This window comes from Pseudochelatococcus lubricantis (assembly GCF_042432495.1).
Lineage (GTDB): Bacteria > Pseudomonadota > Alphaproteobacteria > Rhizobiales > Beijerinckiaceae > Pseudochelatococcus > Pseudochelatococcus lubricantis.
The window spans coordinates 742,139-798,778 of record NZ_JBHLXC010000002.1 but is presented as its reverse complement, the minus strand read 5'-3'; the positions used below and the strand labels follow the sequence as shown (position 1 = coordinate 798,778).

General features: G+C 63.4%; 50 protein-coding genes, 1 tRNA gene and 3 pseudogenes. 39 read left to right on the top strand and 15 right to left on the bottom strand.

The window, feature by feature from the left end:
* Positions 1-120: 120 nt before the first annotated feature.
* From ACFFJ7_RS06525 to terL, 12 genes and pseudogenes are all read left to right on the top strand, one after another.
* Positions 121-336: pseudogene (locus ACFFJ7_RS06525) on the top strand (DUF3489 domain-containing protein); the annotation flags it as partial.
* Between the two features lie 5 nt (positions 337-341).
* Positions 342-851, top strand: a complete 510-nt coding sequence (locus ACFFJ7_RS06520) for a DUF2924 domain-containing protein (protein WP_377591288.1) — start codon at positions 342-344, stop codon at positions 849-851.
* The gene (locus tag ACFFJ7_RS06515) at positions 848-1,555 is read left to right on the top strand and encodes a recombinase family protein (protein ID WP_377591286.1); all 708 of its coding nucleotides are present in this window, start codon (positions 848-850) and stop codon (positions 1,553-1,555) included. The genes ACFFJ7_RS06520 and ACFFJ7_RS06515 overlap by 4 nt, the downstream gene beginning before the upstream one ends.
* Before the next feature lie 30 nt (positions 1,556-1,585).
* Positions 1,586-2,623 (top strand): recombinase family protein, encoded by a 1,038-nt coding sequence (locus tag ACFFJ7_RS06510; protein ID WP_377591284.1) that lies wholly within the window; start codon positions 1,586-1,588, stop codon positions 2,621-2,623.
* A gap of 1,251 nt (positions 2,624-3,874) precedes the next feature.
* Positions 3,875-4,300 (top strand): hypothetical protein, encoded by a 426-nt coding sequence (locus ACFFJ7_RS06505; protein ID WP_377591282.1) that lies wholly within the window; start codon positions 3,875-3,877, stop codon positions 4,298-4,300.
* Positions 4,300-5,640, top strand: coding sequence for a KGGVGR-motif variant AAA ATPase (locus ACFFJ7_RS06500; protein WP_377591280.1), 1,341 nt, complete (start codon positions 4,300-4,302; stop codon positions 5,638-5,640). Before ACFFJ7_RS06505 ends, ACFFJ7_RS06500 begins: the two co-directional genes overlap by 1 nt.
* Positions 5,640-7,070: a hypothetical protein gene (locus ACFFJ7_RS06495; RefSeq protein WP_377591278.1), complete on the top strand. Its 1,431-nt coding sequence runs from the start codon at positions 5,640-5,642 to the stop codon at positions 7,068-7,070. Before ACFFJ7_RS06500 ends, ACFFJ7_RS06495 begins: the two co-directional genes overlap by 1 nt.
* Before the next feature lie 292 nt (positions 7,071-7,362).
* Positions 7,363-8,501, top strand: a protein-coding gene (locus ACFFJ7_RS06490; protein WP_377591276.1) for an IS3 family transposase whose coding sequence is annotated in 2 segments (ribosomal slippage) — positions 7,363-7,618 and positions 7,618-8,501 — 1,140 coding nt in all. Because the reading frame shifts where the segments join, the coding sequence is not laid out codon by codon here.
* A 576-nt stretch (positions 8,502-9,077) separates the two neighbouring features.
* Positions 9,078-9,737, top strand: a complete 660-nt coding sequence (locus tag ACFFJ7_RS06485; RefSeq protein WP_377591274.1) for a hypothetical protein — start codon at positions 9,078-9,080, stop codon at positions 9,735-9,737.
* Complete coding sequence (locus ACFFJ7_RS06480) at positions 9,649-11,139, top strand: site-specific DNA-methyltransferase (RefSeq protein ID WP_377591272.1); 1,491 nt, start codon at positions 9,649-9,651, stop codon at positions 11,137-11,139. The genes ACFFJ7_RS06485 and ACFFJ7_RS06480 overlap by 89 nt, the downstream gene beginning before the upstream one ends.
* Entirely contained in the window at positions 11,132-11,584 is a 453-nt protein-coding gene (locus tag ACFFJ7_RS06475; protein ID WP_377591270.1) for a DUF5681 domain-containing protein, read from the top strand. Before ACFFJ7_RS06480 ends, ACFFJ7_RS06475 begins: the two co-directional genes overlap by 8 nt.
* 53 nt (positions 11,585-11,637) lie before the next feature.
* Positions 11,638-13,029, top strand: a complete 1,392-nt coding sequence (terL, locus tag ACFFJ7_RS06470) for a phage terminase large subunit (RefSeq protein WP_377591269.1) — start codon at positions 11,638-11,640, stop codon at positions 13,027-13,029.
* A gap of 318 nt (positions 13,030-13,347) precedes the next feature.
* Here terL and ACFFJ7_RS06465 read toward each other — a convergent pair whose 3' ends face one another.
* Entirely contained in the window at positions 13,348-14,427 is a 1,080-nt protein-coding gene (locus ACFFJ7_RS06465) for a transposase (RefSeq protein ID WP_377591267.1), read from the bottom strand.
* A 146-nt stretch (positions 14,428-14,573) separates the two neighbouring features.
* Here ACFFJ7_RS06465 and ACFFJ7_RS06460 point away from each other — a divergent pair.
* Positions 14,574-15,672 (top strand): annotated as a pseudogene (locus tag ACFFJ7_RS06460) (IS630 family transposase).
* 360 nt (positions 15,673-16,032) lie between these two features.
* Here the strand turns inward: ACFFJ7_RS06460 and ACFFJ7_RS06455 are convergent.
* A complete protein-coding gene (locus ACFFJ7_RS06455) occupies positions 16,033-16,830 on the bottom strand; it encodes an SDR family NAD(P)-dependent oxidoreductase (protein WP_377591265.1) in 798 nt (265 codons plus the stop codon).
* On the opposite strand from ACFFJ7_RS06455, the gene ACFFJ7_RS06450 reads away from it, so the two are divergent.
* Complete coding sequence (locus tag ACFFJ7_RS06450; protein ID WP_377591263.1) at positions 16,829-17,122, top strand: hypothetical protein; 294 nt, start codon at positions 16,829-16,831, stop codon at positions 17,120-17,122. The two genes, ACFFJ7_RS06455 and ACFFJ7_RS06450, sit on opposite strands and share 2 nt — an antisense overlap.
* 206 nt (positions 17,123-17,328) lie before the next feature.
* Here ACFFJ7_RS06450 and ACFFJ7_RS06445 read toward each other — a convergent pair whose 3' ends face one another.
* From ACFFJ7_RS06445 to ACFFJ7_RS06415, 7 genes are all read right to left on the bottom strand, one after another.
* The gene (locus ACFFJ7_RS06445) at positions 17,329-18,879 is read right to left on the bottom strand and encodes an AMP-binding protein (protein ID WP_377591261.1); all 1,551 of its coding nucleotides are present in this window, start codon (positions 18,877-18,879) and stop codon (positions 17,329-17,331) included.
* A 9-nt stretch (positions 18,880-18,888) separates the two neighbouring features.
* Positions 18,889-20,121, bottom strand: coding sequence for a thiolase family protein (locus ACFFJ7_RS06440; RefSeq protein ID WP_377591259.1), 1,233 nt, complete (start codon positions 20,119-20,121; stop codon positions 18,889-18,891).
* Between the two features lie 8 nt (positions 20,122-20,129).
* Positions 20,130-20,831, bottom strand: a complete 702-nt coding sequence (locus ACFFJ7_RS06435) for an ABC transporter ATP-binding protein (protein ID WP_377591257.1) — start codon at positions 20,829-20,831, stop codon at positions 20,130-20,132.
* Positions 20,828-21,592 (bottom strand): ABC transporter ATP-binding protein, encoded by a 765-nt coding sequence (locus ACFFJ7_RS06430; RefSeq protein ID WP_377591255.1) that lies wholly within the window; start codon positions 21,590-21,592, stop codon positions 20,828-20,830. Before ACFFJ7_RS06430 ends, ACFFJ7_RS06435 begins: the two co-directional genes overlap by 4 nt.
* The gene (locus ACFFJ7_RS06425; protein WP_377591253.1) at positions 21,589-22,545 is read right to left on the bottom strand and encodes a branched-chain amino acid ABC transporter permease; all 957 of its coding nucleotides are present in this window, start codon (positions 22,543-22,545) and stop codon (positions 21,589-21,591) included. The genes ACFFJ7_RS06430 and ACFFJ7_RS06425 overlap by 4 nt, the downstream gene beginning before the upstream one ends.
* Complete coding sequence (locus ACFFJ7_RS06420) at positions 22,542-23,399, bottom strand: branched-chain amino acid ABC transporter permease (RefSeq protein WP_377591251.1); 858 nt, start codon at positions 23,397-23,399, stop codon at positions 22,542-22,544. The genes ACFFJ7_RS06425 and ACFFJ7_RS06420 overlap by 4 nt, the downstream gene beginning before the upstream one ends.
* Before the next feature lie 86 nt (positions 23,400-23,485).
* The gene (locus ACFFJ7_RS06415; RefSeq protein ID WP_377591249.1) at positions 23,486-24,802 is read right to left on the bottom strand and encodes an ABC transporter substrate-binding protein; all 1,317 of its coding nucleotides are present in this window, start codon (positions 24,800-24,802) and stop codon (positions 23,486-23,488) included.
* Between the two features lie 187 nt (positions 24,803-24,989).
* Between ACFFJ7_RS06415 and ACFFJ7_RS06410 the strand changes: the two genes are divergently transcribed.
* The gene (locus ACFFJ7_RS06410; protein ID WP_377591247.1) at positions 24,990-26,141 is read left to right on the top strand and encodes an AraC family transcriptional regulator; all 1,152 of its coding nucleotides are present in this window, start codon (positions 24,990-24,992) and stop codon (positions 26,139-26,141) included.
* A gap of 40 nt (positions 26,142-26,181) precedes the next feature.
* On the opposite strand, the gene ACFFJ7_RS06405 is transcribed toward ACFFJ7_RS06410, so the two are convergent.
* On the bottom strand, positions 26,182-27,252 hold the full coding sequence (locus tag ACFFJ7_RS06405; RefSeq protein ID WP_377591245.1) for an AraC family transcriptional regulator: 1,071 nt from the start codon (positions 27,250-27,252) through the stop codon (positions 26,182-26,184).
* Positions 27,253-27,590: 338 nt separating this feature from the next.
* On the opposite strand from ACFFJ7_RS06405, the gene ACFFJ7_RS06400 reads away from it, so the two are divergent.
* Genes ACFFJ7_RS06400 through ACFFJ7_RS06370 form a run of 7 tightly spaced genes read left to right on the top strand, consistent with a single transcriptional unit; the run spans position 27,591 to position 34,531 of the window.
* A complete protein-coding gene (locus ACFFJ7_RS06400) occupies positions 27,591-28,775 on the top strand; it encodes a lipid-transfer protein (RefSeq protein WP_377591243.1) in 1,185 nt (394 codons plus the stop codon).
* Between the two features lie 37 nt (positions 28,776-28,812).
* Positions 28,813-29,268 (top strand): MaoC family dehydratase N-terminal domain-containing protein, encoded by a 456-nt coding sequence (locus tag ACFFJ7_RS06395; RefSeq protein ID WP_377591242.1) that lies wholly within the window; start codon positions 28,813-28,815, stop codon positions 29,266-29,268.
* Between the two features lie 17 nt (positions 29,269-29,285).
* Positions 29,286-29,705 (top strand): MaoC/PaaZ C-terminal domain-containing protein, encoded by a 420-nt coding sequence (locus ACFFJ7_RS06390; protein WP_377591240.1) that lies wholly within the window; start codon positions 29,286-29,288, stop codon positions 29,703-29,705.
* A gap of 25 nt (positions 29,706-29,730) precedes the next feature.
* Positions 29,731-30,561: an SDR family NAD(P)-dependent oxidoreductase gene (locus tag ACFFJ7_RS06385; protein WP_377591235.1), complete on the top strand. Its 831-nt coding sequence runs from the start codon at positions 29,731-29,733 to the stop codon at positions 30,559-30,561.
* Positions 30,562-30,575: 14 nt separating this feature from the next.
* Positions 30,576-31,721 (top strand): acyl-CoA dehydrogenase family protein, encoded by a 1,146-nt coding sequence (locus tag ACFFJ7_RS06380; protein WP_377591233.1) that lies wholly within the window; start codon positions 30,576-30,578, stop codon positions 31,719-31,721.
* Positions 31,718-32,809 (top strand): CaiB/BaiF CoA transferase family protein, encoded by a 1,092-nt coding sequence (locus tag ACFFJ7_RS06375; RefSeq protein WP_377591231.1) that lies wholly within the window; start codon positions 31,718-31,720, stop codon positions 32,807-32,809. The genes ACFFJ7_RS06380 and ACFFJ7_RS06375 overlap by 4 nt, the downstream gene beginning before the upstream one ends.
* 30 nt (positions 32,810-32,839) lie before the next feature.
* Positions 32,840-34,531, top strand: a complete 1,692-nt coding sequence (locus tag ACFFJ7_RS06370) for a long-chain-fatty-acid--CoA ligase (RefSeq protein WP_377591229.1) — start codon at positions 32,840-32,842, stop codon at positions 34,529-34,531.
* Positions 34,532-34,905: 374 nt separating this feature from the next.
* Here ACFFJ7_RS06370 and ACFFJ7_RS06365 read toward each other — a convergent pair.
* Positions 34,906-35,010 (bottom strand): annotated as a pseudogene (locus tag ACFFJ7_RS06365) (IS481 family transposase); the annotation flags it as partial.
* Positions 35,011-35,265: 255 nt separating this feature from the next.
* Between ACFFJ7_RS06365 and ACFFJ7_RS06360 the strand changes: the two are divergent.
* Genes ACFFJ7_RS06360 through ACFFJ7_RS06350 form a run of 3 tightly spaced genes read left to right on the top strand, consistent with a single transcriptional unit; the run spans position 35,266 to position 38,077 of the window.
* Entirely contained in the window at positions 35,266-35,787 is a 522-nt protein-coding gene (locus tag ACFFJ7_RS06360) for a DUF3489 domain-containing protein (protein ID WP_377591227.1), read from the top strand.
* 5 nt (positions 35,788-35,792) lie between these two features.
* Positions 35,793-36,305 carry a DUF2924 domain-containing protein gene (locus ACFFJ7_RS06355; RefSeq protein ID WP_377591225.1) on the top strand — a complete coding sequence of 171 codons (513 nt, stop codon included), beginning with the start codon at positions 35,793-35,795 and terminating at the stop codon, positions 36,303-36,305.
* Entirely contained in the window at positions 36,275-38,077 is a 1,803-nt protein-coding gene (locus ACFFJ7_RS06350) for a recombinase family protein (RefSeq protein WP_377591223.1), read from the top strand. Before ACFFJ7_RS06355 ends, ACFFJ7_RS06350 begins: the two co-directional genes overlap by 31 nt.
* Positions 38,078-38,354: 277 nt before the next feature.
* Here the strand turns inward: ACFFJ7_RS06350 and ACFFJ7_RS06345 are convergent.
* Positions 38,355-38,430, bottom strand: a tRNA-Ala gene (locus ACFFJ7_RS06345).
* 232 nt (positions 38,431-38,662) lie between these two features.
* On the opposite strand from ACFFJ7_RS06345, the gene ACFFJ7_RS06340 reads away from it, so the two are divergent.
* The 7 genes from ACFFJ7_RS06340 (at position 38,663) to ACFFJ7_RS06310 (ending at position 44,109) form a co-directional block, all read left to right on the top strand.
* On the top strand, positions 38,663-38,953 hold the full coding sequence (locus ACFFJ7_RS06340) for a YggT family protein (protein WP_166948195.1): 291 nt from the start codon (positions 38,663-38,665) through the stop codon (positions 38,951-38,953).
* Positions 38,954-38,966: 13 nt separating this feature from the next.
* Positions 38,967-39,332, top strand: a complete 366-nt coding sequence (locus tag ACFFJ7_RS06335) for a DUF167 family protein (protein ID WP_377591221.1) — start codon at positions 38,967-38,969, stop codon at positions 39,330-39,332.
* 243 nt (positions 39,333-39,575) lie between these two features.
* On the top strand, positions 39,576-39,989 hold the full coding sequence (gene sdhC, locus ACFFJ7_RS06330) for a succinate dehydrogenase, cytochrome b556 subunit (protein ID WP_166948191.1): 414 nt from the start codon (positions 39,576-39,578) through the stop codon (positions 39,987-39,989).
* A 24-nt stretch (positions 39,990-40,013) separates the two neighbouring features.
* A complete protein-coding gene (sdhD, locus tag ACFFJ7_RS06325; RefSeq protein ID WP_377591218.1) occupies positions 40,014-40,409 on the top strand; it encodes a succinate dehydrogenase, hydrophobic membrane anchor protein in 396 nt (131 codons plus the stop codon).
* A gap of 2 nt (positions 40,410-40,411) precedes the next feature.
* Positions 40,412-42,232: a succinate dehydrogenase flavoprotein subunit gene (gene sdhA / locus ACFFJ7_RS06320; protein WP_166948187.1), complete on the top strand. Its 1,821-nt coding sequence runs from the start codon at positions 40,412-40,414 to the stop codon at positions 42,230-42,232.
* A gap of 38 nt (positions 42,233-42,270) precedes the next feature.
* Positions 42,271-43,056, top strand: coding sequence for a succinate dehydrogenase iron-sulfur subunit (locus ACFFJ7_RS06315; RefSeq protein WP_166948185.1), 786 nt, complete (start codon positions 42,271-42,273; stop codon positions 43,054-43,056).
* Between the two features lie 285 nt (positions 43,057-43,341).
* Positions 43,342-44,109 (top strand): AprI/Inh family metalloprotease inhibitor, encoded by a 768-nt coding sequence (locus tag ACFFJ7_RS06310; protein WP_377591215.1) that lies wholly within the window; start codon positions 43,342-43,344, stop codon positions 44,107-44,109.
* A 138-nt stretch (positions 44,110-44,247) separates the two neighbouring features.
* On the opposite strand, the gene folD is transcribed toward ACFFJ7_RS06310, so the two are convergent.
* On the bottom strand, positions 44,248-45,126 hold the full coding sequence (folD, locus tag ACFFJ7_RS06305) for a bifunctional methylenetetrahydrofolate dehydrogenase/methenyltetrahydrofolate cyclohydrolase FolD (protein WP_377591213.1): 879 nt from the start codon (positions 45,124-45,126) through the stop codon (positions 44,248-44,250).
* A 3-nt stretch (positions 45,127-45,129) separates the two neighbouring features.
* Positions 45,130-45,990 carry a formyltetrahydrofolate deformylase gene (gene purU, locus ACFFJ7_RS06300; protein ID WP_166948179.1) on the bottom strand — a complete coding sequence of 287 codons (861 nt, stop codon included), beginning with the start codon at positions 45,988-45,990 and terminating at the stop codon, positions 45,130-45,132.
* A gap of 320 nt (positions 45,991-46,310) precedes the next feature.
* Here purU and chrA point away from each other — a divergent pair, with 320 nt between their 5' ends.
* Together chrA and ACFFJ7_RS06290 are read left to right on the top strand one after the other, a co-directional pair.
* Positions 46,311-47,570, top strand: coding sequence for a chromate efflux transporter (chrA, locus tag ACFFJ7_RS06295; RefSeq protein WP_377591211.1), 1,260 nt, complete (start codon positions 46,311-46,313; stop codon positions 47,568-47,570).
* A 136-nt stretch (positions 47,571-47,706) separates the two neighbouring features.
* Positions 47,707-48,513 carry a MetQ/NlpA family ABC transporter substrate-binding protein gene (locus ACFFJ7_RS06290; protein WP_166948175.1) on the top strand — a complete coding sequence of 269 codons (807 nt, stop codon included), beginning with the start codon at positions 47,707-47,709 and terminating at the stop codon, positions 48,511-48,513.
* Positions 48,514-48,734: 221 nt separating this feature from the next.
* On the opposite strand, the gene rpmE is transcribed toward ACFFJ7_RS06290, so the two are convergent.
* On the bottom strand, positions 48,735-48,968 hold the full coding sequence (gene rpmE, locus ACFFJ7_RS06285) for a 50S ribosomal protein L31 (protein WP_166948173.1): 234 nt from the start codon (positions 48,966-48,968) through the stop codon (positions 48,735-48,737).
* Between the two features lie 398 nt (positions 48,969-49,366).
* Between rpmE and ACFFJ7_RS06280 the strand changes: the two genes are divergently transcribed.
* From ACFFJ7_RS06280 to dnaA, 5 genes are all read left to right on the top strand, one after another.
* Positions 49,367-51,076 (top strand): ABC transporter transmembrane domain-containing protein, encoded by a 1,710-nt coding sequence (locus ACFFJ7_RS06280; protein ID WP_246225036.1) that lies wholly within the window; start codon positions 49,367-49,369, stop codon positions 51,074-51,076.
* A gap of 188 nt (positions 51,077-51,264) precedes the next feature.
* A complete protein-coding gene (locus ACFFJ7_RS06275; protein WP_377592100.1) occupies positions 51,265-52,275 on the top strand; it encodes a polyprenyl synthetase family protein in 1,011 nt (336 codons plus the stop codon).
* Positions 52,276-52,370: 95 nt separating this feature from the next.
* The gene (locus tag ACFFJ7_RS06270) at positions 52,371-53,168 is read left to right on the top strand and encodes a TSUP family transporter (protein ID WP_377592099.1); all 798 of its coding nucleotides are present in this window, start codon (positions 52,371-52,373) and stop codon (positions 53,166-53,168) included.
* Between the two features lie 230 nt (positions 53,169-53,398).
* Positions 53,399-53,665, top strand: a complete 267-nt coding sequence (gene rpsT / locus ACFFJ7_RS06265; RefSeq protein ID WP_166948169.1) for a 30S ribosomal protein S20 — start codon at positions 53,399-53,401, stop codon at positions 53,663-53,665.
* 1,414 nt (positions 53,666-55,079) lie between these two features.
* Entirely contained in the window at positions 55,080-56,618 is a 1,539-nt protein-coding gene (dnaA, locus tag ACFFJ7_RS06260; RefSeq protein ID WP_166948909.1) for a chromosomal replication initiator protein DnaA, read from the top strand.
* Positions 56,619-56,640 lie beyond the last annotated feature (22 nt).

The following is a 56,640-nucleotide window of genomic DNA, read 5'->3' as shown; positions in this document are numbered from 1 at the left end:
CGAAGGTCTGACTCGCGGACGGGCACTGCTGAGGAGCGAGGAACGGCCGTCGCCGCAGCGGCAAGTGACGGCCGAACCCAGCGGCCTCAAAGGGCCGTTGTCCCTGCCCAGAGAAAGACCGATATAGTCCTCAAGAAGCTGCGTCTGGTCAGGGGCGTGACGATCGCCCAGCTTGCCGAGGCCACAGGCTGGCAGCTCCATTCGGTGCGCGGCTTCCTGTCGGGAACGGTCAGGAAGAAGTTCGGCCTGAGGCTGATCTCCGAAACCGGCAAGGACGGTATCCGCCGATACCGGATCGAGGACGAGGCCGGCAGCGCGAGCGGCAAGGCCGGGTGATTGCCATGAGAAAGGTTCTTGCACTGGACGAGGAGGTCGCCGCTATCGGCGAGCTCCCGCGGGAGGAATTGGTTAACCGCTGGATCAAGGCTCATGGCCATCCGCCGCCCATCGGCGTGCGCAACGGTCTCCTGATCTATTCGGCGACATGGCAGTTGCAGGCAAGGCGGCTCGGTGGTTTCAAGCCGGAGACGAAGCGGCGTTTGAAGGAGGCGATGAGGCAGCTTGAAGATAGAATCGGGGGCAAGCAGGCAGGTGCAGCGGACCCGATCGATGATGGCAGTACTGCTGCGGACGATACGCCGCCGATCATTTTATCAGCGTCTCCCACCCGGAAACGCCAGATCCTGCGACCCGGTGCCCGGTTGCTGCGCGAGTGGAATGGCCAGACCCACGTCGTCGATGTCATCGAGAACGGCTTCGTCCATGAGGCGAAGGTCTATCGTTCACTGACGGCGATCGCCCGTGCGATCACCGGCACGCATTGGTCCGGGCCGAGGTTCTTCGGGATATGAGGAGGAATGGCAGAACGAGGAGCTCCACCAATAATGGCGGCAGGAATGACACCAACGGAAACGGCTCCCCCCGCTCGTCGCAGCCCCGGCAGCGCTGCGCGATCTATACCCGCAAATCGAGCGAGGAAGGGCTCGATCAGGAGTTCAACTCGCTCGACGCCCAGTATGAAGCCTGTGCCGCCTTCATCGCCTCACAATCCGGCCTCGGCTGGAAGCTGGTTCCCGGCCGCTATGACGATGGCGGCATCTCCGGCGGCACCATGGAGCGGCCGTCCCTGCAGCGCCTGCTGCAGGATATCCGGAACGGCAAGATCGATGTGGTGGTGGTCTACAAGATCGACCGGCTCACCCGCTCGCTGATAGATTTCGCCAGGATCGTCGAGATTTTTGATGCGAGCGGTGTCTCATTCGTTTCCGTCACCCAGCAGTTCAACACCACCACGTCCATGGGCCGGCTGACGCTCAACGTCCTGCTTTCCTTCGCCCAGTTCGAGCGCGAGGTGACGGCGGAGCGCATCCGCGACAAGATCGCGGCCTCGCGCAGGAAGGGCATCTGGATGGGCGGTACGGTGCCGCTCGGCTATCGTGTCGAGAACCGCAAGCTGGTCGTCGACGAGGCCGGGTCGGAAAAGGTGCGGCATCTGTTTAGCCGCTATCTCGAACTGGGATCGGCGGTGGATCTCGCCAAGGAGGTCGATGGTTAGGGCGACAAGCTCGCTCCGCAACGCACACCCATGAGCCGGGGCCGGCTTCATCGCTTGCTGTCGAACCCGGTCTATATCGGCAAGGCCCGCTATCATGGCGATGTCTATGAGGGAGAACATGAGGGGATCATCGAGCCTGCCGTGTTCGAGGCGGCGCAATCCCTGCTCGCGGACAAGTCCCGGAACAGAAAGTACCGATCATACAGCCCGGATATCCATCTGCTGACCGGCCTCGTGGTCGACGAGACCGGCGACCGCCTCGGTCCGACCCACGCCTACAATCACGGCAAGCGCTACCGTTATTATGTCTCCCGTCGTCTCCGGCATGACCCGTCCAGCAAGGAAGGAAGCTGGCGCATCGCGGCGGGCGAACTCGAAGGGATTGTCCGGAGGCAGGCCTGCGAGCTCTTGCAGGATCGAACCCTGATCGCAGACTGGTTGCAGGAGCGCGCCGTCCCCGCCGATCGCATGGAGGGGGCGCTGTCGGCTGCTTCGGCAATGGCAGCCACCTTGGAGGGGGATGCGGTTTCCGAACCACGGAAAAAGATCCTCCATGAGCTTTTCCGGAAGATCACCCTCTCACCCCAAAAGATCAGCTTCGAGGTCCGGAAACAGGCGCTGGTCCGCCAGCTGCTTGCGTCGATGGGTCGGGAACCCGTCGACTGTTGGGATCAACTATCCCAAGATCCGACACCCGAAGATGCGGCGGAACCATGCGTGATCGATCGGCCGGTCGCGATCAAGCGGCGGGGGTTGGAGGCGCGCATCGTCATCAACGGAATCGCGCGGGAGCCCGAGGCGTCGCTGATCGATCTGCTGGCACGCGCCCATCTCTATCTTGTAAGGCTCACGGACGGGTCGGTATCGTCGATCGTGGAACTGGCGCGTGAGCTTGGCGTCTATCGTGCCGACATCAGCCGCGTCCTGCCCCTCGCCTTCCTGTCGCCGGCGATCACCGAAGCTATTCTGACCGGCCGGCAGCCGGCAGATCTCACCGCCCGCGCGCTGGCACGATCCGTTGATGTCCCGTATCTCTGGTCGGAACAGGCCAACGCGCTTGGAATGTAAGCGAGGGGCATCGGCCGAATCAGTCAGCTTGCCCGAGGCCCGGCATCCAAGAGCGATCCATCGGGACAGTCCGCCACATCCAGGCGATCCGCCAGCATCATGCGGCAGGTGAAGTGGTCACGGAAATAGCTCGACAGAGACGAAGGCTGAAGAGAGGGCGGGAACGGGGCAGAAAGCCCCCGCAGCAACCACTCGGACAGAGACTATCCCCGCTAACCTGCGGAAATGTCGTATCCATTGGGAACGGGACACGAAAAACCCAGCAAGAGCGGGGTGCCTGGTGGTGGGCGTAGTCCAGCGAGTACCGGTCTCTGTATGGGATTTCCCTGCTTTCCGGGAAAAAGCAGGGAAATTTCGACTGAATCGGGTTCCGAGTGCTGTTTTCGATGTGAGTTTATCCGCTAATTCAGTTGGTTACGACGAATTTCCCTGAACGTCCGAACAGGGAATTTTCTCGTGCCAGCAGGGAGCTGGCCGGCATGAACATGGAAGGGTTTCATCTGACCAGCTTTAGAACTCCTAACAAAACCTCCGGGGTGAGGCTGGCTGAGGGATTTTGGTCATCCTGCGAGGAGCCGAACGCAGTCGATGCTGGTTGCATCGGCGAGGATCGGCGACATGGCAGGGGGCCAAAAGACCCGGCCGGCCGACCCCGCGAGGTTTTGTTAGGGGTTCTTAGTAGGCGGCATAGGCGCCAAGATCTTTCGGGCCTGTCGGATCGTATATCCTGGGGCACGCGGGACGTGACCCGAACGTTCCTTTACACCCATGTCGAGGGGCGGGTCAGCCGGGTAGCGAGCAGGAAGACACGCCGGCCAGCCTGGAACCGCGCTTACAACCGGAGGACGGTGTCGCGGACATACGGCGTGGCGATCCTGACCCCGCCCCTCTCCAGCGTCGCATCGCGGAGTACCTTGCGCGTCACCAACCTGACCGGCTCGCTACGATCCAGAAGCGCGAGTCACTGTCGACCCGACGCAGCCAGCCTCTCTAAGGATGATATACACGACGGCTCTCCCTCCGCTCCGCACGGCGAGGGTTATCCGGAAAGATCCGCCCCCGCTCAGACAATCAAGAGCTCATGCCTCGGTCCTCTCCTGGCGTTCCTGTCCGGTTCACGCCGCATTGCGGCAACGCCTCGAAGTAGCGACTCGCACCTCCCGGGTCGGTGACTTCGCGCCCTCGACCAATTGCGCTTAAGCGGCTAATACTATCCTCAAGACAGTTTGCCACGAGCGCGAGGAAAGCAGCATGGTGTACAGTACGGATTTTTCGACATCTGCCCGCCGCCACCTGCGTGCTGCCCGCGAATTGTACGAGGCCGCCACCGCGGGTGCCCAGCCGGGATGCCGTGCAGTCGCTGGTTACCTGTTCGGCCTCAGTGGCGAATTGGCCGTGAAGGAAATTATGCGCGATAGCGGTATGAAGCCAATGGCAGAAAATCAACGCCGGGATGATCCATTCTATGCTCATTTCGAGTCGCTGAAGACCAGCTTGCGCGACACGATTCATGGCAGGCGGTCAGGGGAACTGCGAGTAATTGCTGAGGATGCGTCGCTCTTTCAGCACTGGAACACCGACATGCGTTATGCGCCAACCGCCGAAATCCTGGATGCTCGTATAGATGCCTGGCGGAGAAGCGCGAATGACCTCGTGGCTCGGATGGATGCGATCTGATGACCGGTATCATGTTTGACGATGCGTTGTCCCTGTTGGTCGCCACATTGGCTAGGCTGGCGGGTTCCGATTTTGTCGAAGCTGGTATCGTGCTGCGGGACTCATCGGGGCGTCTCGGCTTCGTGGCAGATCGTACGCCAAGGGATGAGAATGAGCGCGGCGAGCTTGGCCACGCGGTGATCGAAGCTCTCGGCGTCTACGCGCGCAGCGATCGCCCAGTCAGATTTCGTGGGGACGGCGGAGCTGAAACCCTGCTTTCTGAGCCCCTCGCGCTGCCGGTGCAGATCGGCGAGACGTTCTGCCGTCTCGTGGATCGCCGCGTCGTCGGCGCAGGCTGGCTTGATGCACCGGCGACCGGGCCAGTCTCTCCGCCGAGGGTGGTATTCGCCGCGCTGAAGGGCGGTGTCGGACGCTCGACGGCGCTTGCTGTTGCAGCGGCTGATCTTGCGCGGGCTAATCGCAACGTACTGGTCGTGGACCTCGACCTAGAGGCGCCGGGTCTTGGCGATCTTCTGCTGGATTCCAGCCGCATCCCGGAACTGGGTGTCATCGACTATTTGGTCGAGAATGGCCTAGGGGGCGTGCCCGATGCCGATATGCACCACTATATTGGTACAAGCGAACTGACATCCGCCGATGGAGGACGGGTCGACGTCTTTCCGGCGCTTGGCCGCCGTTCGCTAAGCCATCCCGAGAACATATTGCCCAAGCTGGCGAGAGCGATGATAGAGGATGTCGTCGACGGGAGTTCCATATCGGTCGCCAAGCAGATTTCAATGATGATCTCGGCGACCACCAAGAGCGAACAATATGACGTCGTCCTGATCGACAGTCGCGCGGGTTTGGCCGAACTGGCAGCGCCAGCAGTTCTGGGACTGGGTGCGACGGTCCTGCTTTTTGGTACAGCCCAGAAGCAGACGGTTGAAGGTTACCGGGCACTTTTTGCAGCGCTTCAATTGCTAGCACAGCGCGATCGGGCGCAGAATAGGGACACCGAATGGCGCACTATGCTCCGACCGGTCTACGCCAAGGCCAGCGCCGGCAATGACGTGGCGGAACAGTTCTTCATCGACGAGATGTTCGAACTCTATTCGGCACATATTTACGATGCCGAGGAACCAGACGATGCTTCGGCAGAATTCCTACGTTTTGTGCGAGATGACAAGACTGCCCCGCATTGGCCACTGATTGTTCCGTTCAATTCAGCTTTCATCGATTTCGATCCGAGCCGCACCCCGGGGCAATTGACCCAGTCCTTCTACGAACAGACATTCCGCCCGTTCCTATCTGAACTCTGGTCCGCAATAAATCTGACTAGGGCAGAGGAGGGCTTACAATAATGACTTATGCAAGCCCCGACTTTTCTGTGATACGTGCAGCAATGGCTGAATTCGATCCGTCACCGAATATTCAGCCCAACGAATCCATCGCTTTGGATAAGGCATTCTTTCCGGAAGGTCATCGCGGTGTGCTTGACCTGCGTCGCCAGCTTGTGGTCGGCAATCGCGGAATGGGGAAAAGCTTTTGGACCCATGCGCTGACAAACCAAACGGTGCGAGATAGAGTCGCCGAAGAATACGGTCACCGCATTCTAAAGCAGTCCGATGTCGTCATCGGCTTCAATGGTTCGGCAAAGACAAGTCCAACAGCCCCAACGATCGATGAGATTGCTGCTCTCCTTGACCGTCGAATCACCCCAGATCTGATATGGCGGGCGGTACTAGTCCGTATCGTTCAGCGAACCGTCCCATGCGAATCGCTGAACCGAATTATAGAACGGCTCAAGAGCGATCCGATGCTCTACTCTCGCGAATTGTCGATAGCGGATGACACTTTTTTGCAAAGCAACAGGAATCTTCTGATTGTATTCGATGCGCTTGATCGGCTTGGTCGCGATTGGAATGATATCCGCAAGCTCACCCGAGCGCTGCTCGCGTTGGCGGTTGGATTGCAGTCCTTCCGTGCCATACGCACGAAGATTTTTATGCGCGTCGATCAATTTGCGGATCATGACCTGTTCCGCTTTCCCGACAGTTCTAAGATCCGCAACGATCATGTAAACTTAATATGGCGCCCGAACGAGCTCTATGGATTGCTCCTATTCGAACTGATCCGCAACCCCTCATCACAGGCGCAACTGGATCTGATTGCCCAGAATGAGAAACTACCCCACCGAAGCTCAAGAGGATGGTCGCAAGCCGGCGATCAGGAGCAGATTATAAAGGTGATTGCGGGCGAGTTTATGGGAAGCAATAAGAAGCGGGGTCGGGTCTACACTTGGGTGCCCCTCCACTTGAGCGATGCTGCAGATACCTGTTCCCCGCGCAGTTTCCTGATTGCATGGAAAAAGGCCGCCGAGCACAGGCCCGCGCCTACAGACCGCTCTGTTGATCATCTGGGACTCTCGGATGGTGTGCGTTCAGCATCTAGCAGCCGCCTAGTGGAGCTTTACGAGGACTACCCTTGGATTAAGCCGGCGCTTGAGGCGCTGCGTCGGCAGTTTGTTCCGCTGGAACGCGAGCGTCTTTTCGAGTTCTGGCAGGAGGCGGACGTGGTCAAGGCTATCCGAGACGGCGGTTCTTCCGACCCGAAGTCCATGCCGGTGAAATTCCTTGAGGGTGATGATCTGGCCGCCCTGTTGTCGGCGATGCGCGATGTCGGGGTAATGGAGGAGCGGTCCAACGGAAAGGTCAACGTGCCCGACATCTTCCGTGTTGAGGCCGAGATCCTGCGCAAAGGTGGGGTCGCCGTTCCCAAGCGGCAGAGCTAAGGCTCGCGCCCAGCTCGCCTAACCGTCTGATCAGCGCAGGCTGATCAGAGGCTTGTTATGTTGCGCATGAGTGAGTCGCCCGTGAAGAATTCCCAACCCCTTGAATTATTGCGCTTATCCTGCCGCCTGAAATATTGTTGTTTGCAAGATCGCGCGGTGTTTTCCGGTGCAACCTTGCAAATTGCGTCGACGATGCAATCGTGATTCAGAGGTGGTTCCGGAAAACTGAACATCCGGGATAAGTGGATTTTCCGCGCAACAGCAGCATGATGCTGCGAGCGAGGAGAAGACCATGACGAGACGACCGCGCCGGAACCATAGCCCGGCATTTAAGGCAAAAGTGGGGGTGGCTGCGATCAAGGGCGAGAAGACGCTGATCGAACTGGCGCAGGATTTTGATGTTCATCCGAACCAGATCAAGCAGTGGCGTGACCAGCTGCTCGAGGGCGCGACCGGAGTGTTCGGGGAAGCCCCGAAGACTGAACCGGAACCGGTGATCGATGTGAAGGCCCTGCATGCGAAGATCGGGGAACTGACGCTGGAGAACGATTTTTTGTCCGGCGCGCTCGGCAAGGCGGGTCTGTTGCCAAGCGCAAAAAGATGATCGATCCCACAGCCAGGCTGAGCGTCAGCCGTCAGGCGGTTGTGCTGGGTATCAGCCGGGGGGCCTTCTATTACAAGCCTCGCCCTGTGTCAGATGCCGATCTGAAGCTGATGCACCGGATCGACAAGCTGCACATGGAATTCCCGTTCGCGGGCAGCCGGATGTTGCAGGGGCTGATGGTCCAGGAAGGGTTCAAGGTTGGACGGCGGCACGTTGCCACGCTGATGAAACGCATGGGGATCGAGGCGCTTTACCGTCGGCCGAACACCTCGAAACCGGCGCCGGGGCACAAAGTCTACCCCTATCTGCTCAGGAAGCTGCCCATCACCCGGCCCAATCAGGTCTGGGCAATGGACATCACCTACATCCCCATGGCCCGTGGGTTCATCTATCTGGCCGCCGTGCTGGACTGGTTCACGCGGCGCGTTCTGGCATGGCGGGTGTCTATCACGCTGGAAGCCGATTTTTGCATAGAAGCTGTGGAAGAGGCGCTGGCGCGACATGGCACGCCCGAGATCTTCAACACGGACCAGGGCAGCCAGTTCACCTCGACAGACTTCATCAAGGTGCTGGCGGTGCGCGAAATCAAGATCAGCATGGATGGCAAGGGGGCCTGGCGTGACAACGTCTTCGTCGAACGCCTGTGGCGGACCATCAAATACGAGGAGGTTTACCTGCGGGCCTATGCCAGCGTGTCCGAGGCTCGCGCCGGAATAGGTCGATATCTGAACTTCTACAACAGCCGCCGCCCGCATTCATCGCTTGACGGGAAAACCCCACATCAGGCCTACTTCACCCCGCCAATGCCCGAAGCGGCAGCGGCATAACCAAGGCGGAAAACCACTTAGAAAACGCCCGGAACCTGTTCAAACAAATCGAACCACCTCTCTCGCCCACGACATTAAACTTTAGCATAGAATCGGCGATTTACCATGTCGCTTGCTGGGATGCGGAGAGCAGCGACAATAGCGAACCATCGACGAAAAATGGCGGGACATGCGGGATTCGAACGTCACCTTCCTGCAAGATAGTTACTGTATTCGCATTTGCCGCGAATGACTGCATCCCGCCCTTTTGCGTTCGAAGCTAACTAACAGACCTTACGGATCGGTATCGCCAGGTTATTCTCGCTGCTTCATCGCATCGATATCCTGCAGCGAATCGATCGCACAATGTTTACGCTGAGCGCCATTCTCGACAAGGCTTGTAACAAGCCAATCGTCATCGGCATTCACAGTGAGCGTCGGAGTCTCCGAATCCTCTAATGAGTTGAATTTTCAGAATAAAAAACAAGATTCAGGCGACATTAGGAGACAGTGACACAATTGCATTTAATTAATGACGTTGCGATACGTCATTAATTAATCCATCTTGTTCCCGGATGACCAAGATGGATCGAGGCCATGACGATTCCCAGGAAACGCGGCCGCCCAATGGGCACGGCACCGAATCGCGAACACGACCAGCGCCTGCTGCGGCAAGCAGTGCGGAACCTGATTTTCGGCCTGTCGCCGAACGCAACAGGAGCCTTCCGCTCACTGCTCGATGAGGACGATCCGGAGTTTCCCGCGGTGCTCCGCCGTCTGCAGCGCCAGTGGCAACAGCATGGCGAACAATATTTGGAAGAGGCACGCCGTGACGCCTTTGCGCAGCGATGGCTGTTCGACGCTGATCAGCTCGAGAAGGCTTCGCCTGAATTCTCCCGCGTTGTCGACACCTTCGCCGCCTCGTCGATCGGCCAAGCCGTTCTCCGGAGATATGGCCAGGATGGCATGCCTGCCGATCCCCTATCGTTGGGCATCGTCACCCTCTGGGACGAGATCGTCCGCCACAGCGCGATTGGTCCGCTTCACGCCGAGGAATTGTTCAAGCAGGCTTATGCCGGCTGGTCGGCGACCGGACTGGAACCCGACGAGGCATTCCTCCGGCGGTTCGCCGAGCTTTGCCTTGCACAGGCCGACAGGTTGAAGACCCATGCCGACGCGAGCGCGGGCAACGGGAACTCAAAGCAAGATCATGTCAGCGCAGCCGTTCAGCGGGAGGTCCATGACGATGGACGCTGAACGGCTCCTGAACAAGGGTATCCGGGACCTGACGCCTTATCCCCGCAATGCGCGGACGCATTCGAAAAAGCAGATCCGTCAGATCGCCGACAGCATCAAAAAGTTCGGCTTCACCAATCCCGTGCTGATCGACGAGCATGACCGCATCCTGGCAGGGCATGGCCGCGTCGAGGCGGCGAAACTCCTCGGCATGGATCAAGTGCCGTGCCGGCTGATCGCATCGCTGTCGGAGGCCGAGAAGCGCGCCTACATCCTGGCGGACAACAAACTCGCCCTCAATGCCGGCTGGGACGAGGAAATTCTGGCCATCGAGCTGCAGTTTCTCATCGAGCAGGCGCCGGAGATCGACATCGGCCTCACCGGCTTTTCGATATCCGAGATCGACGATCTCATCGACATCGGCGGCACCCGCGACGACTCTGATCCGCGGGATGATCGTGTGCCGGCCATCGACAGCGGCGCCGTGGCGACGACCGAGGCGGGTGATGTCTGGCTGCTCGGCGATCACCGACTTGTCTGCGGCGATGCGCAGGAGGCCGACAGCTATCGGCTACTGATGACGGCGGGCGACCGGATCGAGCGGGCGCAGATGGTGTTCACTGATCCGCCCTACAACGTCCCGATCGACGGCCATGTCGGCGGGGCGGGAAAAATCCGCCACCGTGAGTTCGCCATGGCCTCAGGGGAAATGTCGCGGGACGGCTTCACCGCCTTCCTGTCCACGGTCATCGGCCACCTGGCCTCCTTCAGCGTGGACGGCTCGATCCACTTCCTCTGTATGGACTGGCGCCACCTCATGGAAATGCAGCGGGCGGGCGAGGCGCATTATTCCGACCTCAAGAACCTGATCGTGTGGGTGAAGGACAACGGCGGTATGGGGAGTTTCTACCGTTCCCGGCATGAGCTGATTTTTGCCTGGAAGGCGGGCACCGCGCCGCATATCAATTCCTTCGAGCTCGGCCAGAAGGGTCGCTACCGGACCAATATCTGGAATTATCGCGGCATCAGCTCGGGTGGCAGAACCGCGAGGGAGGAGCTTGCCCTTCACCCCACGGTCAAGCCGGTCGCGATGGTGGCCGATGCGATGAAGGACTGCTCGAGCCGGGGCGGCATCGTGCTCGACCCCTTCTGCGGCTCCGGCACGATCCTGATCGCCGCCCAGAAGGTCGGGCGCCGCGCGCGGGCAATGGAGATCGATCCTCATTATTGCGATACGGCGATCCTTCGCTGGCAACAGTTTGCGAAGGATGACGCCGTGCTGGCGGCGACGGGCGAGACGTTTGCGGCCGTGCGTGCCCGGCGCGCGGCGGAGCGGCTTCAGCATCAGATTCCTGACGAATTGCCGGATACGGCGGCTCCGACACCAGGCTCGAACGGCGAGAGACTCATTTCCCATGAATGATCACCCCGTGGAAGACAATGTCGAGGGGCTGGAAGCGGAGGCTGCCTCGCCGGCGCCGGCCTATGAGGTAGGTTACGGCAGGCCGCCACGCCACAGCCGCTTCAAGCCCGGCCAATCCGGAAACCCGAAGGGCCGTAAAAGAGGCACCAGGAACACGGGCACGCTCCTGCAGGAGATTCTGGATGAGAAGATCGTCGTCCGGGAAGGAGACCGGGAGAAGAAGATCACCCGGAAGGAGGCCTGGTTTCGTCAGCTGACCAACAAGGCCCTCAAGGGTGATGCCAGGGCAACAACGGCACTTTTCGGTATTCTAAGGGACCTCGGCCATATGGAGCGAGAACCGAACGCCCCGAATGACGACGCCCGCAAGCAGCTCAACGAATCGGATCGAGCGATCATGCAGCGGTTGTTCCCCAACGGCGTGCTTCCGGAGGGCGGCGAATGAGGCAAGCGCATTTGCAAGTCGCGGGTGATCCGCCGGAACTCACCTATCACGATATGCAGGTGATCCTGCGACAGAACCTGGGCGCCTTCATCGAAAAATCGTTCCGGGAGCTTTATCCCGCCCTGCCCTATCTGCATAATTGGCATATCGATGCCTTTGCCTGGCACCTGTCGAAGGTGATGCATGGCCGCATCAAGCGATTGCTGATCACGGTCCCGCCCCGCAGCCTGAAGTCGCATTCCGCATCCGTCGCCTTTCCGGCGTGGGTTCTCGGACATGAGCCCGGCCGGAGGATCATCACGGTGAGCTACGGCAATGATCTCGCGGTCGAGCACGCCAATGCCTTCCGCAAGGTGATGAAGGCCGACTGGTATCGTGATCTGTTTCCGTACACCCGGATCGACCCAGGGAAGGATAGGGAGCGCGAGGTCCGCACCACGGACGGCGGCTACCGGCTGACCACCACGGTGGGAGGACCGCTCACGGGACGCGGGGGCGGCATTATCATCATCGACGACCCGATGAAAGCGGTGGACGCCGAGTCGCAGGCGGCCCGCGATTCCGTCAAACGCTGGTTCGACGAAACGCTACTGACCCGGCTCGATGACCGCAGAAGCGACGTCATCATCCTGATCATGCAGCGGCTGCATGTCGACGATCTCGCAGGCCATGTGCTCGCCAAAGGTACTCTGGCGGAGAGCGGCTGGGTTCACCTCAATCTCCCGGCGATTGCCGAAGAAGAACTCCGTATCCCGATCGGTTACGGGCGCTTCCACCTGATCAAGCCCGGCGACGTCCTTCACCCTGGCCGCGACACTGTTGCCGATCTCGGCCGTCTGAAGCGCGATATGGGCTCGGCAGCCTTCTCCGCGCAATATCAGCAATCGCCGGTGCCGGCCGGCGGCAACATGATCAAATGGGCCTGGTTCGGCCAATATAGCGCCTTGCCCGAGGCGAAGTGGCCGGCGATGATGGTACAGAGCTGGGATACGGCCTCGAAGGCGGGTGAGTTGAACGATTATTCGGTAGGTATTACCGCTCTTGTCGTTCAGGACACGGTCTACATCGTCGACGTCATCCGGGAAAAGCTCGACTATCCCAGCCTCAAGAATCGCATCTTGCGGGCCAGGGAGCGCTGGAAGGCGCAAACCATTCTGATCGAGGACAAGGGCAGCGGCACGAGCCTGATTCAGGACCTCAAGCGTGACCGTTGTCACACGATTGCGATCAAGCCGGAATCCGACAAGGTCGTCAGGATGTCTGCCTGTTCGGCGCGCATCGAGGCCGGCGCGGTGCTGCTGCCGTCGGCCGCCTCCTGGCTCGATGAATTCCGGGACGAGATCCTCGCGTTTCCCGACGGCCGTCACGACGATCAGGCCGATGCCTTGTCGCAGCTCCTCAATTGGCGCAGGCGGGGGTTCTATACGCTTGATGGCGTGGGATAAGGGGATGGACCTCAGTGATATCCAAGGCTCATAAGCCATGTTTAAGTAAAGAATAACTTTTCAGTTGACAGACCGGAACAGAAGAAAGAAATGCCTAATACTCTGTTGTAATTAAATAATCACGGTCAATACCGCTTCCAATATCATATAATACCAAGTCTCGGAGCTGGACACCCGTATTAACCCCGCAGATCGAGCAGCCGATTGGACTTGAAGCGCAGCAGGCTGGGTTTCCGATCCGTTGAAGGGCGCATTTGACCGTCGGAATGCGCCGCCGAGACCGAATATTGGGGCCCGGTTCCCCGACGCCAGACGGATTCAGCCCCTGGCTTTTGCCCGTTCATGGAAGATGAGACGGTCGAAGTTGTAGGCGATATTGGCCAAGGTGAGTTTCGCTTCGGCCCGCGCCAGCCCGATGGTGCGGATAAACAGGCCGAAGCGGTTCTTCTGGTGGGCGAAGACGTGTTCGACATGGGCACGGATCGACGATTTCGCGGCATTGGCCCGCGCGATATTCTGCGGCATCGGCTTGCCCGCCGGCTTGCGACGATGGATGCGGCTGACCAGCATCTTTGAAGCCAGCCATTTCTCGTTCTTCTGCGAGCGATAGGCGCTGTCGGCCCAGACCTCCGATGAGGTATTCTCCGTATTCACCAACTTGGGGAGCATCCGCCCATCGGCGTGCGCGGCCGAGGTCACCGCCCCCTCCCGGATGAAGCCGAAGCGCCGGTCGATGGCAATGTGGGATTTGTAGCCGAAGACCGGCAGTGCGATTTGAGGCAGCGGCGTGCCGTCCGGCCGATACCGGATCTTGCCGCCAATCTTGAGCGTCCAACGCGCATCGGTGTCTTTCTGAGCCGCCTTGTTCGGTTCGTTTGGCCAGATCTCGTTCGCCGTCTTGCCGGCTTTGATCGCCTCCTTCTCCGCATCCGTGTTCCGCTGCTTCGGCGCGGGCACGAGGGATGCGTCGACGATCTGGCCCGACATCGGGATGTAGCCCTTCTTCTGCAATTGCCAGTCGAACGCCTTCATCACCCGCTGCAGCGCCCCGGTCTCCGTCAATTTATTGCGGAACAGCCGGATCGTGTTCTCATCCGGCGTCGGCCCGCCAAGGTCGAAGCCCAGGAACCGCATCCAGGACAGGCGGTCCCGGATCATGAACTCCATCTTGGCATCGCTCAGATTGTGCTGGGCCTGAAGGATCAGGGCCTTGAACATCGATACCGGATCGAAGGGAGGGCGCCCGCCCTTGGCTCCGTCGCCATAGCCCAACCCTTCCACCAGCCAGCCGCGGAAATACTCGAAATCGACCGTCGCCTCCAGAACCTCCAGTGGGTCGCCGATTTTGCTCAGCCGCTCAAGATGCTCCGACAGCCCAAATAGCGACCTCTGTTCCATCGTCCGGCCTCCAAATCATGAGGGCCAGATTGAATCATGAAATCATCAGCCGCGCGAGGTTAATGCGGGCGTCCAGCTCATGACTCTTCTGGTCTTCCCCGATCAGCGCTTTTCTGATTCATTTGTGAGAACGCATGAGGTTTGCGATGCCGATTCCTCTTCGGGCTGATTTTGATGCGCCGATGATCCGGGCCGTTGCGAGGCGGCCCAAGGACGGACCGCAAGCCCGGCGGCTGCTGGCTTTGGCGGCGATTTACGAGGGCGCGCGCCGGGGCGAAGCCGCGCGGATCGGCGGCGTGACAGTGCAGATCGTTCGCGGCTGGGTCTTGAAGTTCAACGCGCTCGGTCCTGATGGACTGATCGACCGCAAGGCGCCGGGCCAACCGTCTCGGCTCGACGACGAGCATCGCAAGGCGCTGGCCGCGATCATCGACAGTGGGCCGACGCCGGCGATCCATGGCGTCGTGCGCTGGCGGATCATCGATCTGTGCCAATGGCTTCACGACGAGTTCAGGGTATCCGTTTCCAGGCCGACGCTGAGCCGGGAACTGCGGGCCATGGGCTAAAGCATTTTTCGATCGGTCATGATCGTAAAATGCTCTGCGATTCTTTCATTGAGCGCTTTCCGCCCGGCCGCGCCATCACGCGCAGGCCGAAGAGGCGATCGAGGATTTTAAAAAAGCTTTCCCGACCGTGTAGCAGAGGTCGCCAGAGATAAAGGCCTCGACCCCGCCGATGTGGAAATCTGGTTCGCTGACGAGGCGCGTATCGGTCAGAAGAACAAGATCACGCGACACTGGGCCAGGCGCGGAACCAGACCGTCGGCGCCGCACGACCAGCGCACGGCCTCGACCTGCATCTTCGGCGCGATCTGTGCGAAGGACGGCAAAGGCGCCGCTCTCGTCCTGCCCGTCTGCGACACCCCGGCGATGAGCCCGCATCTGGCCGGGATCGCCACCCAGGTCGCGCCGGGCAGGCACGCCATCCTCCTGCTCGATCAGGCCGGCTGGCATCTGTCGAGCCGGCTGATCATCCCGCCGAACATCACCCTCTTGCACCTGCAGGCCAAGTGCCCCCGAACTCAACCCGCAGGAAAATGTCTGGCAGTTCATGCGCGACAACTGGCTGTCAAACCGGGTCTTCTACTCCTACGTCGATATCATCGATCACTGCTGCTACGCATGGAACAAACTCATCGACCAACCGTCGCGCATCATGACTATCGGAATGCGGCAGTGGATATAGAGGTTCAGATCAATGAGAATTGGTATAATATATTGATTTATAATGTCAATACTGCCAGTGCGAGAGGATCAGGGGCGGCGCCGATCCTGACTTCACTAGGGAGTGAGATTTGTCAGGGGCAGAAGCCTGAATGTGATCAAGGAGGCGGGACATATGCGTGCGGATCGCGCTGGTACTACCCGACATGGTTCTGATCTAACAGCTGCTGGTCCGGGAGACAGCGCCCAGTCGTCGTCACCGACCTCGTGGGGCAGTGAGGCGACAACCGGTGTTGTCGTGCCGTCCGGCCCCTCATGTACGTCGGCGGTGCCGAGAGTCACTTGGTGCTGTTAGCTTCAATCAGCTTCACCTTGTCCGGCCTCAACCGCATTTGCAGGACATGCCGCCGTCAACGGGCAACAGGACGCCGGTCACGTATGACGCATCGTCCGACGCCAGAAAAAGAGAAGCGTGCGCAACGTCCCAGGCATCGCCCATTTTTCCAGTCGGAACCATAGCATCGCGCCGCGCGATCATGTCGTCGACGTCCTGATAGACGTACTTGTAGGGTTCGACGATCATCGGCGTATTCATGAGCCCTGGCAGAACCGCGTTGCAACGTACACCCCGCGTCGCATATTCGATGGCCACCGCCTGGGTGAATTGGTTCACTGCCGCCTTCGAGGCATAATAGGAAGCCATCGGAACACCGATGATCCTGATCGAGGCGAGAGAGGACACGTTGACGACCGCACCCCCGCGCCTCCTCGCCATCTCGGGCATGATGCGCCGGCAGGTCAGGAAGATGCTCTTGATGTTGACGTCCATCACCCGGTCCCAGCTCGCCTCGGATACTGCTTCGGTGGCGCAGACGGTGTCGGCGATGCCCACGTTGTTCTGCAGCACATCGATGTGGCCGAAATCCGACAGCACGTCCTTCGTCACGCGGTCGATATGTTCCGCCGAGGTCACATCGGCCCGCATGGCGACAGCCTTGCCGCCTTCAGCGCGAATGATGTCGACCGTAGCTTCCGCCGACTCGAGGTTGTGATCGATGCAGACCACCCTTGCGCCCTCGCGAGCGAAAAGCACAGCCGTCGCCTTGCCGTTGCCCCATCCCTCACCCGCGCACCCTGCGCCCATGACGACAGCCACTTTGTCCTGCAAACGTCCAACCATGATGTCCTCCCCCTATCTGTTAAAAAATGCGGACATCCACCCTATCCCGTGCGACAAGGTCTCCCGCGGCCGGGGCTTGAACAAGATCCGCGGCAACCCCGGCCAGATCACGGTATTGTTACTCGCCGATATCGATAATGGCTTCGCAACCGGAGACTTCGCCGAGCCAATCGATGAACTGCACTGCCGCCTCACTGTCGGTGAGGATGTACGACAGTTCCCAAGGATGGAGCTTGGCATTGACTGGCACCACCACTCGGCTGGCGGCTCAGATGCCGAACAGGATTTCTAGAGACTCGGGCCGGTTCGCCATGTAGATCGCAACGCGCGGCAGACGCGAGTCCGAGTGCCGCAAGGCCCACAGCGACGGTCGCGCTGCGGGCGCGCAATGACGCACAAGTATGGACAACGACGGCGCCTTGACAAACGGCCGGAAGCCCCCCGAACACGATTGCCGACTGTTGAAGAAGCGTGGCGACGTTCATCATCCTTTTTCGTCTAGATGTTCCGGACCTGCCCGCGCCAGAACGAATCCCGGATGTCCTTCTTGCGCACCTTGCCGACCGGGCTGCGCGGCAGAGCTTCCCAGACCTCCACCGACTTCGGTGCCTTGATGCTGCCGAGTTCCGCCTTGCAGAGTGCGACGATCTCCTCGGGATCGACGCTGGCACCGGGCTTGAGCTCGATCACGGCCTTGACGGCCTCACCCCATTTTTCGTCGGGAATGCCGATGACGGCGCAATCCTGCACGGAGGGATGCGCCCAGATCACCTGCTCGACCTCGCTCGGATAGACGTTGAAGCCGCCCGAGATGATCATGTCCTTCTTGCGGTCGATGATGTAGACATAGCCGTCCCCGTCGATGAAGCCGATGTCGCCGGTATGGTGCCAGCCGAACTGCGACACCTCGGCGGTGGCGGTCTCGTTCTTGTAGTAGCCCTTCATCACGAGATCGCCACGCACCACGATTTCCCCGCGCTCGTCTGCGGGCAGCAGGTTGCCATCGCCATCCATGATGGCGACACGGGTCAGCAGTGCCGGCCTGCCGCAACTTGCCAGACGCTTTTCCCGCAAAGGATCTCCGATGACCAGATGGTCCTCGGGCGGCAGGACTGTGCAGAACATCGGTGCTTCGGCCTGGCCAAAGCTCTGGGTCATGACCGGTCCGAAGATCGCCAGGCAGTGCCGCAGCTTATCGACGGCCATCGGCGCGGCCGCGTAGATGAAGTGGCGCAGACTCGAAAAGTTGCGCCCTTCGATGCCCGGATGCGACAGCAGCATGTAGATCGCGGTCGGCGGCAGGAACAGGTGCGTGACGCCTTCCGCCTCGATCGCGTCGAGCACAGCCGCCGCATCGAAACGGGGAAGGATAACGTTGGTGGCGCCGACAGCCGCCAGAACCACACCCAGCAACCCGGCGGCATGAGTCATAGGCGCGATGACCAGATGCACCGGCTCAGGCCCGACCTGCAATGCGGCACAAAAATTGGCGACCATGGTCGTCCAGTTGAGCTGCGTCAGCAGGATGCCCTTGGGCTGCCCCGTTGTGCCACCGGAAGAGAGGATGCCCACCAGATCATCGGGACCAAGCGGCACGTCCGGATCGGTCTCCGGCGCATCCTTCATCCAATCTTCCAGCGACGGCACCGCGTCCGTTCTCCGATCAAGGCAGATGTAGTGGCCAATCTTCGGACAGGCAGAGCGAATCTGGCCAATCAGTGGTTCGAACTCACTGTGATAAAACAGGATTTCGACGTCGCAATTGTCGAGAATATAACAGTTCTCGCCGATGGCGTTCTTTGCGTTGACCGGCACCCAGGCGACTCCCGACCGGAACAGGCCCAGCATCACCTCGAAGCCGATAACGCAGTTGGGACTGTAAACCGCCGCCTTCTGGCCCGGTGTGAACCCGGTCGCGGCGAGGACGTTGGCGAAGCGGAAGGTTCGTAATTGCACGTCGCGGAACGTCCGGCTTATGTCGGCATCCTTCAGGCAGACGCGGTCAGGGGCGATAGCGACGCCGCGGTCGAAAAGATCGATTAAACGCATGGCCTTGTCCTAACGCTGAAGCAAAGTGATGACGGCGGTGGCCTCTTCGTATCCGTAGAAGCCGCCACCGTTCTCGGCCAGGCCGACACGCGCGCCGGAAACCTGACGGCCCCCGGCCTCGCCGCGCAATTGCATGACGAGTTCGTAGATCTGCGCCAATCCCGTAGCACCGATCGGATGCCCGCGTGACTCAAGACCGCCCGACACATTGATAGGGATGCGCCCGCCAAGCGATGTCGCCCCGGAACGCGCCAGCGGGCCACCCTCACCCATCGGGCACAGCCGCATCAGTTCCGCCTGCTGCAATTCGGCAAAGGCGGAAGCATCGTGAACCTCGACAACAGAGACGTCCTGCGGGCCGAGGCCAGCGACCTCGTAGGCTCGGTCGACGGCGCGTCGACATAGATGCCGCTCGATATCATCCGGGGCACGATCCGACCCCGACGCCTGCACGCTGGCGGCAACGCGAACGGCGCGGGACAGACCCAACTGCCGTGCCCTCGCTTCCGACACGACGATGGCCGCAGCGGCGCCATCGCTGATCGGCGCGCACATCGGCAGGGTCAGCGGCCACGACACCTCCCGCGCCGCCAGCACCTCGTCGACGGTCATGGGCGTCTGGTAATGGGCCTTGGGATTCAGCACCGAATGCTTGTGGTTCTTGGCCGAAACGGCGGCGATATCAGCCTGTGTGGTGCCGAACCGACCCATGTGATAGCGCGCAAGCGCAGCATAAATATCCATGAAAACGCTGCGCTGGCCGGTCTCGACCTTGCGTTCCGGCGGCTCAACGGCCGAGCCGAACTGCGCGAGACGGCGGATGGAGGCCTCCTCGTCGCCCACATCCCATGCCCCGTCGAAAACCGCGAAGGACCTAGCGCGATCGGCCGCATTCATCTTGTCCGCACCCAGCGCCATGGCAACATCGCCCTGACCCGAGATGACGTAGGCGCAGGCGGCGTTCAGCGCCGTGCTGGCGCTCGCGCACGCGTTCTCCAGATTAGTAACCGGAATGCCCGGCAGACCAAGCTTGCGCAGCAGGATCTGCCCGCGCACGAGATGTTGTCCTTCGACGATGCCCTGGGTGGCGTTGGCGAAGAAGACGGCCTGAAGATCAGCCCGCTCCAGCTCGCTGTCCGCAATGGCTTCGGTGACGGCCTCGGCCGCGATATCGGCCAACGAGCGGTCGAGAAATCGCCCGAACCGCGACATCCCTACTCCGACGATATATGCATGTCCCATGGTTCACCTCAAACACTGATCAGGGATTCGATCCGGTCGCGATTGGCTTGCAGATCGCTTGTCGTTCCACTCCACAGCATGGCGCCGTGGTCGATGACGAATTGCCGGTGCGCAAGTTTCAGCGGCACGCGCAGGTTCTGCTCCACCAGCAGGATGGCCATTCCCTCGCCGTTGATGACACGCATCGCTTCGACGAGGAGATCGACGATGAGCGGCGCGAGGCCCTCGGTCGGCTCGTCCAGCAACAGGACGTCAGGGTTCGTCAGCAGGCCACGCCCGATGGCGAGCATCTGCTGTTCGCCGCCGGAGAGAGTGTTGCCCGGTTGCATGCCGCGCACCTTCAGTACCGGAAAGAGTTCCCACACCCGCTCTATGGTCCAGCGGCCTGTGCGCCCCATGACTGTTGCGATACGCAGGTTTTCCTCCACCGACAGGTTGGAAAAGATGCGGCGGGTATCGGGCACGAAGGCGATACCTCGCCGGCCGAGCTGATACGGGCGCAGCGCTGTCACGTCGTCGCCATGCAACCGGCGCTGGCCGGAGGCGATGGAGCAGAGACCGATCAGCGCCTTGAGCAAGGTACTTTTGCCCGCGCCGTTGCGGCCGATCAGCGATACGACCTCGCCTTGCGACACGTCGATCGACACCCGATGCAAGGCTTGGGCCTTGCCATAGAAGACATCGCAGGATTGCAGCGCGAGCACCGTCATGGCTCTTCCCCCAGATAGGCCCTGCGCACGGCTGCGTTGGCGCGGATGTCCTTCGGCAGGCCGGAAGCCAGAATCTGGCCCTGCACCATCACGATGATCTCGTCCGAGATCTCCATCACCGCATCCATGTTGTGCTCGATCAACAACACGGTCCGGTTCTTGACGATGCGCCCGAGCAGGCCGATGGCCCGTTCCACCTGATCGTGGCCGACGCCGGCGAGGGGCTCGTCGAGCAGCAGCACGCGCGGTTCGCCGAGCAGCGTCAGCCCGACTTCCAGAGCCCGTTGATCACCGTGCGACAGGTTCTCCGCCGGCGCGTGCGCAAGCCGCGCGAGACCGACCTCGTCCAGCACCCGCTCCGCCGCCTCGCGCACGCCGCGGAAGCGGCCGACGGGCAGCCAGAACGGCTGGACCCGGTAGCGATGCGCGAAGGCGGCGAGTTCGAGATTTTCCAGCACCGACATTCCGGCGAAGATCTTGGTGATCTGGAAACTCCGCCCCAGGCCGCCGCGTGCACGGGCGTGGACCGGCAGGTCGGTCACGTCCGTTCCATCCAGATGCACGCGGCCTGCGCTCACTGTCACATGGCCCGAAAGTGCATTCATCAGCGTGGTCTTACCGGCACCGTTCGGGCCGATGAGGCCGTATAGCCGGCCCGGCAGGAAATCGTGGCTCACGCCATTCACCGCCTTCAGCCCGCCGAACGCGACCTGAACGTTCTCGCAGCGTAGCAATCCGCCTGCTAGCGATCCGCCGCTCATGGGGAACCTCCTTCGCGACCGCCGCCGCGCGGCTGGAACAGACCCGCGATGCCGTTCTGCAAGTAGATGGTCGCGACGATGAAAACCAGGCCGAGAATACCGTACCAGTACTGGGTGAACTGGCTCAGTTCCTCCTTCAGCACCTCGAACACCGCCACCCCAAGGATCGGCCCGAGCAGCGTACCCTTGCCGCCGAGCACGGTCATGATCAGAACGTCGCCGGAAGTCGTCCAGTGGAGCATCTGCGGGCTGATGTAGAACATCAGCGAAGCCAGCAGCGCGCCCGACACGCCCGCATAGGCCCCCGAAACGATGAACGCGACCTGCCGCAGGCGGTGAACATTGTAGCCGAGTTGCGCGGCACGCACCGCGTTGGCCTGCACGGCCCTGAGCGACCGCCCGAAGGGCGAGGCGCGCAGCAGCGCCATGAGGCCGAGGCCAAGCAGGAACACGACGAGCAGGAAAATGTAGAAATTGTGGTTGTCGTAGAAATCGATCCCGAACAGTTCGGGACGCGGCACACCGGGGATGCCGTCAAGCCCGCCGGTGAACTCCCGCAGCCGGGTGGACGCCAGAATGTAGACCATCTGGGCGAGCGCCAGTGTCAGCAGCGAGAAGAACAGCCCCGACACCCTGAGCGCGAAGATGCTGAGGCCGAAAGCCAGAGCCGCCCCTACGGCCGCGGCCACCAGCAGCGCCGGCAGGAAGCCGACGCCGTGGCCGACGGTCAGGAAAGTGAGTGCGTAACCACCGCTCCCGAACAACGCCGCATGCCCGAAGGATAACAGACCGGCCATGCCGAAGATCAGGTCGAAACCGATGGCGAATAGCGCCCAGATCAGGATCAGGCTGACGAGGTTGACCCCCTCGCCCCCGGACAGGAAGAACGGGCTGACGATCATGGCGGCCATGAGAGCGCCCGTCAGGAACGGGCTGCGGAGCAGGTTGTTCATGCCGAGCGTCCCTTGTAGCTAAACAGGCCGGCGGGGCGGAACATCAGCGTTACGATCAGCAGCGCGAAGGTCGTGAGTTCGACCCATTCGGTGGCGTAGGCATAGCCGGCCGCTCGCGTCATCCCGATCACGAGCGAGGCGAGGATGGCACCGCGGATGTTGCCGAGACCGCCGATGATGACGACGATGAAGCAGTCAATGATGATGCTGAAGCCCATTCCGAGCTCGATCGGCACCAACGGGGCAGTGATCGCGCCCCCGACGGCCGCAAGGCCCGCGCCCAGCGCGAAGACCCCCGTGCGCACCTTCGACACGTCGATGCCGAGCGCCTGCGCCATGTCGGAATCGGAACTCGCGGCGCGGATGACCATGCCCCATTTGCTACGGTCGAGCACCAGGAATAGGCCGATCGAGACCGCCGTCCCGAAAAGGATAACGAACACGCGATAGGAAGGAATCAGGCTGCCGAACATCTCGATCGGCTGCGAGAAGATTTCCGGCGTAGGCACCTGCTTGTAGTCGAGGCCCCAGACGATCTTCGTCACATCGTCGAAGACCAGGATAAAGCCGAATGTAAGCAGAAGCTGGTAGATATGATCGCGATCGTAGACACGCCGGAGCGTCAGCGTTTCCATCAGCGCGCCGACGGCGGCAACGACCAGCGGAGCGACTAGCAGACCGCCCCAGAAAGACCCCGTCGCCACGCCGACGCTATAGCAGACGTAGGCACCGAGCATATAGAGAGCGCCGTGGGCGAAATTGATGACGCCCAGCATCCCGAAGATCAGGGTAAGGCCTGCAGCCAGGAGAAACAGCAGGAAGCTGAGACTAAGACCGATAATGACAATGGACATTCGTTTGATTTCCGATCACGGGCATGGCGGTGAGCGGGCGAGAGGCCGGCGGCTTTGTCACCCCTACCGGCCGATTGAGCGGGCCATCAGCAGGCATCGAACAGCTTGTCGGCCGGGAAAACGTTCGTGATCTTCATGGTCAGCTCCGGCAACGGCGCCTCACCACGCACGACCTCGCCCCACAGGCCGGCCTGGGCGGCCTGATGGTCGCATGGGCGCATTTCCTTGCGCCCCTCGAGCGAATTTTCCCGGACGCTGGTTTCGAAGGCATTCACCCACGCCTCGATGTCCCACTTGTCGGTCGATTCGACGACGTCCAGCCACCAGCTCAGGCCGTCATAGGCCTCGCCCGCGAAACTCGACGGGAAGCTGCCGTGGATGGCGCGGTATGCATCGACGAATTTCCCGTTCTGCGGATTGTCGATGCTGAAGTGGTAGCGCACGCCCGACTGAACGCCCAGCGCCGCCGGTCCGGTCGCCGCGGCGAATGTTTCGTCCTGCAGCACGGGACCGAAGATTGTCTTGCTCTTGCCGAGACCGACCTGGCCCGCCTGCTTGACGAAGGTCACGCCGTCGTTGCCGGTGGCGACGACGATGATCCCCTCGGCATTTGTCTTCGCGATCTTGTCGATGATGACGGAATAGTCGCGGTTGCCGAGGGAGGCGAAATCGCCGCCGACAATTTCCACGCCGATGTTGGCAGCGAGCACCGAAAATTGTTCCCACGCTTCGCGGGTGGCCTGATAGTCGGCCGTCACACCGTAGATCTTCTTCAGCCCCGCCGTCTTCACGAACTCGACGCACATCCTGATTTCCATGCCGAGCGTATTGGACGTGCGGAAGGTGTAACGCGAGCCGTTACGCTTAGTGATCGCGTCATCGGCCGAAATGGTAACCAGAAGCGGCACCTTGCGCTGGTTGGCAAGGCTCTGCAGCGCGAGCGTCGAGGCCGATCCTACGGCACCGAAAATAGTCTGCGCGCCTCCGGCCAGCAGTCGGGTTGCCTTCTGCACCGCCGGTTGCGGCTTCGTTTCGTCATCCTCCCAACTGAAACGGATCGACTTCCCCAGCACCTTTCCCCCTCGATGCGCGACGGCGAGCTCGGCCCCCTTGCGCATGTCGGTGCCGATCAACCCGTAGGGACCGGAAAACGCCAGGATCGCTGCAATATGGAATTCGTCCGGCTCTCTGGCGCGCAATATCTGCGCGGGAAATACACCCGCCAATGCGGTGGCGCCCGCCATTTTCAGTAATGTCCGACGTTTCATGTTCTTCCCTCTTGATGATGCAATGGAACCCGTCCTGGAACGAAAGTCACAGGCAGCCATCTGGTCCGGGAATAGCCCCGGAACAGCATTCAGATGTTGGAGATGAATTGCGTCGCACGATCCCGCACGAAGCATCCGTGATGTGGAATGCTGCCGATGCAAACGCGGTCCGCGCTAAAGCTCGCTGATTTGGTTAGAATCCCGATCGTCGCAAGAGAATTGGCATCACGCGGGATGCCCCGATCGCACAGGCTGCGGTCATTGCTGTCTCCTCCTCGGGTCCTCTGGAGGGACCCTTCATTGAGGAATACTCGCAAACAAAATGTCGTTCGAGAATGTTCGCAACTGCCAACAATTTGACTTTAACTGCCACGATGCCGATAGTGAGAGCCCGGTCAGCAGGGAGACCTCCGACATGCAGGTAGACCGTCTCGATAGCATTCGGCTGCCCAATCAGAGCCTCCGGATCATGTGCGAGGTACTCATCGAATTCGGACTGGATCCCATTCCTCTGATTACCGCGGCGGGCATTGATCCGAACGTGCTCGACGACCCATGGAGCACGCTGAACGGACATCAGGAACTTCGCTTCGAGAAGTTCTTTTTGCAGACCACCGGTCACGTCGCAGGAGCAGCGTTCCACGCGGGCTTGCGCTACAGTCTCGTCACCTACGGACCGCTCGGGCTGGCCGTATTGGTTTCCGCAAACGTGACCGAAGGATTGCGCCTTTTCACCAAGATGCAGGCACTCGGCTATTCGATGCTGGAGTACCGGCTCGTGGAGCGGGACGGCATCGGCATCGCCTTCACGGCGAACGACCAGTTCACTCCGGCGGACATGCGTGAGTTCATGCATGAGCGTGCACTTGGCTCGGTGCCGACTTTCTTCTGGGACCTGCGACAGCAGCGATTGCCGCTGAAATACGTGGAGAGCCCCCTCGACCGTCCGAAGAACTGGATGAACCTTGACAGCCGCTGGGAGACCGAATTCATCTATCGGTCGTCCCGAACCGCCTTTCACTTCGAGGCCGGCGCGGGGGCATTGCCGCTCCCGATGACAAATCCGGTTCTCGCAGCCAGCTACCGTCGGCTTTGCGAGAACATGCTCGAAACCAGCCCCAATTTCGACGGCATCGTGAACGGGGTCTACCAGGTGCTGATGCAGTCACGGACCGAATTTCCCAGCGCGGTCGAGGTCGCTGGCAGGCTACATGTATCCGAGCGTACGCTGCATCGCCGCCTTGCTCAGTGCGGATCGAGTTACGGCGCAATCCTCGATAACGTGAGGCTGCGACGTGCGCGCGAGCTTCTGGAGGATTCGTCTCTTGCGATCGCCGCGATAGGCGAGAGACTAGGCTATGCGGAAACGGCGAGTTTTTCGCGCTTCTTCCGGCGTGTGGCCGGGGTTTCGCCTGCGACATACCGGAAGACGAGCCGCGGCATCTTTGCTTCCGCGCTTCCCATGCAGACTTGACGGCAAGCGCGCTGTAGCCGCCGCCGGCGCCGTTCCGTCTCTACCGGGAACCGGCGGAGACGCGGGCGGACAGGGCAGGCGGCGTTTCGCGCCGGACGTCCGTCTCCAACATCCGGCGGTAGGCGCCCGGCGCGCTGCCTGTCCAGGTCTTGAAGGCGCGCTGGAAAGCCGCGCAATCGGCGAATCCGAGCTCTGCCGCCAGCACCGAAAGCGGCTCCGTGCTGGTCACGAGCCGCATGATGGCGAGGTCGCGGCGTAGCTGGTCCTTCAGCATCTGGAATGACTTCCCCTCGGCATTCAGGCGTCGCTGAAGGGTGCTGACCGACATGTTGAGGCTCTTCGCCGCCGCCGGCAGGTCGGGCCAGACAGGACATGTTCGCTGCAGGAGGGCGTGGACCTGCGCGCCTGCCGTTCGTTCCCCGAGCCAGGGCAGCACCACGTTGGCAGGAGAGGACGCGAGGAACGCCTCGAGGTCGTTCGCGTCACGCCGCACGGGTCCGCGCAATGCCGCGCTATCGAGCCAGACCGCCGCAGTCGGTTGATCGAAGCGCACGGGCGCCCGGAAGATGTCGCCGTAAATGTCGGCATAGTCAGGCCGGGGAAAGCAGAAATCGAACCGGCTGGCGGGCAATCGCCCTCCCCGCAGCCACGCGAGCAGGCGCCAGCACACCCGCAGCAGCAGCTCGAAGAAGAAGTTGCGCGGCTGCGGCATGCCGGGTCGCGGGCACAGGACAAGGCCGGTGAGGGAATTGTCATGGACCACGGCGAAAGTCACGTCATCGATCAGCAGCCCGAAACCACGGCCGATGCGGTCGAGCGCCACGGCGAGGGACGGCGCGCTGGGCGCCGAGCGCGCCACGAGGGCGAACCCTCCCCGGCGCAGCGGCCGGGAGAGAAGGCCGAGGCACTCGTCGTCGAGCCGGTTCATCAGCGTCGTGAACAGCTTCACATACTGGTCGCCGGTCACGCGCGCGTCTTTCTCCGCCAGCAGACTGCGCGGGATGCCGGCCTCATCGACGAGGACACCAAGCCAGCGGTCCTCTTGCTGGGCCGCGACGCCGGACAGCATGCCCGTTACGGCCGCGATCGGGACAGTAACGGGTGGATGCACGACACAGCGGTGACGCTGACGTGATGAGGCGCGAAGTGACGCGTTTTGCAATCCAAACGACCTGACTGGCAATCGCCGCCTCCTACCCCACGCGTCATTATCCGCCAAGAACCGCAGCATGCAATGCCTGCGGAAGGAGGAAACATACGGTTCCCGCGACGAGCTCGAATGAGCCGGCTTCCCCGCCGGAGCTAACCCTCGTCGGAGAGGCATCCTTGCCCGGCACGCTGTTGCGTCTGCCGGCATGACCGCACGCCGCCTGTTCCAGTGCGTCCTCCTTTCGCAGTCGAGCATGAACTGCGTACCCCGGGTCGACCGATTGAAACAGGAGTTGCACCGTGTCGCAAGATGTTTACGTGGCGGGGGTCGGCATGATCCCGTTCACCAAGCCAGGGGCCAACGCCCCCTATCCGCAGATGGCCGCCGAAGCCGTCCGGCATGCCCTCGCGGACGCCGAAATAGATTATGACAAGGTGCAGCAAGCCTATGCCGGCTATGTCTATGGCGACTCAACTGCCGGGCAGCGGGCGCTCTATGAAGTCGGGATGACGGGTATCCCCATCATCAACGTCAACAACAACTGCTCCACCGGATCGACGGCACTGTTCCTGGCACGTCAGGCCGTGGCGAGCGGTGCGGCGGATGTCGCGCTGGCGCTCGGCTTCGAGCACATGAGTTCCGGCGCGATCGGTAACACGTTCACGGACCGGCCGTCGCCGTTCGACCGCTTCGATACCGCGACCGATGAACTGGTGGGACACGGCGAGATACCGCTCGCTCTGCGCTACTTCGGAGGCGCCGGGATCGCCCACATGCAGCAGTATGGCACCCGCCTCGAAACCTTCGCCAAGGTGCGCGCCAAGGCGAGCCGCCATGCGGCCAACAATCCCCTCGCACTGTTCCGCAAGGTGATGACGGAGGAGGAGGTACTGGCGTCCCCGACCATCTGGCCCGGTGTCCTGACACGGCTGATGGCATGCCCGCCTACCTGCGGCGCCGCCGCTGCGGTCCTGTGTTCCGCCGGCGCCCTGCAGCGTCTCGGCCTCACGCCGCAGGTGCGCATCCGGGCTCAGGCGATGGAAACGGACCGGCCTGAGACCTTCGAGGCACGCGACATGCGGGAAGTCGTCGGTTACGGCATGGCCAAGGCGGCTGCGCGCAAAGTCTACGACGCCGCGGGCGTCGACCCGCGCGACATCAGGCTGGTCGAGCTGCACGACTGCTTCGCCCAGAACGAACTCATCAGCTATGAAGCTTTGGGGCTCTGCGCCGAGGGAGATGCAGAGAAATTCGTGGAGGACGGGGACAATACCTACGGCGGCCGCGTCGTTACCAATCCGTCCGGCGGCCTGCTCTCCAAGGGCCACCCGCTCGGCGCGACTGGCCTTGCCCAGTGCACCGAACTCGTCCAGCAACTGCGCGGCCAGTCTGGCGTGCGGCAGGTGGATGATGCGCGCCTCGGTCTTCAACACAATGTCGGCCTCGGCGGCGCCTGCGTCGTGACGCTCTACGAGCGCGTGTGAGACCGCCATGAACGCTTCCGCCACGAACACTTCCGGGATGACCGCTCCACAACCGATCGACCCCAAATGGATCGGCCATGAACTGCCGCCCTCCGTCCTGCCGATCGAGCGCACGCGCATCCGTTTTTTCGCCAAGGCCATCGGCGCCACCGATCCGATCTACACAGACGTGGGTGCCGCGCAGGCTGCGGGCTATCCCGACCTGGTCGCCCCGCCCACATTCCTCTTCGCGGCGGAACTCGATTCCGGCGCCATCGACAGCCTGCTTGATGACCTCGGCATCCCGCTCCCCAAGCTGCTCCACGGCGAGCAGGGCTTCACCTGGTACAAGTCCGTATGCGCGGGAGATACTGTCACCGTCCATTCGCGCATCACCGACATCTACGCGAAGAAGGGCGGCGCGCTTGAATTCGTCGTCAAGCAATCCCGCGTCGTCGACCAGAACGACAAGCTTGTGGCCGAGCTACGCTCGATCCTCGTCGTGCGCCACTGAACCGGAGAGGATCGATCATGACGATACCCGATTTCGACGCCGTGCAAGTCGGCGACGCCCTGCCACCGCTTGATCTGCCGCCAGTGAGCCGCAAGACGCTCGCGCTTTTCGCCGGCGCATCCGGCGACCACAACGACGTTCACATTGACATCGAATACGCGCGCCGCGCCGGCATGCCAGACGTCTTCGCGCATGGCATGTTGGGGATGGCGTGGATCGGCCGGCTGCTCATCGGCTGGGCGCCGCAATCGAGCCTCCGGCGGCTCGACGTGCGCTTCCAGGCCATCACCCATCTCGGCAACGCCATCCGCTGCACGGGCCGCATCGTGGAGAAGCTGGAACACGATGGCGAAAGTTGCGTGCGCGTCGAGGTGGCGAGCGCCAATCAGTACGGACAAACCAAGATCGTCGGCGATGCGCTCATCGCCCTGCGCTGAGACCAACACTGGGGGAGGACATTCCATGACACGGAAACTCGAGGGCAAGATCGCCCTGATCAGCGGGTCTGGCCGCGGCATCGGCCGCGCCATCGCTCTCAAACTCGCCGCCGACGGTGCGCGCATCGTCGTCAACGACCTCGACGAGGCGCCCGCCGAGGAAACGGTGGCGGCCATCCGCGACGCCGGCGGCGAGGCGGTAGCCTGCCCCGGCAGCGTCACCGCGCCCGATTTCGCCGAACGCTTCGTCGGCACGGCGACGCAAACCTATGGCGGCCTCGACATCCTGGTGAACAACGCCGGCTACACATGGGACAACGTCATCCAGAAGATGTCCGACGAGCAGTGGTACGCCATGATCGACTGCCACCTGACGGCGCCGTTCCGCATCCTGCGCGCTGCCCAGCCGGTGATCCGTGCGTTGGCGAAGGCCGAGACGGAGGCGGGCCGGCGTATCGTGCGCAAGGTGGTCAATATCTCGTCGGTCGCCGGCCTCTTCGGCAATGCGGGTCAGATCAACTATTCGGCCGCGAAAGCCGGCATCACCGGTGTCACCAAGACGCTGGCCAAGGAATGGGGGCGGCTCAACGTCACCGTCAATTGCGTCGCTTACGGCCTCATCAGGACCCGCCTCACAGGCAACTCCGCCGACCAGGGCACGGAGCGCATCGACGGCCGCGACATCAAAGTGGGTGTCAACCCGGATCTGCTGGCAGCGATGGAGCGCACCATTCCGCTCGGCCGCGGCGGCACGCCCGAGGAGGCCGCGGGCGCGGTCTATCTCTTCTGCATTCCGGAGTCGGATTACGTCAGCGGCGAAACCCTGCTGTGCTCCGGCGGCCTCACCGGCATCTGAAAGGAGACCATCGCATGCTGCCCCAACTCCACCGCCACCCCTGGATGGATGATTCCATCGAGGCGTTTCGCGGGCAAGTCCAGCGCTATGTCGCCAACGAGTTCTCCCCGCACCTCGATGGCTGGCGTCGTCAGGGCTTCATTCCCCGCGAGGTCTGGCGCGGCTTCGGCGCCATGGGCTTCCTGCTGCCGGAAATCGACGAGAACTACGGCGGCGCCGGCGCCTCTCCCGCCTACCAGCTCGTGGTGCAGGATGAACTGGCCCGGGCAGAAATGCCGGTCAATATTTCCGTGCACAGCATCGCCACCCACTATATCGCCGACTACGGCACCGAGGAGCAGAAAAAACGCTGGCTGCCCAGGCTCACCAGCGGGGAGATGCTGGCCGGTATAGCCATGACGGAACCCGGCTGCGGTTCCGATCTCAAGGCCATCAAAACCCGCGCGCGCCGTGATGGCGACCGTTATATCATCGACGGCGCCAAGACCTTCATCACCAACGGCCGCACCGGCAACCTGCTGATCGTGGTCGCCCGCACCGGCGAGGAAGGCAGCCGCGGTATCTCGCTTATCGTGCTCGAAACCGAGAACCTGCAGGGGTTCCACGTTGGTCGACTGCTGGAGAAGATCGGACAGCATGCTTCCGATACGGCCGAGCTGTCGTTCGAGAGCGTCAACGTGCCGGTCGGGAATCTGCTCGGCGGCGAGGAAGGCCGGGGCTTCGCCCAGCTCATGGGGCAACTGCCCTACGAGCGCCTTCTCATCGCGGTGCCGGCGGCGGCGGCGATCGAGCGGGCGCTGGCGGTAACGCTGGAGTACACCAAGGAGCGCAAAGCGTTCGGTAAGACGCTCTACGACCTCCAGAATACCCGCTTCGTGCTGGCGGAAGTCGCGACGATCGCACACGTCGTGCGCACCTTCGTCAATGACTGCATCCAGCGCCTGGTCGACGGCAAGCTCGACGACGAAGCGGCCTATATGGCCAAGTGGTGGTGCACGGAACAGCAATGCAAGGTGATGGATGCCTGCCTGCAGCTCTTCGGAGGCTATGGCTACATCACCGAGTATCCCATCGCCCGGCTCTATGCGGACGCGCGGGTCCAGAAAATCTACGGAGGCGCGACGGAGGTCATGAAAGACCTGATCGCGCGCAAGCTGTGACAAGCGCTCTCGCATCGCCCGCTCTCGCATCGCCACTTCGCGGCATCGGCATCGTCGAGTTCGAGGGCCTCGGCCCCGGCCCGCTGGCGGGGCGGATTCTTGCTGACATGGGCGCCGACATCACATTGATCGTGCGCCCCGGCGCCGCTTCGACGACCGAAAAAGACGACACCGACCTGCTTCGTCGCGGCAAGCGGGTGGAAACGCTCGATCTCAAGTCCCCGGACGGGCGCGCAAGGGCGCGGGCACTGGTGGAAGAAGCCGACGGCCTGATCGAAGGCTTCCGGCCTGGCGTGATGGAACGTCTTGGCCTCGGCCCCTCCGACTTCGCGTCCGGCAATCCGCACCTCGTTTACGGGCGCATGACCGGCTGGGGACAGGATGGACCCTTGGCACAGACTGCCGGGCACGACCTCAACTACGTTGCCCTGACCGGTCTCCTCCCCCTCTCTTCCCGCGACGGCGCGGCGCCGATCGTTCCACCGACCATAGTGGGGGATGCTTCGGGCGCGCTCGGCCTGGCTTTCGGCATGGTCGCGGCGCTGCTCGACGTGGGTCGCGGCGCCCCTGGACGGGTGGTCGATGCGGCGATTGTCGACATCGTCGCCATGCTTGGCACGCTGGTGCAATGGCTAAAGGCGAACGGACAGCTCGCAGCCGGACGGCCAAGCGCCTTCCACGATTCGCCCTTCTACGATGTCTATCCCTGCGCCGACGGCTTCATCACTGTTGGCGCTCTGGAGCCGCAGTTCTACGCGCTGCTTCTGGAACGGCTCGGATTGACCGATGTCGACCCCGCCGCCCAGTACGACACAGCGCAATGGCCTGCGCTGAAAGCGCACATGGCGGCGCTCTTCGCCGGTCGCACGCGGGCGGAATGGTCCCTTCTGCTGGAAGGCAGCGACGTCTGCTTCGCTCCGGTGCTGGACCATGACGAGGCGGCGCGACATCCTCATATCGTTTCGCGCCGCGCTTACGCATCTGACAGGAATGGAGTGGTCCGGCCGCTTGCGGCCCCGCGTTTTCGTCCGCTCGATGACAATGCGCCCAAGGATATACCCGGCCCACAAAGCCACGACAGTGATTAAAGGCCGATACAATTACCGGAGACAAGAAAAATGACCAAAGCGAAACGCCCATACCGGATCATCCAGGGCTGCCCCTCCACCATGGGCGACGATTACCAGCTCAACACCACGTCCCTGATCCGGCACACTGCCAGGACCCATCCCGAGCAGGAGATCGTCTATCGCACCGGGGACGACGGTTGGGACCGCTACACCTACGATGCATGCTACCGGCGTATCAAGCGCGGCGCCAATGCGCTCGCGGGCATCGGCGTCACCCCCGGCGACCGCGTCGGCGTGCTCGACTGGAACACCCGCCGCCATTTCGAGCTTTACTACTCGGTTCCCGGCCTCGGCGCCGTCATGCTCCAGCTCAACCAGCGGCTTGGCCCGGAAGACCTCGCCTATGTCGTCACGCATAGCGACACGCGCTTCATCGCCGTCGACGAAAGCCTGCTGCCGATCGCCGAGACGCTGGCCCCCCTCGCCCCAAACGTCAGGGGATGGATCGTGATGAGCGACACGCCGCTTGCCGAGATCACGACCAGTCTTTCTCCCGTCTACCACTACGAAGATCTGTTGGCCAACGCAGACGAAGCGATCGAATGGCCGATGATCGACGAGCGCTCCGCCTGGGGCGCCTGCTACACCACGGGAACGACGGGCAGGCCCAAAGGCGTCTACTACTCACACAGGTCTGTCTACCTTCACGCCATGATGCTGGCGACGACGCTCGAAATGACTCTCGACGACTGCACTATGCTGATCACACCGATGTTCCACGGGCAATGTTGGGGCCTGCCGCAGGCGGCGACCTTCACCGCCAACAAGATCGTGCTGCCGGGCCGCTACGTCATGGAGGACACCGCGCCGCTGACGGATGCGATGATCGCAGAAGGCGTGACCGTGACCAACGGCGCCCCTGCCATCTTCCTGCCCATGCTGCGCTATATCGAAACGCTGCCGGAAAAGCCCGACCTCAGGCGTCTGCGCATGCTTTCCGGCGCCACAGAGCCGCCATTGTCGATGATGCGCGGCTTCCACGACCTGACAGGCGCGGAGATCGTGCATGCTTACGGCGCAACGGAAACGTCACCCATCATCGCCCTGAACCGGTTCAAGCCCTCCGTGAAGCGGCGTCTCAGTGCCGAGGAACGCTGGAACCTCAAGCGCAAGCAAGGACTGATGGCCCCGGGTGTCGACTTCCTGATCCTGGACGCGGACAACCGCGCCCTTCCCCACGACGGCGTCACCGTTGGCGAAATCTGTGTGCGCGGTCCCTGGATCACCGCCCGTTACCACGACATGCCGGATGACGGAGACCGTTTCATCGACGGCTACTGGCGCAGCGGCGACGTCGGCACGATCGATTCCGACGGTTACGTGAAGGTCACGGACCGCATCAAGGATGTCGTGAAGTCGGGCGGCGAATGGATATCGTCGATCGACATGGAAAACGCCCTGGTCGGGCACCCGGCGGTGCTCGAGGCCGCGGTGATCGGCGTCCAGCACCCTAAATGGCAGGAGCGGCCACTGGCGCTCGTGGTGCTCAAACCGGGGGAGGAAGCGAGCGCCGAAGACTTGCGGGAACACCTTCTGGGCAGCTTTGCAAAATGGCAGTTGCCGGACGAGATCCTGTTCCTCGACAGGATTCCGCGCACCAGTGTGGGCAAGTTCGATAAAAAGGTGATCCGGACGGTCTACGCCGATCGCTATACGGCCGATCCGGCGCAGAAGGGTTGACCCACACGGTCCGCATCGCGTCGAGATGCGTCTCTCCAGCTGTAAACAACGCCGTAAAGCCGGAACCGCCCTCACATCGGATCCCTGCCGGTCAGCGGGTGGTTCCGCAGGGCTGTCATGAAATGCTGCATCGGGCGGGTCGGGGTCCAGCGGGCGCGCGACGCTGCGGCGAGCGGCATGGGTTCGCCGAGTTCGAAAGGCAGGATCGCGAAATGCTTCCGGAACGTCCGGGTTTCCGCGTAATCGGCGCTGACGATGCCGATCGCATCCGTCGAGGCCACGATGCCGGCCACCAGCGGATAGTTCTCGAGAATATGCACCTGCTGCATCACCGACCCCTTCTGCGGATCGAGTAGCCCGAACACACGCTCCATGTAGACACGGACAGCTTGTGCGCGAGACAACCGGCCACTGATAACGCCGACGGCCATTTCCTCTCGACGCAAGGGCGTCAGTCGGGCATTCTTGTGTATGTTCATTCGGAGCGATCCTGGAAAACTGAGGTGTGGTAACTCCAGTCTCCGAAATCCGCTCCGAATGGACAACCTCCTGAAAGCTCACAGCTAGCTTGGTAGCCGCTGGACTTTGGTGCACAAGCGAGCATAATGTCGTGCTAACAGTAACGGGGTCGCTGAAGCGCCCCCTGCCGCTGAAGCTCACGGCCGGCCCGGATAGCGGGCTTTCGTCAGTACAGGCGCTGGATGATCCGGTGGCTGTACTGACGGAGAGCCAACATGGCATTGATCAACACCATCACATCCGCCCTTGCAAATGACGAAGATGCTGTTCCGGATGGCGGGCGGGTCTTGCAGAAACAAGCGGAAGCAAGCCTGAAAACCAGGCAAAAAACCGGGCACGAGAGAAACCCGGAAACCATCGCATCGGCAGCGGGGAAGTCGGCCCCCATGAAGGCCGAGCCCGAGAAGCGGAGCCCAGCCCCTCGAACGAGCGTCGCTCAAGGGCAAGGAATAGCCGTTGCCACAGCGGTGAATTCTAACCGGGCCAGATGGCCCCATAGGGCCACTACCCCCGCCCAAAAAAAGACCGATATCGTCCTTAAAAAACTGCGTCTGGCGAGGGGCGTGACGATCGCCCAGCTTGCCGAGGTCACAGGCTGGCAGCTCCATTCGGTACGTGGCTTCTTGTCGGGAACGGTCAGGAAGAAGCTCGGCCTGAGGCTGATCTCCGATACCGGTAGGGACGGCATCCGCCGATACCGAATCGACGACGGCGGCACAAGCGGCAAGGCCGGGTGATCCTCATGAGAAAGATTTTTGCGCTGGACGAGGAGGTCGGCGCGATCGGCGACCTCTCGCGGGAGGAACTGGCTGCACGTTGGATCAAGGCCCATGGCCATCCGCCACCCGTCGGCGTGCGGAACGCTCTTCTGATCCACTCGGCGACGTGGCATCTGCAGGCAAGGCGGCTGGGTGGTTTCAAGCCTGAGACGAGGCGACGTTTGAAGGAGGCGATGCGGCAACGTGAAGAGCGGATCGCAGGAAAGAAGGAAGGCGCCGCAGGCCCGATCGATGATGCCGATCTTGGTCCGACCGATGTGCTGCCGCTGGTAACCAGCCTGGAGATCACCACCCGGAAACGCCAGATCCTGCGCCCCGGTGCCCGGTTGTTGCGTGAGTGGAATGGCCGCACTCACATCGTCGACGTCATCGAGAATGGTTTCGTCCATGAGGCGAAGATCTATCGTTCGCTGACGGCGATCGCCCGTGCGATAACCGGCACGCATTGGTCCGGGCCGAGGTTCTTCGGGTTATGAGGGGAAATGGCACAACGAGGAGCCCCGCCAGTAGTAGCGGCAGGAACAACACCAATGGAAATGGCTCCCCCCGCTCATCGCAGCCCCGGCAGCGCTGCGCGATCTATACCCGCAAATCGAGCGAGGAAGGGCTCGATCAGGAGTTCAACTCGCTCGATGCCCAGCACGAAGCCTGCGCCGCCTTCATCGCCTCGCAATCCGGCCTCGGCTGGAAGCTGGTCCCCGACCGCTATGATGATGGCGGTATCTCGGGCGGCACGATGGAACGACCGTCCTTGCAGCGCCTGCTGCAGAACATCCGGGAGCGGAAGGTCGACGTAGTGGTGGTCTACAAGATCGACCGGCTCACCCGCTCGCTGATGGATTTCGCCAGGATCGTCGAGATTTTTGACGCGAGCGGCGTCTCCTTCGTTTCCGTCACCCAGCAGTTCAACACCACCACGTCCATGGGCAGGCTGACGCTCAACGTCCTGCTCTCCTTCGCCCAGTTCGAACGCGAGGTAACGGCGGAGCGCATCCGCGACAAGATCGCCGCCTCGCGCAGGAAGGGCATCTGGATGGGTGGTACGGTACCGCTCGGTTATCGCGTCGAGAACCGCAAGCTGATCGTCGATGAGGGCGGGGCAGAAAAGGTGCGGCATCTGTTCAGCCGCTATCTCGAAGTGGGATCGGTGGTGGAACTTGCCAAGGAGGTCGATGGTCAGGGCGACAAGCTCGCTCCGCAACACGCACCCATGAGCAGGGGCCGGCTCCATCGGTTGCTGTCGAACCCGGTCTATATCGGCAAGGCACGCTATCATGGCGAGGTCTATGAGGGAGAGCACGAGGGGATCATCGATCCGGCCATGTTCGAGGCGGCACAACCCCTGCTCGCAGACAAGTCCCGGAAAAGAAAATACCGATCATACAGCCTGGACATCCATCTGCTGACCGGTCTCGTGGTCGATGACACCGGCGACGGGCTCGGTCCGACCCACGCCTATAATCACGGCAAGCGCTACCGTTATTATGTCTCGCGCCGTCTCAGGCACGATCCGTCCAGCAAGGAAGGGAGCTGGCGCATCGCGGCCGGCGAACTGGAAGGGATTGTCCTGAGGCAGGCCTGTGAAATTTTGCTGGATCGAACCCTGATTGCAATCTGGTTGCAGGAGTACGCTGTCCCCGCCGATCGCATCGAGGGGGCATTGTCGGCCGCTTCGGCAATGGCAGCCGCCCTGCAGAACGATGCGGTGTCTGAACCGCGGAAGAAGATTCTCCATGCGCTTTTCCGAAGGATCGCGCTTTCGCCCCACAAGATCAGCTTCGAGGTCCGTAAACAGACGCTGGTCAGCCACCTGCTTGCGTCGACGGGTCGGGAACCCGTCGACTGTCGGGATCAACTATCCCAAGATCCGACAACCGAAGATGCGGCGGAAACATGCGTGATCGATCGGCCGGTTGCGATCAAGCGGCGGGGACTGGAGGCGCGCATCGTCATCAACGGAACCGCGCGGGAACCTGAGGCGTCGCTGATCGATTTGCTGGCGCGCGCCCATCTCTATCTCGCCCGGCTCACGGATGGTTCGGTATCATCGATTGTGGAACTGGCGCGTGAGCTCGGCGTTTATCGTGCCGACATCAGCCGTATCCTGCCCCTCGCCTTCCTGTCGCCGGCGATCACCGATGCGATTCTGACTGGGCGTCAACCGGCAGACCTCACCGCCCGCACCCTGGCGCGGTCCATCGATGTCCCGTATCTCTGGTCGGAACAGGCCGACACGCTCGGAATGTAAACGAAGGCATCGGCCGAATCAGTCGGCTCGCCCGACGCCCGGCACCCATAATCGATCCCTCCGGACAGCCCGCTACATCCCGGCGATCACCTAGCATCGTGTGGCAGGCCAAGTGGTCACGGAAATGGCCCGGCAGAGACGGAGCCTGAGGAGAGGGTGGAAACAGGGCAGGAAGGCCCCGCAACGGCCACCCGGGCAGAGACCATCCCGGCTAACCTACGGAAATGTCGTATCCATTGGGAACGGGACACGAAAAACCCCGCAAGGGCGGGGTGACTGGTGGAGCTGATGAGATTCGAACTCACGACCTCTGCAGTGCGATTGCAGCGCTCTCCCAACTGAGCTACAGCCCCAAGGTGCTGGCCTTGTATGTCCCGGCCGGCGCGCTGTCAATCGGTTCCTTGCCCGGATCGGTCGATTTGTGCACAGGCATCGCCGCGCGGCCGCCGGTCGCCGTTGTGCGCCGCGCCCGAACACATCTGGCTCTTACATCTGGCTCTTGGCCGAAGTGAAGGCTATAAGGTGTGGCGACATTTGCTTCGGCGGCCTTGAAGCCTGCCCCGGAAGACTGCCCCAGGAGACGACATGCAATCGGTGCTCGACGTCGTTCAGCTCGTGCTGAACCTCTATACATACGTCATTATCGCCAGCGCCATTCTGAGCTGGCTGATCGCCTTCGACGTCGTGAACACCCGCAACGGCTTCGTCCATTCGGCGGTGAACTTCCTCTACCAGTTGACGGAACCGCTGCTGCGCCCCATCCGCAGCGTGCTGCCCAATCTCGGCGGCATCGATATCTCGCCGGTGATTCTGCTGCTCGGCGTGTTCTTCCTGCAAAGCTTCATCGACCGTTACCTGCGGCCGTTGCTGCCCTGACGGCGCGGCTTCGATGGACGCCGGAAAAACGGAACCGTGGCGGGCGGAGCGCGAGGGCCTCATCCTCACCGTGCGGCTCACGCCCAGGGGCGGACGTGATTCGATCGACGGACGGGGCATCCTGTCGGACGGGCGGCACGTGATATTGGCGCGCGTGCGCCAGGTGCCGGAGGACGGCGCGGCCAATGCCGCGCTGCTGAAGCTGGTGGCGAAGAGCGCGGGCCTGCCGGCGTCCGCTGCGGAAGTGATCGCCGGCCATACCTCGCGCTTGAAATCCGTCCGCCTGTCGGGAGACGCGGACAGAATCGCCGCGGCCCTTGCCGACTGCCTCGACGCGACCGACAGTGGCGCTGCCGGAAAATCCGCCCGCCGCAAATGACGGGTGCAGGGGCTGGGCCGAGGCGCAGCCAGCCCCCGCACAGGCAAGCCCTCCCCGCCCCGGAACGGCGCAGTGACAGACGGAAAATTTTGTCACCGGGGATTCGGCGCAATACGTTGCTAACGTGCGACATATTGGATACGAAGCATTGCAACTTCGAGTAGCTCTAGACTGTAAGAGCGTGCTCCGGTTTACCGTCCGTGCCCGCCAGGGGCACCGCGGTCATGGAGGAGACCTGAGATCATGGCCGAGGCGAAAGCCCCCACCACCCCGCGCGCAGTGGCTCGTCCGCTGTCCCCCCACCTGCAGATCTACAAGCTGACATGGACAATGGCCATGTCGGTCATCCACCGCGCCACCGGCGTCGCCCTTTATGCCGGCACGCTGCTGCTGGTGTACTGGCTGGTCTCGCTGGCGGCGGGGCCGGACGCCTTCGCCACGGCCCAGGCCGTGTTCGGTTCGGCCATCGGCCGTTTCGTGCTGTTCGGCTACACCTGGGCGCTGCTGCACCACCTCGCGGGCGGGCTGCGGCACTTCGTCTGGGATCTCGGCTACGGCTACGACCTCAAGACGCGCATGGGAATGGCGCGCGCCACGCTGATCGTTTCCGGCATCCTGACGGTGGTTCTGTGGGCCATCGGCCTGAGCGTCGGCTAACCGGGCATCGGACAGGAGGCTGCAATGGGACAGTTTGATTTCTCCATCCGCACGCCGGTCAAGGGCGTTCGCGGTCTTGGCTCGGCGAAGTCGGGCACCGGGCATTTCTGGCAGCAGCGGCTGACCGCCGTGGCGCTGGTGCCGCTGGTTCTCGCGTTCATCGCCATCGTCATCTGCGCCTCGGGGCGCGACTACGAGGCGGCGCGGGCGCTGGTCGGCCATCCGCTCACCGCCATCATCCTGCTGCTGTTCGTCGTCACCGGTGCGATCCACGGCCGCCTCGGCCTGCAGGTCGTGATCGAGGACTATGTCCATCACGAGGGATGTAAGGTCGCGGCGGTGATCGCCAACACGCTGTTCACCGCGGCCGTCGCCATTGCGGCGATCTTCGCCGTTCTCAAGATTTCGTTCGGGGTTTAACGATGGCCACGCTTTCCTCTCCCGCCGTCATCGGCAACGCCTATCCGATCACCGATCACACGTTCGATGTGGTGGTGGTGGGCGCGGGCGGCGCGGGTCTTCGCGCCACCGTCGGCTGTTCGCAGGCCGGTCTGCGCACGGCGTGCGTCACGAAGGTGTTCCCCACCCGCTCGCACACCGTCGCGGCGCAGGGCGGCATCTCGGCCTCGCTCGGCAACATGGGCGAGGATAACTGGCAGTGGCATATGTACGACACCGTCAAGGGGTCGGACTGGCTCGGCGATCAGGACGCCATCGAATATCTGGTGCGCAACGCGCCCGCAGCCGTCTACGAGCTGGAGCACTGGGGCGTGCCGTTCTCGCGCACCGAAGAGGGCAAGATCTACCAGCGCCCCTTTGGCGGCATGACGACGCATTTCGGCAAGGGCACCGCGCAGCGCACCTGCGCGGCCGCCGACCGCACCGGCCATGCCATGCTGCATACGCTTTACGGGCAGGCGGTCCGGAACAACACGGAATTCTTCATCGAGTATTTCGCCATCGACCTGATCATGGACGATGAGGGCCGCTGCCGGGGCGTCGTGGCGCTGAAGCTCGACGATGGCACCCTGCATCGCTTCCGGGCGCAGCTCGTCATTCTGGCCACCGGCGGCTACGGCCGCACCTACTTCTCGGCCACCTCCGCCCACACCTGCACGGGCGACGGCAACGCCATGGTGTTGCGTGCCGGCCTGCCGCTGCAGGACATGGAGTTCGTGCAGTTCCACCCCACCGGCATCTACGGGGCGGGTTGCCTGATCACCGAGGGCGCGCGCGGCGAAGGCGGCTACCTCACCAATTCCGAGGGCGAGCGCTTCATGGAGCGATACGCGCCCTCCGCCAAGGACCTCGCCTCGCGCGACGTGGTGTCGCGTTCGATGACGATCGAGATTCGCGAAGGCCGCGGTGTGGGCAAGAACAAGGACCACATCTACCTGCACCTCGATCACCTCGATCCGGCCATCCTGGCGGAGCGCCTGCCGGGCATTTCCGAATCGGCTCACATCTTCGCCGGCGTCGACGTGACGAAGGAGCCTATTCCGGTGTTGCCGACCGTCCATTACAACATGGGCGGCATCCCGACGAACTACCACGGCGAGGTGGTGACGAAGCGCGGCGGCGACCCCGACTCGATCGTCCCCGGCCTGATGGCGCTCGGTGAGGCGGCTTGCGTGTCGGTGCACGGCGCGAATCGCCTGGGATCTAACTCGCTGATCGACCTTGTCGTGTTCGGCCGCGCGGCTGGCCTGCGTGCCGCCGAAATCGTCAACCCGGGCGAGAAGCAGCCGGAGCTGCCGAAGAACTCGGCCGAACTGGCGCTGTCGCGTCTCGACCACTTCCGCCATGCGTCGGGCTCCACGCCGACGGCGCAACTGCGTCTCAACATGCAGCGCACGATGCAGTCCAACTGCGCCGTGTTCCGCACCGGCGAGGTGCTGGAAGAGGGCGTGAAGCTGATCCACGAGGTGTGGTCGTCCGCTGCGGATGTCCACGTCACCGACCGCTCGCTGATCTGGAATTCGGACCTCGTCGAGACGCTGGAGTTCGACAATCTCATCACGCAGGCCGTGGTGACGATGGAGGGCGCGCTCAACCGGCTGGAGAGCCGCGGCGCCCACGCCCGCGAGGACTATCCGAACCGCGACGACGCCAACTGGATGAAGCACACGCTGGCGTGGCTCGACACCAGTTCGCAAAAGGTGACGCTCGATTACCGTCCGGTGCACACCTACACGATGTCCAACGAAATCCAGTACATCGAGCCGAAGGCGCGCGTCTACTGATACGGCCCCCGCAAGGATGAGCGAAGAGAGCAAAGACAATGGCTGAGTTCAGGCTTCCGAAGAATTCGCGGGTGACGTCCGGCAAGGTCTGGCCGGCTCCGGCTGGGGCCACGCGGACCACGCTGTTCAACATCTACCGCTACGATCCCGACACGGGTAACAACCCGCGCATGGACAGCTATCACGTCGACCGCGACGATTGCGGCCCGATGGTGCTCGACGCGCTGATCTGGATCAAGAACAACGTCGACGCGACGCTGACCTTCCGCCGCTCCTGCCGCGAGGGCATCTGCGGCTCGTGCGCGATGAACATCTCGGGTTCGAACACCCTCGCCTGCACGCGCGGCATCGACGAGGTGGCGCAGAACGGCATCGTCAACATCTATCCGCTGCCGCACATGCCTGTGGTGAAGGATCTGGTGCCCGACCTCACCCGCTTCTACGCTCAGCATGCCTCGGTGGAGCCGTGGCTGCACACGGTGACGCCCGCGCCTGAGAAGGAATGGCGCCAGAGCCATGAGGATCGCCAGAAGCTCGACGGGCTTTACGAGTGCATCCTCTGCGCCTGCTGCTCGACGTCGTGCCCGAGCTACTGGTGGAACGGCGACCGTTATCTCGGCCCCGCCGCCCTTCTGCAGGCCTACCGCTGGCTGATCGACAGCCGGGACGAGGCGACGGGCGAGCGGCTCGACGGCCTTGAGGATCCGTTCCGGCTCTACCGCTGCCACACCATCATGAACTGTGCCAACGCCTGCCCGAAGGGGCTCAATCCGGCCAAGGCGATCGCCGAAATCAAGCAGATGATGGTGGTGCGGCAGGTATGACGCCGGCCGGGTAGCGTGGCCATTTATCACAACTTCTTGCAAAATATGGCGCATTCTGTTGCAGGAATGCGCCATATTTCATTGAGATGATCCCTTGCTGCGAAAATCTTCTCCCGATTTGTCCGTATTCATGGCACAAGGACAAAAGGGCGGATTGACGCTGTTGCTCGTCAACAGGTCATGATTGAGCTGCGGACACAAGATATGGATAACATCACAGCTTTATCCATTTGTTAGCGCATCGAACCGGTCGTTGCAGTGCGTTTGCTATCGCGAGGGAATGAGATGAACTCCGGCATGATCAGGGTCGCGGAAGGGACGATTGGCGTTGTCGCCGCGCGTCTTCAGGCTTCGACGCCCCGGGCCGCGAACCGGCGCTGGCGACGCGCCATGCGCTTCGCGCCGGCGCTGGGTGGCGCGCTGCTTCTCGGCGCGTGCGCCGATTCCGCCCGCTTCTCGACGTCCGGTCCCTATGGCGGTCCCGTCGGCGGTGGTCCCCGCGTCATCGCCGCGCCGGTTGACGATATCGAGCCCGCACCCCGCCGCGCGCCCGCAGCCCCGGTGGTTTCCACGCCGCTGCCGCCGCCGCCCGGCTCGCAAGCCGCGCCGGAGCCAACCCTCACACCCATGCCGTCGGCCACCACGCCGCCGCCGGGAGCCGACCTGTCGCAGGGGGCGGACCCGAATGCCGCGCTGGACAACAATCCGCCGCCCGGCCCCGTCGCCTCCCTGCCCGCGTCTCCGCCGCCGGCAGCGCCGCCGCCGGCTGTCGCTCCCTCGCGCACGTCGGTAACAGGAAGCTGGCGGGCGAGCGAGGCTGCCGGCAGTTCCTGCCGGGTCACGCTGTCGAGCGCGCCTTCGCTCGATCTCTACCGGGCCTCGTCCAGCGGCTGCGCCTCGCAGGACCTGAAGAGCGTCAACGCCTGGGACCTGCGCGGCAACGAGGTTTATCTCTACGCGCGCGGCAATGTGGTCGCGCGGCTGCGCGGCGGCGGCGGCAACTTCAACGGCGTGCTGGCCAAGTCCGGCGCACCGGTATCGCTGTCACGCTGAAGCTGTTCGGCGCCAGAATTCGCGCAAGAGAGAGAATTGCAGCGCATTTTCCGGTCTGGTGTGATCGGAAAATGCGCTGAATCAGGCCGACCGTTCTGCGAGAGGGCATCCGGATGCGCGACCGAATGCGCCTTGCGGTCAGTAAATTCCGTGCCGCGCCTTAAAGGCCTGCAGCGTATTGCGCAGCAGGCAGGCGATGGTCATGGGCCCCACGCCGCCCGGCACGGGCGTGATCGCGCCCGCGACCGCCCTCGCCTCCTCGAACGCGACATCGCCGACGAGGCGCCCTTTCGCCGCGCCAGGCGCGGGCGGCAGGCGGTTGATGCCGACATCGATCACCGTCGCACCGGGCCTGATCCAGTCGCCGCGCACCATTTCCGGACGACCGACCGCCGCCACCAGGATATCCGCGCCACGGCAGACGGCCGGCAGATCGCGGGTGCGGGAATGGGCTATCGTGACGGTGGCATTCTGCTGCAGCAGGAGTTGCGCCAGCGGCTTGCCGACGATGTTCGAACGCCCGACAACCACCGCAGACAGACCGGAAAGGTCGTGATGCACGCTCTGCAGCAACAGCAGCGAGCCAAGCGGCGTGCAGGGAACGAGGCCGGGCAGGCCGATCAGCAGCCGCCCGGCGTTGACCGGGTGAAACCCATCAACGTCCTTGTCCGGGTCGATTGCCTCGATCACGCGGTTGGCGTCGACGTGGCTCGGCAGCGGCAGCTGCACCAGGATGCCGTCGACGGCGTCATCGCGGTTCAGCCGGTCGACCAGCGCCAGCAGGTCTGCTTCCGGCACGTCGGCGGGCAGGCGATACTCGAACGAGCGCATGCCGACGGCGACTGTCTGGCGCGCCTTCGAGCCGACGTAGACCTCGCTCGCGGGGTCATTGCCGACAAGCACGACGGCGAGCCCGGGCTGCCCGCCGCCACGCGCCGCGATGCCCGCCACTTCCGCCACTATGGCGTCGCGCAACTCCTGCGCGATGGCCTTGCCGTCGATAATCCTTGCACTCATCGCTCAATCCCTGAATACGACGGTCTTGCGGCCGTTCAGAATGACGCGCCCGTCGAGATGCCACGCAAGGGCGCGCGACAGCACGCGCCGCTCGATGTCGCGGCCCTTGCGCACCAGCGCATCCGGCGTGTCCTGATGCGTCACGCGCTCCACGTCCTGCTCGATGATCGGGCCTTCGTCGAGGTCGCCGGTGACGTAGTGGGCCGTGGCGCCGATGAGCTTCACCCCACGCTCGTGGGCCTGATGATAGGGCCGCGCGCCCTTGAAGCCGGGCAGGAACGAGTGGTGGATGTTGATGCATCGCCCGGCGAGCCGCGACGCCAGTTCCGGCGACAGGATCTGCATATAGCGCGCGAGGATGACGAGGTCGACCTGTCGTTCCTCGACGATGCGCCACAGTTGCGCTTCCTGCTCTGCCCTAGTTTCCCGCGTCACGGGCAGATAGTCGAAGGGGATGCCGTCGAAGTCGTGGTGCTGGTAGGTCTCGCGCGGATAGTTGGCGACGATGCCGGCGATGGTCATGTTGAGTTCGCCGATGCGCCAGCGATACAGGATGTCGGCGAGGCAATGGTCGAAGCGCGAAACCAGCACGAGTACCCGTTGCGGGAGGGAGACGGGACGCATGTACCACGTCATGCCGAACTCCTCGCCAACGGCGGCGAAGGCACGGCGCATGTCGTCGAGATCGCCGCCTCTGACGAAATTGAAGCCGATGCGCGAGAAGAAGGTCCCGGTCTCGACGTCGTCATGCTGGTGCGCCTCGCGGATGTTGGCGCCTCCCTCGAACAGACAGCGCGCCACCGCGGCGACAATTCCGGGGCGGTTACGGCACGACAGGCTTAGAAAGTACTTCTCTTCCGGCATCACTTGCTCCCGCCGCGTGGCGGGTCCTCGTCGGGAGGCCCGCATTCCGCGGGCCCCGTGTCTCGTGGCTCGAAGCGGCCCTCGCGCGGGCGGCGCCGTGGCGGCGCATCACGCCGAAGCAGCCGCGCCCGAAAGACGGCGCGACATGCGCGTAGCACTTTTCACGGGGAATCCAAAGCCGGTTTCACCACATATGACGCCGGCCCCGCTTTCATGACAGGGGCAAAGGTCCGCGTCACATGATATTCATCCGGAACCGCCTAGATTGAAAAAACTATAAACTGAAACGCGACAGGCCGCGTTACCATGAGCGACGAACCATGAGCAAAGCAGAAGATCGCCGCCGCCCCACCGCCGCCGATTCGGAGCGGGACCGTGCGGGGGCGCCGGACAGTCTCGCGAATCTTGCCGACATCCTGCTGGAGTTTTCCCGCCTGGGCGTCACCTCCTTCGGCGGCCCCATTGCCCACTTCGGCTATTTTCGCGAGCGCTTCGTGGTGCGCCGCGGCTGGCTGTCGGAGCGTGAGTTCACCGATCTCGTCGCACTCTGCCAGTTCCTGCCGGGGCCGGCTTCGAGCCAGACGGGCTTTGCCGTGGGCGTGATGCGGGGCGGGCTCGCCGGCGGCCTGGTGGCGTGGGCGGGCTTCACGCTGCCCTCCGTGCTGCTGCTGCTCGCCTTCGCGCAGGGCGCCGCATTCCTGACGGGCACCGTGGCAACCGGCATCCTGCACGGCCTCAAGGTCGTTGCGGTCGCGGTAGTCGCGCAGGCCGTGTGGGGCATGGCGCGCAGCTTCTGCACGGATCGCCTCCACGCAACGCTCGCGATCGCCGCCGTCATCGTCACCATCGTGCCGGGAGGGCCGGCGGGCCAACTGCTCGCCATCGTCCTCGGCGCCGTTGTCGGGCTGCTCGCCGGCGCCGACAGCACCGGGCGGGCGGAGAGCGATGCGCCGCCCGCCCCCGTGCGCGTATCGCCGCAGGCCGGGCGCGTCGCGCTGGCGCTGGCGGCCCTGCTGCTGGCGGCGGCCTTCGTGCCGTGGGCGTCGGCGACGGCCTCCCTGTTCTCCGCGTTCTACAAAGCCGGCGCGCTGGTGTTCGGCGGCGGCCACGTGATCCTGCCGCTGCTTGAGGAATCAATGGTCGAAAGCGGCCGCGTGAGCGCCGATGCCTTCCTCGCCGGCTACGGCGCGGCGCAGGCCGTGCCGGGTCCGCTCTTCACCTTCGCCGCCTATCTGGGCGCGGTGGACACCTTGCCGCCATCCGGCCTTGCGGGCGCGGTCATCGCGCTTGCCGGCATCTTCCTGCCCGGCCTGCTTCTCGTCTACGGGGTGCTGCCGTTCTGGTCGCAACTGAAGGAGCGCCCCACGGCGCGCGCCGCGCTGTCGGGCATCAACGCGGCGGTGGTCGGCATCCTGCTGTCGGCGCTCTACCACCCCGTATGGACGAGCGCCGTCAAGGACGAGCGCGACTTCGCCCTCGTCTGTGTCTCGATCCTGCTGCTCATGGTGTGGCGGGCGCCGGCGTGGCTCGTCGTGCTGCTCACGGCGCTCGGCGGCGCGGGCATCGCCTTGCTGCGCTGATTGCCGCCGGGAAACAAAAACACGTCCGCCGCTGTGGAAAAATAAAATCCATAGACATTCTGTGTGGAATATGGCCACATTCGAGGCACAGGTCCGGCGCGCCGCGCCGGATCGCAGCTTTTCTCAGGAGACGGCAATGTCAAGGATTACCCGCAGGATCGCGACGCTGACCATCGGCGCGGTGCTCGCCGGCGTAGCGGCCCTTTCGTCCGCGCAGGCGGCGGACAAGATCAAGCTCGGCGTCATCGGCGGCGAGGAAGAGGAGATCGCGGAGGTCGTGAAGAAGGTCGCGGCGACCAAGGGCCTCGACGTCGAACTCGTGACCTTCGCCGACTACTCGCTGCCGAACGAGGCGCTGGCGCGCGGCGATCTCGACGCCAACGCCTTCCAGCACAAGCCCTATCTCGATGCGCAGATCGCCGCGCGCGGCTACAAGATCGTCCCGATCGGCTACACCATCGTCCAGCCCATCGGCTTCTATTCGAAGAAGCACAAGACGTTCGCGGACCTGCCCGAAGGCGCATCCATCGGCATCCCCAACGATCCCAGCAACGGCGCGCGCGCCCTCAAGCTGCTGGCCGCCAACGGCCTGATCAAGCTGAAGGATCCGGCGAAAGCCGACGCCTCGCCGCTCGACGTTTCGGAGAACCCGAAGAAGGTGTCCTTCAAGGAACTCGACGCCGCACTGATCACCAAGCAGCTCGACGATCTCGACGGCGCCGTGATCAACACCACCTACGCCCTCGGCGCCGGGCTGAACCCCGTCTCCGACGCCCTCGTGCAGGAAAGTCGCACCAACAACCCCTACGGCAACTTCATCGCCGTGCGCACGGAAGACAAGGACAAGCCCGCGCTGAAGACGCTCGTCGAGGCCTACCAGTCGAAGGAAGTCTCGGACTTCCTCGAAACCCGCTTCAAGGGCTCGATCCTGCCGGCGTGGTGAGCCGATCCCTATGCCATGAAACAACAAAGCCGGTTCCCGCGGGAGCCGGCTTTCGTCTGACTGCAGGACGATGCGACGAGACCATTTCTACGTTTCGTGGAAACGCTGCAATGGTCTATCTTTTTCTTCTTGCGCAACTCCGGTCGCAAAAGCGGCGCCGCTCTTGCTGAAGTTGCCGGAGGCGCCATCCATGCGTGGCGCCGCAGCGGCGTGCAGTGATCTTAATTCTTCTTGCCGAAGGTGATGCCGGCGAACTTGTTGTTGAAGCGCGACACGCGGCCGCCGCGGTCGAGGAGCTGCTGCGAACCGCCGGTCCACGCCGGATGGCTCGACGGATCGATGTCGAGGTTCAGCGTGCCGTTCGCCTGCCCATACGTGGACCGGGTGAGGTATTCCGTGCCGTTGGTCAACACGACCTTGATGAAGTGGTAGTCGGGATGGATATCGGCCTTCATGGCGCAGCCCTCGAAAAAAGTCTCCGTCGAGGCCAACCATATGCCGGCGACCTTTGACGACTGTCAGTGAAAAAGGTGAAGTCGCGACCCTATAGCGCAAGATGGCGCACAACACAAGCCGGCAATTCATGCGTTGCCGCGCCCGCGCCGTCCGGCAGCGACAAGCCGCCACCCGGCGGGCGACACCTCGTCGCAGTTTATAACGGTTGCAACGGACGCCTTGCGGAACCGTTCCCGTCTATCTATAGCGATGTTCCATCGTGATCCGGCAACAATGGAGCGGACGGGTGCTGACCAGAGCGCAGAAGGGAGACAACGCGGCCGGCGAGTCGGCCGGCGACGGCGGCTCCCGCGGCGCGGATTCCGGCCGTCCGCCGCTCGGCGCGCTTGCGACCCTGATGCCCTATGCATGGCGCTATCGCGGCCATGTCCTCGTCGCCCTCGTCGCGCTGATTGTTGCCGCCGGCGCCACCCTCGCGCTGCCGCTCGCGGTGCGGCGCGTCATCGACTACGGGTTTTCCGGCGTCGACAGCCGGCTGATCAACGCCTATTTCCTGATGCTCACCATCGTGGTGCTGGTGCTCGCGCTCGCGAGCGCCACCCGCTATTATTTCGTGACGACGCTTGGCGAACGGGTGGTCGCGGACCTGCGCGCCGACACCTTCCGCCATCTGACGACGCTCGACCAGTCCTTTTATGATACGGCGCGCACGGGTGAGCTGACCTCGCGCCTCGCCGCCGACACCACGCAGATCAAGTCGGCGTTCGGCTCCAGTATCTCGCAGGCACTGCGCAACTTCGTGATCTTCGTCGGCGCGAGCGCAATGATGGTCTATTCGAGCCCGCGTCTGTCGGGGCTGGTGCTGGCTGCGATCCCGCTCATCGTGCTGCCGCTGGTCTTCTCCGGGCGGGGGGTGCGCAAGCGCTCGCGCGCGGCACAGGACAGGCTCGCGATGGCCAACGCCTATGCCACGGAGGCCATCGGCGCCGTGCGGACCATGCAATCCTTCAACGCGGAGGCGCATGCGGCAGAGCATTTCCGCGCCGCAGCGGAGGAAGCCTATACGGCGGCGCGTCTTTCCGCCCGCGCCCGCGCCTTCCTCACCGCGATCGCGCTGTTCCTCGTCAGCGCCAGCGTGGTGGCCGTGCTGTGGTACGGCGCGCAGGATGTGCTGGCCGGACGGATGACGGGCGGCCGGCTGTCTCAGTTCGTGCTCTATGCGGTGTTCGCCGCCTCGTCGCTCGGCGAGCTGAGCCAGGTCTGGGGCGAGGTATCGCAGACGGCCGGTGCAGCCGGACGGCTCAGCGAGATCCTGTCGACGCGGCCGGGCATCGTGTCGCCGCCCGCGCCCGTGCCGCTGCCGGAACCGCCGCTGGCGACGGTCGCGTTCGAGAACGTCTCCTTCTCCTATCCGACGCGCGCCGGCACCCGGACGCTGGACGGGCTCGACCTGCATGTGGCGCGAGGGGAGCGGGTGGCACTCGTCGGTCCGTCGGGCGCCGGCAAGAGCACCGTCCTGCAACTGCTGCAGCGGTTCTACGATCCCGCGCAAGGGCGGGTGCTGATCGACGGCGTCGATGCGCGGGAGGTCGACCTCGCGCGGCTGCGGCAACGATTCGCCATCGTGCCGCAGGATCCGGTGATCTTCGGCGCCACCGTCACCGAGAATATCCGTTACGGCACGCCCGATGCCGACTTCGTGAAGGTGGAGGAGGCGGCGCGGCTCGCCGCCGCGCACGACTTCGTCGCCGGGCTGCCGCAGGGCTACGACACGCTCATCGGCGAGCGCGGCGTCACGCTGTCCGGCGGCCAGCGCCAGCGCCTCGCCATCGCTCGCGCCATCCTGCGCGATGCGCCGATCCTGCTGCTCGACGAGGCGACCTCGGCGCTCGATGCCGAGAACGAACGGCTGGTGCAAGAGGCGCTCGACCGCCTGATGCTGGGCCGCACGACGCTCGTCATCGCTCACCGCCTCGCCACCGTGCTGTCGGCGGACCGCATCCTCGTCATGGATCAGGGGCGGATCGTGGAGGAAGGAACCCATGAAGGCCTGGTGGCGCGCGGCGGGCTTTACGCCCGTCTGGCGCAGCTCCAGTTCGGCACCTGAAGCGCGGGTGTGTCTTCGCGCTGCCGCACCGGCAAGTAAAAGTGGCCGCGCCCTTTTGCAATCGGGCGGAAAACGATATACCCGCTCTTGCGGTCGCGGGATGGTTGCGGCATGCCTTGAGCGGCCGGTTGGCCGCTCACGCGAATTCTGTCCCGATGGGGCGAGCAACGGAGGTCGATATCGTGGTCATGGCGGCGCCTCTCGCAGACAGGCCGGCGGAACGGGGCGGGATCGAGGCTCTGGTCTCGCTCGTCGCCGACGACATGGAGCGGGTCAACAGCTTCATCCTGTCGCGCACGGGCTCTGACGTCACGCTGATTCCGGAGGTGGCAAGCCATCTCATTTCCTCGGGTGGCAAGCGGCTGCGGCCGATGCTGACGCTGGCCTTCTCCCGGCTGTCGGACTACGAGGGCGACGGTGGCGTGCGGCTCGCCGCGAGCGTCGAGTTCATGCACACGGCCACCCTGCTGCACGACGACGTCGTCGACGAGAGCGACATGCGCCGAGGGAAGCTCGCGGCGCGCATGCTGTGGGGGAACGAGGCGAGCGTGCTCGTCGGCGACTTCCTGCTGGGGCAGGCCTTCAAGATGATGGTGGAGGTCGGCTCGCTGCCGGCGCTCGACGTGCTCGCCAGCGCCGCCGCTATCATCGCCGAGGGCGAGGTGTGGCAATTATCCGCCGCCAAGGACCTTTCCACTGACGAGCAGGCCTATCTCGGCGTCATCACGGCGAAAACCGCCGCGCTGTTCGCCGCCGCCGCCGAAGTCGGCCCCATCCTGGGCGGGCTGGGCGAGCGGGAGCGGCAGGCGGCGCGCGCCTACGGCAACGCGCTCGGCATCGCCTTCCAGCTCGTCGACGACGCGCTGGACTACGGCGGCGTGTCGGAACTGCTCGGCAAGAATGTCGGCGACGACTTCCGCGAGGGCAAGATCACGCTGCCCGTGGTTCTCGCGCTGCAGCGGGCGGACGAGGCCGAGCGCGCCTTCTGGTCGCGGACGCTGGAGAACGGCGACATCGCCGAAAGCGATCTGGAGATAGCCGTCGGCATCCTGCGCCGCCACGGCACGCTGGAGGCGACAGTGGCGCGCGCGCGCCACTACGGCGACATCGCCGTCGAGGCGCTCGATGCCTTTCCGGACAGCCCCCTGCGGCGGGCGCTCATCGAAACCGTGGCTTTCTGCATCGGCCGGGCCTACTGACGGCGCCGGCCGTCTACCTTGTCGCCCTGTTCCGGCACGATCCGGCAACAGTGTAACGGACGGACAAAACTCAATTGCCGGATGCGGATTTCTGGATGGTGGCCGTGCTCGCGGCCGTCGGGGTCGTCGCGGGCTTCATCGACGCCATCGCCGGCGGCGGTGGGCTGCTGACGGTGCCGGCGCTGCTCTCGGCGGGGCTGGACCCCGTCGCCGCGCTCGCCACCAACAAGTTGCAGAGCAGCTTCGGCTCCTTCTCCGCGGCCCTCACCTTCGCCCGCGCGGGCAAGATGAACTGGCGGGAGGCGGCGCCGATGGCGGGCGCCTCCTTCGCCGGTGCAGTCGCCGGCGCCTCGCTCATCAAGGCGATGCCCGCCAATCTGCTCGCCGGCATCATGCCCCTGCTGCTGATCGCGGTAGCCATCTATTTCATGGCCTCTCCGCGCGTATCGACCGAAGAGGGCCGGGCGCGCGTATCGCCGCGCACCTTCACCTTCACGGTCGCGCTGGGCGTGGGCTTCTACGACGGCTGCTTCGGCCCGGGCACAGGCTCGTTTTTCATGATCGGGTTCGTCTCGCTGCTCGGCCTGTCGATCATGCGCGCGGTCGCGCACACCAAGCTGCTGAACTTCGCCAGCAACATCGGCGCCCTGCTTTTCTTCGCTTTTACCGGCGGCATCCACCTCATCATCGGCGTGGCGATGGGGCTCGGGCAGTATGCGGGCGCGCGGCTCGGGGCGCGGATGGCGCTGCGCAACGGCGCGCGCATCATCCGCCCGCTGCTCGTCACCGTGAGCTGCGCGATGGCGGCGCGGCTGCTGCTCGATCCCGCTAACCCCCTGCGCAATGCCGTCATGTCGGCGATCGGCACGCTGTTCGCCGCGCCGAGCCCGTGACGCAGGCGGGATGATCAACGCAAGTCGATCCGGACATGCGTTGGGCATTGACGACCGGCGCGGGAAGCACTATAAGCGCGCCTTCATAAAGGTTTTGCATTTCAGGGCGTCCGCCTTCGCGCAGATGTCCGACTCGACCGAACATCTGAAGCTGAGTTCAACACCCAAGCCGATCCCGGTTGCGCGGCCAGTCGTTCGCGTGGCGTCGATAGGGACGATAAGAGGATAACATGGCCAATACTGCGTCCGCGAAGAAGGCGGTGCGTAAAATCGCTCAAAGGACTGCTGTCAACAAGTCCCGCAAGAGCCGTATGCGGACGTTCGTGCGCAAGGTGGAAGACGCCATCCGCGCCGGTGACCACACGGTCGCGCTGGCTGCCCTGCGTCAGGCGGAGCCGGAGATCGTCCGCGCCGCCCAGAAGGGCGTCCTGCACAAGAACACTGCCTCGCGGAAGGTCTCCCGCCTCGCAAGCCGCGTGAAGACGCTGCAGGCCTGATAGCGCCCGATATCCGGCAGACAGATATGGCGAGCAAGCCCGGCCGAGAGCCGGGCTTTTTCGTTGTTTCCGTGCCCCCTCCCGGCTGTCGTCATCCATCGCCTGCGGCGACGCACCTGAACGGGCAGGATTTCATCCCGCTGTGGGTAGATGACGGAAGTCGGCAAAATGGACTTGACGCGGCTGCGGGAGCGCGACGGATGTGGCACCTGCCGGAGCCGGCGGAAGGGTGCCGCGAGCGCCGCCCGAACCGCTATTTCGGCCATCGGCGTTGCGAGAAACACCTTGACAAGCCCTTCATTGCAACGAGAACAGAACCTGACGGTGGCCTGCGGGACCGCGCAAATAATCCATCGGCAAAACAAACTGTTAGGGGGCAAAGGTCTCGACCGCCCGCGAATCTGCTTCGGAACCCGCGGGAAAACGAGCGTCACGGAGAGCCTGAATGCGCAAATGTGAGTACGCCGGCAAAAAACATCCAACGGAAAATCCCGCCGCTCCGACAAGGCGTTGTGACCCCGGTCAGGGCCGCGGCTCCCCTTGCGAATCGCCCGTTCGGGCTCTTCGGGCTGGCGCAAGCCTTTTGAGCAGTTGCGCGCCCCCTGCCGGATGAAGTAAGGTCTGGATGTCTTCGGGAAATCTTCTGCCCGTTCCAAACTGAAGGGCAGCGGCCGGGAAGTCCCCTCGTTCGGGGGGCTTTTTGCAGTCAAGACGCGCTCGACCGAAGGCACCGGCAATACTCCTGCCGGACAGCTTACGAGCAGCGTTTTGTATGCCGAGTGTGCGTAGTTGTGTTTGCGAGGTAGTTATTATTTTTTGAGAATATATCTATACTTGCACTTACTAATATCTGATACGCCACCGGTTCTGCATTTCATCTGATCTCACCATGGACTGCAGGTTTTCGACAGAAGGTTCTTCTGAGCCGGCTGGTGGAACATATTTTCCAGACGGATGACGCCTGGATGTAAGATGATTGACATAGTCGCATGACCGTCCCCGTTCTCGGATGGTCAGGCGGGCAGATGGCGGCGCAGGCGTCGGCATGAACGTCCGGTGGGCGGGTAACCGCAATGCCGGCTGTTGACCCGGTGTGCCGGCAGGAGCGTATTCAGGGGCGTCGGTTGCCGCAAGGCGGCGGCGTCCCGTTCGGGAATATATGGAGGGGCATCGGCCCGGCGCTTGGCGTCGGCTGGTGCGGCGACAATAAACTGTGCCTCCGGTCAGGGCAGGCCGCCGTTCAGGGCGGCGGTTCCGGCTGGCGAGGGCATGCGGGATGAGGCAACCGGAGCGTGATGCGATGCGTCAGGCTCCGTTTTCAAGGCGGAGCGGCCAGACAATGTACAAAACGGATGACAATGCGAAATACGCCCGTGGCCTTCAGGACGGCGAGAGCGCGTCGTCCTTTCGCGCCATGGATGCATTGTCACGTTCCGGGAACGGCGGTTCCGACGACGACAACGCGGACGACACCCCTCCCCGCGACACCGACACGCCGGAGGCCGCGTGGCCCCGCGTCAAGCGCCGCCTGCGCGCGGAGCTTGGCGAGGATGTCTTCGCGAGCTGGTTCGGGCGCCTTGAACTCGAATCCGTCAGCCGGCAGACCGCTCATCTGACCGTCCCCACCCGCTTCCTGAAGAGCTGGATCGAGTCTCACTACGCCGACCGCGTGCTCACGCTGTTCAAGGCGGAGTATCCGGGCGTTGCCCGCGTTTCCTTCGCCGTGCGCGATTCCGTCGGCCGCGAGGGCAGCGTCCATACGGCGGCCCAGCCGCGTGCCGTCGAGGCGCTGCGCCCGGCCGCCACCGCGTTGACCGCCTCGCAGGGTGCTGCCGCGCAGCCGGTGGCAAGCCGGGCAGCAGCGGCGCCCGCCGCGACATTCACGGCGCAGGAGGCGGCCACGGTGAGCGACTTCGGTGGCAACCCGCTCGACAGCCGCCTGACCTTCACGAGCTTCATCATCGGCAACTCGAATGCGCTCGCCCATGCGGCGGCCGAGCGCGTCGCCCGCCACGCCACGGGCCCCGCACTCTATAATCCGCTCTACCTCCACGCCGGGGTGGGGCTCGGCAAGACGCACCTGCTGCAGGCGGTGGCGCACGAGGCGCGCATCCAGGGCAAGAAGATCATCTATCTCACGGCCGACCGCTTCATGTATGGCTTCGTCGCCGCGCTGAAGTCGCAGACCGCGCTCGCCTTCAAGGAGAAGCTCCGCGGCATCGACCTGCTCATCATCGATGACGTGCAGTTCCTGCAGGGCAAGTCGATCCAGCAGGAATTCGGCCACACCATCAATTCGCTGATCGACGCCGGCCGCCAGATCGTCGTGGCCGCCGACCGCCCGCCGTCCGACCTCGACGCGCTCGACGAGCGGGTATGCTCGCGGCTCGCCGGCGGGCTCGTCGTGGAGGTCAACGCGCTCGACGAGGACCTGCGCGGGCGCATCCTCGCCGCCCGCATCGAGGCGGTGCGCGCCGTCAACCCCACCTTCCAGGTGCCGGACACCGTCGTCGCCTACGTGGCGCGCGTCATCGCCACCAACGGGCGCGATCTCGACGGCGCGGTCAACCGGCTGCTGGCGCACACCACGCTGACCGGCACCCCGCTGACGCTGGAGACGGCGGAGGCCGCGATCCGCGATCTCATCCGCACGCGCGAACCGCGCCGGGTCAAGATCGAGGACATCCAGAAGCTGGTCGCCAGCCGTTACAACGTCTCGCGCGCCGATATCCTCTCCGAGCGGCGCACGGCGGCGGTGGTGAAGCCGCGCCAGATCGCGATGTATCTGTCGAAGATCCTCACCCTGCGCTCGCTGCCGGAGATCGGCCGGCGTTTCGGCGGGCGCGACCATACCACGGTGCTGCACGCGGTGCGCAAGATCGAGAAGATGGTCGGCGACGACGCGGCGCTGCGCGAGGAAATCGAGCTGCTCAAGCGCATGCTGCAGGAATGACCCCTGCCCGCTGTCCCGGCTT

What these genes read in the sequence shown, in the direction of transcription:
- ACFFJ7_RS06280 (WP_246225036.1), top strand. Translation starts at nt 49,367, where the DNA reads ATGCCCTATGCATGGCGCTATCGCGGCCATGTCCTCGTCGCCCTCGTC.
- ACFFJ7_RS06395 (WP_377591242.1), top strand. Translation starts at nt 28,813, where the DNA reads ATGACCGCTCCACAACCGATCGACCCCAAATGGATCGGCCATGAACTG.
- ACFFJ7_RS06315 (WP_166948185.1), top strand. Translation starts at nt 42,271, where the DNA reads ATGGCTGAGTTCAGGCTTCCGAAGAATTCGCGGGTGACGTCCGGCAAG.
- ACFFJ7_RS06310 (WP_377591215.1), top strand. Translation starts at nt 43,342, where the DNA reads ATGAACTCCGGCATGATCAGGGTCGCGGAAGGGACGATTGGCGTTGTC.
- ACFFJ7_RS06480 (WP_377591272.1), top strand. Translation starts at nt 9,649, where the DNA reads ATGCCGACGCGAGCGCGGGCAACGGGAACTCAAAGCAAGATCATGTCA.
- sdhA (WP_166948187.1), top strand. Translation starts at nt 40,412, where the DNA reads ATGGCCACGCTTTCCTCTCCCGCCGTCATCGGCAACGCCTATCCGATC.
- ACFFJ7_RS06340 (WP_166948195.1), top strand. Translation starts at nt 38,663, where the DNA reads ATGCAATCGGTGCTCGACGTCGTTCAGCTCGTGCTGAACCTCTATACA.
- folD (WP_377591213.1), bottom strand. Translation starts at nt 45,126, where the DNA reads ATGAGTGCAAGGATTATCGACGGCAAGGCCATCGCGCAGGAGTTGCGC.
- ACFFJ7_RS06520 (WP_377591288.1), top strand. Translation starts at nt 342, where the DNA reads ATGAGAAAGGTTCTTGCACTGGACGAGGAGGTCGCCGCTATCGGCGAG.
- ACFFJ7_RS06290 (WP_166948175.1), top strand. Translation starts at nt 47,707, where the DNA reads ATGTCAAGGATTACCCGCAGGATCGCGACGCTGACCATCGGCGCGGTG.
- ACFFJ7_RS06465 (WP_377591267.1), bottom strand. Translation starts at nt 14,427, where the DNA reads ATGGAACAGAGGTCGCTATTTGGGCTGTCGGAGCATCTTGAGCGGCTG.
- chrA (WP_377591211.1), top strand. Translation starts at nt 46,311, where the DNA reads ATGAGCAAAGCAGAAGATCGCCGCCGCCCCACCGCCGCCGATTCGGAG.
- sdhC (WP_166948191.1), top strand. Translation starts at nt 39,576, where the DNA reads ATGGCCGAGGCGAAAGCCCCCACCACCCCGCGCGCAGTGGCTCGTCCG.
- ACFFJ7_RS06420 (WP_377591251.1), bottom strand. Translation starts at nt 23,399, where the DNA reads ATGTCCATTGTCATTATCGGTCTTAGTCTCAGCTTCCTGCTGTTTCTC.
- rpmE (WP_166948173.1), bottom strand. Translation starts at nt 48,968, where the DNA reads ATGAAGGCCGATATCCATCCCGACTACCACTTCATCAAGGTCGTGTTG.
- ACFFJ7_RS06435 (WP_377591257.1), bottom strand. Translation starts at nt 20,831, where the DNA reads ATGACGGTGCTCGCGCTGCAATCCTGCGATGTCTTCTATGGCAAGGCC.
- ACFFJ7_RS06440 (WP_377591259.1), bottom strand. Translation starts at nt 20,121, where the DNA reads ATGGGACATGCATATATCGTCGGAGTAGGGATGTCGCGGTTCGGGCGA.
- ACFFJ7_RS06510 (WP_377591284.1), top strand. Translation starts at nt 1,586, where the DNA reads ATGAGCCGGGGCCGGCTTCATCGCTTGCTGTCGAACCCGGTCTATATC.
- ACFFJ7_RS06275 (WP_377592100.1), top strand. Translation starts at nt 51,265, where the DNA reads ATGGCGGCGCCTCTCGCAGACAGGCCGGCGGAACGGGGCGGGATCGAG.
- ACFFJ7_RS06360 (WP_377591227.1), top strand. Translation starts at nt 35,266, where the DNA reads ATGGCATTGATCAACACCATCACATCCGCCCTTGCAAATGACGAAGAT.
- terL (WP_377591269.1), top strand. Translation starts at nt 11,638, where the DNA reads ATGCAGGTGATCCTGCGACAGAACCTGGGCGCCTTCATCGAAAAATCG.
- purU (WP_166948179.1), bottom strand. Translation starts at nt 45,990, where the DNA reads ATGCCGGAAGAGAAGTACTTTCTAAGCCTGTCGTGCCGTAACCGCCCC.
- ACFFJ7_RS06410 (WP_377591247.1), top strand. Translation starts at nt 24,990, where the DNA reads ATGTCGTTCGAGAATGTTCGCAACTGCCAACAATTTGACTTTAACTGC.
- ACFFJ7_RS06355 (WP_377591225.1), top strand. Translation starts at nt 35,793, where the DNA reads ATGAGAAAGATTTTTGCGCTGGACGAGGAGGTCGGCGCGATCGGCGAC.
- ACFFJ7_RS06505 (WP_377591282.1), top strand. Translation starts at nt 3,875, where the DNA reads ATGGTGTACAGTACGGATTTTTCGACATCTGCCCGCCGCCACCTGCGT.
- ACFFJ7_RS06385 (WP_377591235.1), top strand. Translation starts at nt 29,731, where the DNA reads ATGACACGGAAACTCGAGGGCAAGATCGCCCTGATCAGCGGGTCTGGC.
- ACFFJ7_RS06445 (WP_377591261.1), bottom strand. Translation starts at nt 18,879, where the DNA reads ATGCGTTTAATCGATCTTTTCGACCGCGGCGTCGCTATCGCCCCTGAC.
- ACFFJ7_RS06415 (WP_377591249.1), bottom strand. Translation starts at nt 24,802, where the DNA reads ATGCTTCGTGCGGGATCGTGCGACGCAATTCATCTCCAACATCTGAAT.
- rpsT (WP_166948169.1), top strand. Translation starts at nt 53,399, where the DNA reads ATGGCCAATACTGCGTCCGCGAAGAAGGCGGTGCGTAAAATCGCTCAA.
- ACFFJ7_RS06370 (WP_377591229.1), top strand. Translation starts at nt 32,840, where the DNA reads ATGACCAAAGCGAAACGCCCATACCGGATCATCCAGGGCTGCCCCTCC.
- ACFFJ7_RS06485 (WP_377591274.1), top strand. Translation starts at nt 9,078, where the DNA reads ATGACGATTCCCAGGAAACGCGGCCGCCCAATGGGCACGGCACCGAAT.
- ACFFJ7_RS06390 (WP_377591240.1), top strand. Translation starts at nt 29,286, where the DNA reads ATGACGATACCCGATTTCGACGCCGTGCAAGTCGGCGACGCCCTGCCA.
- ACFFJ7_RS06500 (WP_377591280.1), top strand. Translation starts at nt 4,300, where the DNA reads ATGACCGGTATCATGTTTGACGATGCGTTGTCCCTGTTGGTCGCCACA.
- ACFFJ7_RS06495 (WP_377591278.1), top strand. Translation starts at nt 5,640, where the DNA reads ATGACTTATGCAAGCCCCGACTTTTCTGTGATACGTGCAGCAATGGCT.
- dnaA (WP_166948909.1), top strand. Translation starts at nt 55,080, where the DNA reads ATGGATGCATTGTCACGTTCCGGGAACGGCGGTTCCGACGACGACAAC.
- ACFFJ7_RS06450 (WP_377591263.1), top strand. Translation starts at nt 16,829, where the DNA reads ATGATGTCCTCCCCCTATCTGTTAAAAAATGCGGACATCCACCCTATC.
- ACFFJ7_RS06270 (WP_377592099.1), top strand. Translation starts at nt 52,371, where the DNA reads ATGGTGGCCGTGCTCGCGGCCGTCGGGGTCGTCGCGGGCTTCATCGAC.
- ACFFJ7_RS06425 (WP_377591253.1), bottom strand. Translation starts at nt 22,545, where the DNA reads ATGAACAACCTGCTCCGCAGCCCGTTCCTGACGGGCGCTCTCATGGCC.
- sdhD (WP_377591218.1), top strand. Translation starts at nt 40,014, where the DNA reads ATGGGACAGTTTGATTTCTCCATCCGCACGCCGGTCAAGGGCGTTCGC.
- ACFFJ7_RS06430 (WP_377591255.1), bottom strand. Translation starts at nt 21,592, where the DNA reads ATGAGCGGCGGATCGCTAGCAGGCGGATTGCTACGCTGCGAGAACGTT.
- ACFFJ7_RS06380 (WP_377591233.1), top strand. Translation starts at nt 30,576, where the DNA reads ATGCTGCCCCAACTCCACCGCCACCCCTGGATGGATGATTCCATCGAG.
- ACFFJ7_RS06335 (WP_377591221.1), top strand. Translation starts at nt 38,967, where the DNA reads ATGGACGCCGGAAAAACGGAACCGTGGCGGGCGGAGCGCGAGGGCCTC.
- ACFFJ7_RS06515 (WP_377591286.1), top strand. Translation starts at nt 848, where the DNA reads ATGAGGAGGAATGGCAGAACGAGGAGCTCCACCAATAATGGCGGCAGG.
- ACFFJ7_RS06475 (WP_377591270.1), top strand. Translation starts at nt 11,132, where the DNA reads ATGAATGATCACCCCGTGGAAGACAATGTCGAGGGGCTGGAAGCGGAG.
- ACFFJ7_RS06455 (WP_377591265.1), bottom strand. Translation starts at nt 16,830, where the DNA reads ATGGTTGGACGTTTGCAGGACAAAGTGGCTGTCGTCATGGGCGCAGGG.